The organism is Streptomyces sp. SAS_270 (assembly GCF_052543295.1).
The window spans coordinates 73,314-115,593 of sequence record NZ_JBMNDS010000023.1; the positions used below are offsets into that span (position 1 = coordinate 73,314).

38 protein-coding genes and 1 riboswitch are annotated in these 42,280 nt (G+C 72.1%); of the genes, 25 read left to right on the forward strand and 13 right to left on the reverse strand.

Annotation, left to right across the window (positions count from 1 at the left end; translation table 11 throughout):
* The first annotated feature begins 88 nt into the window (after positions 1–88).
* Positions 89–228, forward strand: a riboswitch (cobalamin riboswitch).
* A gap of 122 nt (positions 229–350) precedes the next feature.
* From ACN6LB_RS18015 to cobI, 7 genes are read left to right on the forward strand one after another with little or no spacing between them, the layout of a single operon-like run.
* Positions 351–1,295 carry a cobalamin biosynthesis protein gene (locus ACN6LB_RS18015; RefSeq protein WP_445026791.1) on the forward strand — a complete coding sequence of 315 codons (945 nt, stop codon included), beginning with the start codon at positions 351–353 and terminating at the stop codon, positions 1,293–1,295.
* The gene (locus ACN6LB_RS18020) at positions 1,292–2,800 is read left to right on the forward strand and encodes a cobyric acid synthase (RefSeq protein WP_445026792.1); all 1,509 of its coding nucleotides are present in this window, start codon (positions 1,292–1,294) and stop codon (positions 2,798–2,800) included. The genes ACN6LB_RS18015 and ACN6LB_RS18020 overlap by 4 nt, the downstream gene beginning before the upstream one ends.
* Positions 2,797–6,465 carry a cobaltochelatase subunit CobN gene (gene cobN / locus ACN6LB_RS18025; RefSeq protein ID WP_445026793.1) on the forward strand — a complete coding sequence of 1,223 codons (3,669 nt, stop codon included), beginning with the start codon at positions 2,797–2,799 and terminating at the stop codon, positions 6,463–6,465. Before ACN6LB_RS18020 ends, cobN begins: the two co-directional genes overlap by 4 nt.
* Complete coding sequence (locus ACN6LB_RS18030; protein ID WP_445026794.1) at positions 6,462–8,471, forward strand: putative cobaltochelatase; 2,010 nt, start codon at positions 6,462–6,464, stop codon at positions 8,469–8,471. Before cobN ends, ACN6LB_RS18030 begins: the two co-directional genes overlap by 4 nt.
* The gene (cobO, locus tag ACN6LB_RS18035; RefSeq protein WP_445026795.1) at positions 8,471–9,070 is read left to right on the forward strand and encodes a cob(I)yrinic acid a,c-diamide adenosyltransferase; all 600 of its coding nucleotides are present in this window, start codon (positions 8,471–8,473) and stop codon (positions 9,068–9,070) included. The genes ACN6LB_RS18030 and cobO overlap by 1 nt, the downstream gene beginning before the upstream one ends.
* Positions 9,064–10,527 (forward strand): cobyrinate a,c-diamide synthase, encoded by a 1,464-nt coding sequence (locus tag ACN6LB_RS18040; protein ID WP_445026796.1) that lies wholly within the window; start codon positions 9,064–9,066, stop codon positions 10,525–10,527. The genes cobO and ACN6LB_RS18040 overlap by 7 nt, the downstream gene beginning before the upstream one ends.
* A complete protein-coding gene (cobI, locus tag ACN6LB_RS18045) occupies positions 10,524–11,255 on the forward strand; it encodes a precorrin-2 C(20)-methyltransferase (protein ID WP_445026797.1) in 732 nt (243 codons plus the stop codon). The genes ACN6LB_RS18040 and cobI overlap by 4 nt, the downstream gene beginning before the upstream one ends.
* A gap of 41 nt (positions 11,256–11,296) precedes the next feature.
* Here cobI and ACN6LB_RS18050 read toward each other — a convergent pair whose 3' ends face one another.
* Positions 11,297–12,025, reverse strand: coding sequence for a ZIP family metal transporter (locus tag ACN6LB_RS18050; RefSeq protein WP_356141296.1), 729 nt, complete (start codon positions 12,023–12,025; stop codon positions 11,297–11,299).
* 122 nt (positions 12,026–12,147) lie between these two features.
* On the opposite strand from ACN6LB_RS18050, the gene cobM reads away from it, so the two are divergent.
* Genes cobM through cobC form a run of 6 tightly spaced genes read left to right on the forward strand, consistent with a single transcriptional unit; the run spans position 12,148 to position 18,720 of the window.
* Positions 12,148–12,972 carry a precorrin-4 C(11)-methyltransferase gene (cobM, locus tag ACN6LB_RS18055; protein WP_445026798.1) on the forward strand — a complete coding sequence of 275 codons (825 nt, stop codon included), beginning with the start codon at positions 12,148–12,150 and terminating at the stop codon, positions 12,970–12,972.
* Positions 12,969–14,381, forward strand: coding sequence for a precorrin-6y C5,15-methyltransferase (decarboxylating) subunit CbiE (gene cbiE / locus ACN6LB_RS18060; protein ID WP_445026799.1), 1,413 nt, complete (start codon positions 12,969–12,971; stop codon positions 14,379–14,381). Before cobM ends, cbiE begins: the two co-directional genes overlap by 4 nt.
* A complete protein-coding gene (cobJ, locus tag ACN6LB_RS18065; RefSeq protein WP_445026800.1) occupies positions 14,378–16,069 on the forward strand; it encodes a precorrin-3B C(17)-methyltransferase in 1,692 nt (563 codons plus the stop codon). Before cbiE ends, cobJ begins: the two co-directional genes overlap by 4 nt.
* A 5-nt stretch (positions 16,070–16,074) precedes the next feature.
* Positions 16,075–16,704 (forward strand): precorrin-8X methylmutase, encoded by a 630-nt coding sequence (locus tag ACN6LB_RS18070; RefSeq protein ID WP_445026820.1) that lies wholly within the window; start codon positions 16,075–16,077, stop codon positions 16,702–16,704.
* The gene (locus ACN6LB_RS18075; RefSeq protein ID WP_356141287.1) at positions 16,701–17,636 is read left to right on the forward strand and encodes a sirohydrochlorin chelatase; all 936 of its coding nucleotides are present in this window, start codon (positions 16,701–16,703) and stop codon (positions 17,634–17,636) included. The genes ACN6LB_RS18070 and ACN6LB_RS18075 overlap by 4 nt, the downstream gene beginning before the upstream one ends.
* Positions 17,626–18,720: an Rv2231c family pyridoxal phosphate-dependent protein CobC gene (cobC, locus tag ACN6LB_RS18080; RefSeq protein WP_445026801.1), complete on the forward strand. Its 1,095-nt coding sequence runs from the start codon at positions 17,626–17,628 to the stop codon at positions 18,718–18,720. The genes ACN6LB_RS18075 and cobC overlap by 11 nt, the downstream gene beginning before the upstream one ends.
* A gap of 171 nt (positions 18,721–18,891) precedes the next feature.
* On the opposite strand, the gene ACN6LB_RS18085 is transcribed toward cobC, so the two are convergent.
* The 5 genes from ACN6LB_RS18085 to ACN6LB_RS18105 form a co-directional block, all read right to left on the reverse strand.
* The gene (locus ACN6LB_RS18085; protein ID WP_445026802.1) at positions 18,892–19,788 is read right to left on the reverse strand and encodes an SCO1860 family LAETG-anchored protein; all 897 of its coding nucleotides are present in this window, start codon (positions 19,786–19,788) and stop codon (positions 18,892–18,894) included.
* Positions 19,789–20,085: 297 nt separating this feature from the next.
* On the reverse strand, positions 20,086–21,177 hold the full coding sequence (locus tag ACN6LB_RS18090; protein ID WP_356135271.1) for an amidohydrolase family protein: 1,092 nt from the start codon (positions 21,175–21,177) through the stop codon (positions 20,086–20,088).
* A gap of 25 nt (positions 21,178–21,202) precedes the next feature.
* On the reverse strand, positions 21,203–21,994 hold the full coding sequence (locus ACN6LB_RS18095) for an amino acid ABC transporter ATP-binding protein (protein WP_445026803.1): 792 nt from the start codon (positions 21,992–21,994) through the stop codon (positions 21,203–21,205).
* The gene (locus ACN6LB_RS18100) at positions 21,991–22,824 is read right to left on the reverse strand and encodes an amino acid ABC transporter permease (protein WP_356135275.1); all 834 of its coding nucleotides are present in this window, start codon (positions 22,822–22,824) and stop codon (positions 21,991–21,993) included. Before ACN6LB_RS18100 ends, ACN6LB_RS18095 begins: the two co-directional genes overlap by 4 nt.
* Complete coding sequence (locus ACN6LB_RS18105) at positions 22,821–23,672, reverse strand: transporter substrate-binding domain-containing protein (RefSeq protein WP_445026804.1); 852 nt, start codon at positions 23,670–23,672, stop codon at positions 22,821–22,823. Before ACN6LB_RS18105 ends, ACN6LB_RS18100 begins: the two co-directional genes overlap by 4 nt.
* 264 nt (positions 23,673–23,936) lie before the next feature.
* Here ACN6LB_RS18105 and ACN6LB_RS18110 point away from each other — a divergent pair, with 264 nt between their 5' ends.
* The 5 genes from ACN6LB_RS18110 (at position 23,937) to thpD (ending at position 28,589) form a co-directional block, all read left to right on the forward strand.
* Complete coding sequence (locus ACN6LB_RS18110; protein WP_445026821.1) at positions 23,937–25,037, forward strand: pyridoxal-phosphate-dependent aminotransferase family protein; 1,101 nt, start codon at positions 23,937–23,939, stop codon at positions 25,035–25,037.
* A 362-nt stretch (positions 25,038–25,399) separates the two neighbouring features.
* Entirely contained in the window at positions 25,400–25,960 is a 561-nt protein-coding gene (ectA, locus tag ACN6LB_RS18115; protein WP_445026805.1) for a diaminobutyrate acetyltransferase, read from the forward strand.
* A 13-nt stretch (positions 25,961–25,973) separates the two neighbouring features.
* Positions 25,974–27,248, forward strand: a complete 1,275-nt coding sequence (gene ectB, locus ACN6LB_RS18120; protein ID WP_356135283.1) for a diaminobutyrate--2-oxoglutarate transaminase — start codon at positions 25,974–25,976, stop codon at positions 27,246–27,248.
* Positions 27,249–27,284: 36 nt separating this feature from the next.
* On the forward strand, positions 27,285–27,689 hold the full coding sequence (locus ACN6LB_RS18125) for an ectoine synthase (RefSeq protein ID WP_356135285.1): 405 nt from the start codon (positions 27,285–27,287) through the stop codon (positions 27,687–27,689).
* Positions 27,690–27,695: 6 nt separating this feature from the next.
* Positions 27,696–28,589, forward strand: a complete 894-nt coding sequence (thpD, locus tag ACN6LB_RS18130) for an ectoine hydroxylase (RefSeq protein ID WP_445026806.1) — start codon at positions 27,696–27,698, stop codon at positions 28,587–28,589.
* A 44-nt stretch (positions 28,590–28,633) separates the two neighbouring features.
* On the opposite strand, the gene ACN6LB_RS18135 is transcribed toward thpD, so the two are convergent.
* The 5 genes from ACN6LB_RS18135 to ACN6LB_RS18155 form a co-directional block, all read right to left on the reverse strand.
* Positions 28,634–29,704 carry a maleylpyruvate isomerase family mycothiol-dependent enzyme gene (locus ACN6LB_RS18135; protein WP_445026807.1) on the reverse strand — a complete coding sequence of 357 codons (1,071 nt, stop codon included), beginning with the start codon at positions 29,702–29,704 and terminating at the stop codon, positions 28,634–28,636.
* 58 nt (positions 29,705–29,762) lie between these two features.
* Positions 29,763–30,377 carry an RNA polymerase sigma factor gene (locus tag ACN6LB_RS18140; RefSeq protein WP_445026808.1) on the reverse strand — a complete coding sequence of 205 codons (615 nt, stop codon included), beginning with the start codon at positions 30,375–30,377 and terminating at the stop codon, positions 29,763–29,765.
* Positions 30,378–30,422: 45 nt separating this feature from the next.
* The gene (locus ACN6LB_RS18145; protein WP_445026809.1) at positions 30,423–31,526 is read right to left on the reverse strand and encodes an aminotransferase class V-fold PLP-dependent enzyme; all 1,104 of its coding nucleotides are present in this window, start codon (positions 31,524–31,526) and stop codon (positions 30,423–30,425) included.
* A gap of 83 nt (positions 31,527–31,609) precedes the next feature.
* Positions 31,610–32,329: a DsbA family oxidoreductase gene (locus ACN6LB_RS18150; RefSeq protein ID WP_445026810.1), complete on the reverse strand. Its 720-nt coding sequence runs from the start codon at positions 32,327–32,329 to the stop codon at positions 31,610–31,612.
* A gap of 61 nt (positions 32,330–32,390) precedes the next feature.
* The gene (locus ACN6LB_RS18155; RefSeq protein WP_445026811.1) at positions 32,391–33,398 is read right to left on the reverse strand and encodes a GlxA family transcriptional regulator; all 1,008 of its coding nucleotides are present in this window, start codon (positions 33,396–33,398) and stop codon (positions 32,391–32,393) included.
* A 70-nt stretch (positions 33,399–33,468) separates the two neighbouring features.
* Between ACN6LB_RS18155 and ACN6LB_RS18160 the strand changes: the two genes are divergently transcribed.
* The gene (locus tag ACN6LB_RS18160; RefSeq protein WP_445026812.1) at positions 33,469–34,866 is read left to right on the forward strand and encodes an MFS transporter; all 1,398 of its coding nucleotides are present in this window, start codon (positions 33,469–33,471) and stop codon (positions 34,864–34,866) included.
* A 15-nt stretch (positions 34,867–34,881) separates the two neighbouring features.
* Here the strand turns inward: ACN6LB_RS18160 and ACN6LB_RS18165 are convergent, their stop codons facing one another.
* Together ACN6LB_RS18165 and ACN6LB_RS18170 are read right to left on the reverse strand one after the other, a co-directional pair.
* Complete coding sequence (locus tag ACN6LB_RS18165) at positions 34,882–35,490, reverse strand: DUF1349 domain-containing protein (protein WP_445026813.1); 609 nt, start codon at positions 35,488–35,490, stop codon at positions 34,882–34,884.
* A gap of 105 nt (positions 35,491–35,595) precedes the next feature.
* Positions 35,596–37,125 (reverse strand): aldehyde dehydrogenase (NADP(+)), encoded by a 1,530-nt coding sequence (locus tag ACN6LB_RS18170; RefSeq protein WP_356135303.1) that lies wholly within the window; start codon positions 37,123–37,125, stop codon positions 35,596–35,598.
* Between the two features lie 162 nt (positions 37,126–37,287).
* Between ACN6LB_RS18170 and ACN6LB_RS18175 the strand changes: the two genes are divergently transcribed.
* From ACN6LB_RS18175 to ACN6LB_RS18200, 6 genes are read left to right on the forward strand one after another with little or no spacing between them, the layout of a single operon-like run.
* Complete coding sequence (locus ACN6LB_RS18175) at positions 37,288–38,061, forward strand: IclR family transcriptional regulator (protein WP_356135309.1); 774 nt, start codon at positions 37,288–37,290, stop codon at positions 38,059–38,061.
* Entirely contained in the window at positions 38,061–38,534 is a 474-nt protein-coding gene (locus ACN6LB_RS18180; protein ID WP_445026814.1) for a GNAT family N-acetyltransferase, read from the forward strand. Before ACN6LB_RS18175 ends, ACN6LB_RS18180 begins: the two co-directional genes overlap by 1 nt.
* A gap of 30 nt (positions 38,535–38,564) precedes the next feature.
* Positions 38,565–38,696, forward strand: coding sequence for a hypothetical protein (locus ACN6LB_RS18185; protein WP_445026815.1), 132 nt, complete (start codon positions 38,565–38,567; stop codon positions 38,694–38,696).
* Positions 38,693–39,946, forward strand: a complete 1,254-nt coding sequence (locus ACN6LB_RS18190; protein ID WP_445026816.1) for a histidine kinase — start codon at positions 38,693–38,695, stop codon at positions 39,944–39,946. The genes ACN6LB_RS18185 and ACN6LB_RS18190 overlap by 4 nt, the downstream gene beginning before the upstream one ends.
* Positions 39,947–39,970: 24 nt before the next feature.
* Positions 39,971–40,627: a response regulator transcription factor gene (locus ACN6LB_RS18195; RefSeq protein ID WP_356135315.1), complete on the forward strand. Its 657-nt coding sequence runs from the start codon at positions 39,971–39,973 to the stop codon at positions 40,625–40,627.
* 55 nt (positions 40,628–40,682) lie between these two features.
* Positions 40,683–42,134: a peptidoglycan D,D-transpeptidase FtsI family protein gene (locus tag ACN6LB_RS18200; RefSeq protein ID WP_445026817.1), complete on the forward strand. Its 1,452-nt coding sequence runs from the start codon at positions 40,683–40,685 to the stop codon at positions 42,132–42,134.
* The last annotated feature ends 146 nt before the right edge of the window (positions 42,135–42,280 follow it).

The following is a 42,280-nucleotide window of genomic DNA, read 5'->3' on the forward strand; positions in this document are numbered from 1 at the left end:
CCCCCCCCCCCCCCCCCCCCCCCCCCCCCCCCACCCGTATGTGGGCCTTCGCACACTCTCCCCTCGCAGGTCAACAGCGAGTTGACGGCTGTTCTCGGCCCGTGGTGGACTGCCGGAGCCATGTACGGCGGCAGAAGAGGAAGCCGGTGTGAATCCGGCGCGGTCCCGCCACTGTCACCGGGGTAGTAACCCCCGGGAGCCAGGAACTCTCACCGCCGGTCTCGTCGAACCAGGGCGTGGACACCCTGAGTGAGGACATATCGCCATGTGCGGCTGCCCGTTGCGGGTCCTGGACAGTACGGTGCCGGACGGTACGACGGTTCCGCCCTCCCTTACGGCGGGCTGACCCCATGCGTGCCGATCGCGTCTTCGCGTACGGCGCCGCCGCCGGCCTCCTCGGTGACCTGTTCCTCGGCGATCCCCGCCGCGGGCACCCGGTCGCCGCGTTCGGGCGGGCCGCGGGCGCTGTGGAACGGGTGCTGTGGCGCGACCACCGCGGATGGGGCGCACTGCACACCCTGGTGTGCGCCGGCGGAGCCGTGTCCCTCGCGGCGGCCGCAAGCCGCTGCGTACGCAACTCCCCTGCCGCCTCCTTCGCGCTGACCGCCGCCGCCACCTGGGCCGTGGTCGGCGGCACGTCGCTCGGGCGCGAGGCCCGGGCCATCGGCGCGGCGCTCGAAGCCGGGGACGTCGACACCGCCCGGGAGCTGCTGCCCCGTCTGTGCGGCCGGGATCCGCAGGCACTGGACGCGGACGGGATCGCGCGGGCCGTCGTGGAGTCCGTCGCCGAGAACACCTCCGACGCCGTCGTGGGCGCGCTGGTGTGGGGCGCCGTCGCCGGTGTGCCGGGGCTCGTCGGGTTCCGGGCGGTCAACACGCTCGACGCCATGGTCGGGCACAAGTCACCCAGGTACCGACGCTACGGCTGGGCCTCCGCGCGCCTCGACGACGTCGCCGGATGGCCGGGGGCGCGGCTGACCGCCGTGCTCGCCACCGTCGCCGGCGGCGACCCGCGGGGGGCCGCCCGGGCCTGGCGCGCGGACGCCGCGAAGCATCCGAGCCCCAACGCCGGTCCGGTGGAGGCCTCGTTCGCGGGCGCGCTCGGGGTGCGCCTGGGCGGCACTCTCTCGTACGGCGGGCGGGTCGAGCACCGGCCCGTGCTGGGCGGCCGGGGACGGCCGGTGCGGACCACGGACATCGAGCGGGCCGTACGGCTGTCGCGCCGGGTGGGCCTGCTCGCCCTCGGCGTGAGCGTCGCCGCACGCGCCCTGACACGACGGGGAGGCACGTCATGAGCGGCGGACTGCTGATCGCGGGAACCACCTCCGACGCGGGCAAGAGCGTGGTGACCGCCGGGATCTGCAGGTGGCTGGTGCGGCAGGGCGTGAAGGTGGCGCCCTTCAAGGCGCAGAACATGTCCCTCAATTCCTTCGTCACGCGCGAGGGCGCCGAGATCGGGCGGGCGCAGGCCATGCAGGCGCAGGCCGCACGCGTCGAGCCGACCGCGCTGATGAACCCCGTACTGCTCAAGCCGGGCAGCGACCGGAGCAGTCAGGTCGTCCTCATGGGCAAGCCGGTGGGCGAGATGACGGCGCGGGGCTATCACGGCGGGCGGCAGCAGGCGCTTCTCGGGACCGTTCTGGACTGTCTCGCCGAGTTGCGGGGCACGTATGACGCGGTGATCTGTGAGGGGGCCGGCAGTCCTGCCGAGATCAATCTGCGGCGGACGGACATCGTGAACATGGGGATCGCGCGCAATGCGCGGCTGCCCGTGCTCGTCGTCGGCGACATCGACCGCGGTGGCGTCTTCGCGTCCTTCTTCGGGACCGTCGCGCTGCTCTCGCCCGAGGACCAGCAGTTCGTCGCCGGGTTCCTCGTCAACAAGTTCCGCGGCGACGTCTCGCTGCTGGAGCCGGGCCTCGACATGCTCCGCGGCCTCACCGGGCGCCCCTCGTACGGTGTGCTGCCCTTCCAGCACGGGCTGGGCATCGACGAGGAGGACGGGCTCCGTGTCTCGCTGCGGGGGGCCGTGCGGGAGTCCGTGGTGGCCGCGCCCGTCGGCGAGGACGTGCTGCGCGTCGCCGTCTGCGCCGTCCCGCTGATGTCCAACTTCACGGACGTGGACGCGCTGGCCGCCGAACCGGGCGTCGTCGTGCGGTTCGTGGACCGCGCCGAGGAACTGGCCGACGCCGACCTCGTCGTCGTACCGGGCACCCGCGGGACGGTGAAGGCGCTGCAGTGGCTGCGCGAGCGCGGCCTCGCGGACGCGATCGCGCGACGGGCCGCCGAAGGGCGGCCGGTGCTCGGGATCTGCGGCGGCTTCCAGGTGCTCGGCGAGCACATCGAGGACGAGGTCGAGAGCCGTCAGGGCGCTGTCGACGGGCTCGGTCTGCTGCCCGTACGCGTGCGGTTCGCACGCGAGAAGACCCTCACCCGGCCCGTCGGCGAGGCGCTCGGCGAGCCCGTCGAGGGATACGAGATCCATCACGGCGTCGCCCGGGTGGCGGGCGGGGAACCGTTCCTGGACGGTTGCCGGGTCGGCTCCGTCTGGGGGACGCACTGGCACGGCTCGCTGGAGTCGGACGGCTTCCGGCGCGCCTTCCTGCGCGAGGTGGCGGCCGCCGCAGGCCGTCGCTTCGTGCCGGCCGCCGACACGTCGTTCGGGGCGCTGCGCGAGGAGCAGCTCGACCGGCTCGGCGATCTGATCGAGGAACACGCGGACACGGACGCGCTGTGGCGGCTCATCGAGTCGGGCGCGCCTTCAGGACTGCCTTTCATTCCACCGGGAGCACCCGCATGAGCACAGTGTTGTTGTTGTCGACCGCCGACACCGATCTGCTGGCGGCTCGTGCCTCCGGCGCCGCGTACCGGATCGGCAACCCGACCCGCGTGGACGTCGCGGAGGAACTCCCCGCGCTCGTCGCGGGCGCGGACGTCGCCGTCGTACGGCTGCTGGGCGGCAAGCGCGCCTGGGAGGACGGGCTCGCCTTCCTGAAGGCGTCGGGCATCCCGACGGTGCTGCTCGGCGGGGAGACCGTGCCCGACGCGGAGCTGATGGCCGAGTCGTCCGTGCCCGCCGGTGTGGTCGCGGAGGCGCTGCGCTACCTCGTCGAGGGCGGCCCGGAGAACCTGTCCGAGCTGGCCCGCTTCCTCTCCGACACCGTGCTGCTCACGGGCGAGGGCTTCGAGGCGCCGCGGGAGATGCCGGACTACGGCGTCCGTGGCGAGCCCGAGCTCGACACGAGCCGGCCCACCGTGGCCGTGCTCTTCTACCGCGCCCACGAACTGAGCGGCAACACCGCCTTCGTGGACACCCTGTGCGCCGCCGTCGAGGCGCGGGGCGCCAACGCCCTTGCCATCTACTGCGGTTCGCTGCGCGGCGCCGAGTCGGGCGTGTACGAGCTGATCAGCGGGGCGGACGTGCTGGTCACCACCGTGCTCGCCGCCGGCGGCACCCACGCCTCGGAGGCGTCCGCGGGCGGTGACGAGGAGGCGTGGGACATCAGCGCGCTCCGGACTCTCGACATCCCTGTCCTGCAGGGGCTCTGCCTCACCTCCTCCAAGGCCGCGTGGGACGCGTCGGACGCCGCCCTCTCCCCCATGGACGCGGCGATGCAGGTCGCGATCCCGGAGTTCGACGGGCGGCTGATCACGGTGCCGTTCTCCTTCAAGGAGCAGGGCCCCGACGACGTGCCGGTGTACGTCGCCGACTCCGAGCGGGCCGCCCGCCTCGCCGGAATCGCCGTACGCCACGCGCAGTTGAGGCACACGCCGAACGCGGAGAAGAAGCTCGCGCTGGTCTTCACCGCCTACCCGACGAAGCACTCGCGCGTCGGCAACGCGGTCGGCCTCGACACCCCGGCTTCTGCCGTACGGGTCCTCGACGCGCTCCGGGACGCCGGGTACGGGGTGTCCGGATACCCGGACAACGGCGACGAGTTGATCCACCGGCTCATCGCGGCCGGCGGCCACGACGTCGAGTGGCTGACGGAGGACCAGCTGGCAGCCGCGCCCGCCCGCGTGCCGCTCGCCGACTACCAGGCGTGGTTCGACAGGCTCGACCCCGCGCTGCGTGACGGGATGCTGGAGGCGTGGGGCGAGCCGCCGGGCTCCCTGTACGTCGACGGGGACGACATCGTGCTGGCCTGTCTGCAGTTCGGGAACGTCGTCGTGATGATCCAGCCGCCGCGCGGCTTCGGCGAGAACCCGATCGCGATCTACCACGACCCGGACATGCCGCCGTCGCACCACTACATGGCCGCGTACCGCTGGCTGGACGCTGCGACATCGGAAGGCGGCTTCGGCGCGGACGCCGTGGTGCACATGGGCAAGCACGGCACGATGGAGTGGCTGCCGGGCAAGGGACTCGGGCTGAGCAGCGGCTGCGCCCCGGACGCGGTGCTGGGTGAGCTCCCGCTGATCTACCCGTTCATCGTCAACGACCCCGGCGAGGGCACGCAGGCCAAGCGCCGCGGGCACGCCACGATCGTCGACCACCTCGTGCCGCCGATGGCGCGCGCCGACACGTACGGGGACCTGGCGAAGCTGGAGCAGCTCCTCGACGAGTACGCACTCGTCTCCGACCTGGACCCGACGAAGGCCCCGGCCGTGCGCGCCCAGATCTGGACGCTGGTCAAGGCCGCCGAGCTGCATCACGACCTGCATGTCGACGACCAGCCGGACGACGGCGAGTTCGACGCGTTCGTGATGCACATCGACGGCTATCTCTGCGAGATCAAGGATGTGCAGATCCGCGACGGACTGCACATCCTGGGCGGCGGTCCCGAGGCCGAGGCGCGCGTCAACCTGGTGCTGGCCGTGCTGCGCGCCTCCCAGGTGTGGGGCGGCACCGCGAACGCCCTGCCCGGTCTGCGGGCCTGCCTGGCCGAGCACTTCGGCCTGGTGGAGAAGGAGTTGCTGGGCGAGCCGGGTGCTCCGGTGAAGGTGCCGGACGGGCTGACTTCACTCGTCGAGGGACCCGCGCGGTCGGCGGCCGACGCGATCGACCTCCTTGAGCAGCTGTGCCGCCGGTTCGCGGAGGGCATGGAGGAGCGCGGCTGGCAGGCTTCGGCCGTTCCCGCCCTGGTACGCGAGGTGGTGGGCGTCGAACTCCCGGACGCCGTCGCGGTGTTGGAGTTCGCGTGCGACGAGGTCGTACCGCGGCTGGCGAGGACGACGGACGAGATCGACCACATCCTCCATGCCCTGAACGGCGGTTACGTCCCGGCCGGCCCGTCCGGATCGCCGACCCGCGGACTGGTCAACGTCCTGCCGACCGGCCGCAACTTCTACTCGGTCGACCCCAAGGCGATCCCGTCCAGGCTGAGTTGGGAGGTCGGGCAGTCGCTCGCCGACTCGCTAGCGCAGCGCTACCTGCAGGACACCGGGGACTACCCGAAGTCCGTCGGCCTGACGGTGTGGGGCACGTCCGCGATGCGCACCCAGGGCGACGACATCGCGGAGATTCTCGCGCTGCTCGGCTGCCGCCCGGTGTGGGACGACGCGTCGCGCCGTGTGACCGGGTTCGAGGTGGTCCCGCTCGCGGAGCTGGGGCGGCCGCGCATCGACGTCACCGTCCGCATCTCGGGCTTCTTCCGGGACGCGTTCCCGCACGTGGTCGGCCTGATCGACGACGCGGTGCGCGCGGTCGCCGAGCTGGACGAGCCCGCCGACTCCAACTACGTGCGGGCGCACGCCGACGAGGACACCGCCGAGCACGGTGACCGACGGCGCGCGACGGCCCGTATCTTCGGCTCGAAGCCGGGCGCGTACGGCGCCGGGTTGCTGCCGTTGATCGACGCCCGCAACTGGCGCTCCGACGCCGACCTCGCCGAGGTGTACGCGGTGTGGGGCGGTTACGCCTACGGGCGCGGGCTCGAAGGGCGGGCGGCGCGCGGCGACATGGAGACCGCGTTCAAGCGGATCGCCGTCGCCGCGAAGAACGTCGACACCCGCGAGCACGACCTCGTCGACGCGGACGACTACTTCCAGTACCACGGCGGCATGGTCGCCATGGTCCGCCACCTGACGGGCGCGAGCCCGGAGGCGTACGTCGGCGACTCCGCCGTACCGGACCAGGTCAAGACGCGCACGCTCGGCGAGGAGACCCACCGGGTGTTCCGCGCCCGGGTCGTCAACCCGCGCTGGATGGCGGCCATGCGGCGCCACGGCTACAAGGGTGCCTTCGAGATGGCGGCGACCGTCGACTACCTCTTCGGCTACGACGCCACGGCCGGGGTCGTGGACGACTGGATGTACGAGAAGCTCAGCGCGGAGTACGTCTTCGACGCGGAGAACCGGGACTTCATGAAGAAGTCCAACCCGTGGGCCCTGCGCGGGATCACGGAGCGACTGCTCGAAGCCGCCGACCGGGGCCTGTGGGCCGAGCCGGACGCGGACACCATCGAGCGGTTGCGCGCCACCTATCTGGAGCTCGAAGGCGACTTGGAGGGCGACGAGAAGTGAGTACCCCGTTTCCGTTCACGGCCGTTGTCGGCCAGGACGACCTGCGGCTCGCGCTGCTGCTGAACGCCGTGTCGCCCGCCGTCGGCGGTGTGCTGGTGCGCGGCGAGAAGGGCACCGCCAAGTCCACCGCCGTACGCGCCCTTTCGGCTCTGCTGCCGGAGGTGGACGTCGTCGCCGGGTGCCGTTTCTCGTGCGCTCCGGCGGCGCCCGATCCGGCCTGTCCGGACGGGCCGCACGAGGTCGGGACCGGTACGCGGCGTCCCGCGCGGATGGTCGAGCTGCCGGTCGGCGCCTCGGAGGACCGGCTCGTGGGCTCGCTCGACATCGAGCGGGCGCTCGCCGACGGTGTGAAGGCCTTCGAGCCCGGACTGCTGGCGGACGCCCACCGCGGGATCCTCTACGTCGACGAAGTGAACCTGCTGCACGACCACTTGGTGGACCTGCTGCTGGACGCGGCCGCGATGGGCGCCTCGTACGTGGAGCGCGAGGGCGTCTCCGTCCGGCATGCCGCGCGGTTCCTGCTGGTGGGGACCATGAACCCCGAAGAGGGCGAGCTGCGGCCGCAGTTGCTCGACCGGTTCGGGCTCACGGTGGAGGTCGCGGCCTCGCGTGAGCCGGACCAGCGGGTGGAGGTCGTGCGCAGGCGGCTCGCGTACGACGACGATCCCGAGGGGTTCGCGGCGCGCTGGGCCGACGAGGAGTCGGCGGTGCGGGCGCGGATCGTGGCGGCCCGCGCACTGCTGCCCTCCGTCCGGCTGGGCGACGGGGCGCTGCGGCAGATCGCGGCGACCTGTGCGGCCTTCGAGGTCGACGGGATGCGCGCCGACATCGTGATGGCGCGGACGGCGACGGCGCTGGCCGCGTGGGCCGGGCGGACGGACGTGCTCGCGGAGGACGTACGGCAGGCGGCGCTGCTCGCGCTGCCGCACCGGCGGCGGCGTAATCCCTTCGACGCGCCGGGGCTCGACGAGAACAAGCTCGACGAGACCCTGGAGGAGTTCGGGGGCGGGGACGACAACGACGAGGACCCGGATCCGGAGGGGCCCGGGCCCAGCGGTGGCGGCGGGCAGCCCCCGCAGGAGGGGCCCGAGAGCCCCGAGGGCGGTGACACGGGCGCGCAGCCCGAGGCCGGCGAGGCGGGGCAGCCGCAGTCCTCCGGCGCCGGGGAGCAGCAGCCCGCACGGGCCGGGGAGCCGTTCAGGACCAAGGTGCTGAGCGTGCCGGGTCTTGGCGAGGGTGCGGCCGGGCGGCGCTCGCGTGCGCGCACCGAGCACGGCAGGACCACGGGGGCCCGGCGGCCCCGAGGGGCCCTCACCAAGCTGCACCTGGCGGCCACCGTGCTGGCGGCGGCGCCGCATCAGCGGGCGCGCGGCCGGTCGGGGCCCGGTCTCGTCGTACGGCGGGACGATCTGCGCCAGGCGACCCGGGAGGGGCGCGAGGGGAACCTCGTGCTGTTCGTCGTGGACGCCTCCGGGTCGATGGCGGCGCGGCAGCGGATGAGCGCCGTGAAGGGGGCTGTGCTGTCATTGCTCCTCGACGCCTACCAGCGGCGCGACAAGGTGGGGCTCGTGACGTTCCGGGGGTCGGCCGGGGAGGTCGCGCTGCCGCCGACCTCGTCGGTGGACGCGGCCGCGGTCCGGCTGGAGTCGCTGCCCACGGGCGGCCGCACTCCGCTCGCGGCCGGGCTGCTGAAGGCACATGACGTGCTGCGGGTCGAACGGCTGCGGGATCCCGCGCGGCGGCCCCTGGTGGTCGTCGTGACGGACGGGCGGGCCACCGGCGGGCCGGAGCCGGTCGCGCTCGCGGGGCGGGCGGCGCGGCTGTTCGCGGCCGAGCAGGTCGCGTCCGTGGTCGTCGACTGCGAGTCGGGGCCGGTGCGGCTGGGGCTCGCGGGGCAGCTCGCGGGTGAACTGGGCGGTACGGCGGTGACGTTGGACGAGCTGCGGGCGGACTCGATCGCCGGGCTCGTGAGGGATGTTCAGGGCGACAGCAGGAGGGCCGCGTAATGCCGCAGGGGCAGCCGAGTGTGGTACCGGACGACGGCCTGACGACCCGTCAGAGGCGTAACCGGCCGTTGGTGATCGTGCACACGGGCATCGGGAAGGGCAAGTCGACGGCCGCGTTCGGGCTTGCCCTGCGGGCCTGGAACCAGGGGTGGCCCATCGGGGTGTTCCAGTTCGTCAAGTCGGCGAAGTGGAAGGTCGGCGAGGAGAACGCGCTGCGGGTGCTCGGCGCCAGCGGCGAGGGCGGCACCGTCGACTGGCACAAGATGGGCGAGGGCTGGTCCTGGGTGCAGCGTGATGCCCAGATGGACAACGAGGAGAAGGCCCGCGAGGGCTGGGAGCAGGTCAAGCGGGACCTGGCCGCCGAGACGTACCAGCTGTACGTGCTGGACGAGTTCGCCTACCCCATGCACTGGGGATGGATCGACACCGACGAGGTCGTCGAGGTGCTGCGCGACCGGCCCGGGACCCAGCATGTCGTGATCACCGGGCGCAACGCCCCCGAGAAGCTGGTCGGGTTCGCCGATCTCGTCACCGACATGTCCAAGGTCAAGCACCCGATGGACGCGGGGCAGAAGGGGCAGAGGGGCATCGAGTGGTGAATGGCTCGTCCGTGCCCCGGCTGGTCATCGCCGCGCCCTCGTCCGGGAGCGGCAAGACCACCGTTGCCACGGGGTTGATGGCCGCGTTCGCCGCGCGGGGGCTTGCCGTGTCCCCGCACAAGGTCGGACCGGACTACATCGACCCCGGGTACCACGCGCTCGCCACCGGGCGGGTGGGGCGCAACCTCGACGCGTATCTGTGCGGGCCGGAGCTGATCGCCCCGCTGTTCGCGCACGGCGCGCAGGGGTGCGACCTCGCCGTCGTCGAGGGTGTCATGGGGCTGTACGACGGGGCCGCGGGAGAGGGCGAACTGGCGTCCACCGCCCATGTGGCGAAACTGCTGCGGGCGCCGGTGGTGCTGGTGGTCGACGCGTCGGCGCAGTCGCGCTCCGTGGCCGCGCTGGTGCACGGGTTCGCGTCGTGGGATCCCGAGGTGCGGGTGGCCGGGGTGATCCTCAACAAGGTGGGGTCCGAGCGGCACGAGGAGCTGTTGCGGGAGGCGTTGGACTCGGCCGGGGTGCCGGTGCTGGGTGTGCTGCGGCGGGCGCCGCAGGTCGAGACTCCGTCTCGGCATCTCGGGCTGGTGCCGGTCGCCGAGCGGCGGGCTGCTGCCGTCGAGGCGGTTTCTGCGATGGCCTCCCAGGTGCGGGAGGGGTGCGATCTCGATGCGCTCTTCGCGTTGGCCCGGGGTGCGGGTGCGTTGTCGGGTGCGGCTTGGGATGCGGCTGAGGCTTTGGTTCTTTCGCCCCCTCCGCCCCTTCCCGTCCCGACCCGGGGCTCCGCCCCGGACCCCGCTCCTCGAACTCCCCCACTGCCTGAAGGGCGTGGGGGGACCCCCAAGGGGCTGAAACCCACCGCGATCATCGCCATCGCCGGCGGGCCCGCGTTCACCTTCTCCTATGCCGAACATGCCGAGTTGCTGGCCGCCGCCGGTGCGGAGGTCGTCACGTTCGACCCCCTCCGGGACGAGCGACTGCCGGACGGGACGGCCGGGTTGGTCATCGGTGGGGGCTTTCCGGAGGTGTACGCCCCCGAGTTGTCCGCCAACGAGCCGCTGCGGAAGGCCGTGGCCGCGCTCGCGGCGAGCGGGGCGCCGATCGCCGCCGAGTGCGCCGGGCTGCTCTATCTGTCGCGGGAGCTCGACGGGCTGCCGATGTGCGGGGTCGTGGACGCCAAGGCGCGGATGGACGAGCGGCTGACGTTGGGGTACCGGGATGCCGTGGCCGTCAGCGACAGTGTGCTCGCGGTCGCCGGGACCCGGATGCGCGGGCACGAGTTCCACCGCACGGTGGTCGAGCCCGGCGCGGGGGCGGCTCCCGCCTGGGGTGTGCGCGCCCCTCTACGGCGGGTCGAAGGTTTCGTACAACAAGGTGTGCACGCGAGTTATCTGCACACGCACTGGGCGTCCGAGCCCGGTGTCGCCCGTCGGTTCGTGGAGAGGTGCCTGACGTCATGAGCAGCAAGCTGATCGGAGTCGGGGTCGGGCCCGGTGACCCGGAGCTGGTGACCGTGAAGGGCGTCAACGCCCTGCGCGCGGCCGACGTCGTCGTCGTACCCGTGATGGACACCCTGGAGCGGGGGCGGGCGGAAGCCACCGTGCTGCACTACGTGCCCGAGGAGAAGGTCGTCCGGGTCGTGTTCGCGCTGAACGAGCGGACCGACCGGGGGCGTCGCGAGGCGGCCTGGGACGCGGCGGGCGAGCGGGTGGCGCAGCTGCTCGGTGAGCACGCCACCGTCGCCTTCGCCACCATCGGCGACCCCAACGTGTACTCGACCTTCACCTATCTCGCGCAGACCATCGGCGAGGCGGTGCCGGGGACCGTCGTGGAGACCGTGCCCGGGATCACCGCCATGCAGGACCTCGCCGCGCGGTCGGGCGCCGTGCTGACCGAGGGGACCGAGCCGCTCACGCTCGTGCCGGTGACGGCCGGGTCCGCCGTGCTCAAGGACGCACTGAACGGCCCGGGCACCGTGGTCGCGTACAAGTTCGGGCGGCAGGCGCAGGAGGTGGCCGAGGTGTTGCGCGAGACCGGGCGCATCGACGACGCCGTGTGGGGCTCCGCGCTCGGGCTCCCCGAGGAGTCGATCCGGTCGGCGGCCGCGCTGGACGGCGGCCCGCTGCCGTACCTCTCCACGCTCATCGCACCCGCACGGCGCGACGGCACCCGGGGCGGCAAGCTGTGAGCGGCCCAAAGACCGGTCCGAGGAGCGGTCGAAGAAGCGGGTCATCCCGCGAGGCCCACCACCAGCCAGATGAAGGCCACTCCGGCGACCGTGCACAGCAGGGTGGAGCGGGCCGGGTGCTCGTGGTGGGCCTCGGGGAGGATCTCGGCGGCGGCGAGGTACAGGAGTACGCCGCCGAAGAGGCCGAGATAGCCGCCGAGCAGTTGCTCCGGAATGGTGACGAAGAGCGTCGAGGCGGCGCCCACGACGGGGGCCGCCGCGTCGGCGAACAGCATGGTGATCGCCTTGCGGCGGGCGTTCCCGTACAGGCTCGTGATCGTGTACGTGTTGAAGCCGTCCGCGAAGTCGTGGGCGATGACCGCGAGGGCGACGGCCAGGGCCATGCCGCCGCCCACCTGGAAGGCGGCGCCGATCGCGACGCCGTCCATGGCGCTGTGGCCGACCATCGCCGCGGCCGCAGTGAGGCCCACCTCGGGCGCCCGGCCGCCGTGCTCCTCCCCGCCGTGCGCGGCCTGGCGGGCGGCCAGCAGGCGTTCCACCAGGTGCGCCAGCAGGAAGCCCGCCACGAACAGCAGCAGCGCGGCCGGTACGCCGAAGACCTCGTCGCCCGCCGCCGCCAGCGCCTCCGGCAGCAGGTCCAGGCCGACCACGCCCAGCATCAGCCCGCCGGCCAGGCCCAGCACCAGGTGGCGGCGGTCGGTCACACGCTGTGCCGTCCAGCCGCCGGCCAGCGTCATCAGGAACGCGCCGAGCGCGACGAGGACCGCCATGTGCTCTTGCTATCCGATCAACCCCCGTTCACGCATGTCCAACGCCTGATCACGCACTGACTTATTGCATTTGTTGCTTTTGTTGCATTTGTTGTGAGAGCTGTAAGAGAGGACCGAATCCCATGGCCGATGCCCCCACCGGCAAGGTGACCTTCGTCGGTGCCGGCCCCGGCGCCGCCGACCTGCTGACGTTCCGTGCCGCCCGCGCCATCGCCGAGGCCGACGTCGTGATCTGGGCGGCCAGCCTGGTGCAGGCGGAGGTCCTCGACCACGCGCGCGAGGGCGCGGAGATCCTGGACTCGGCGACCATGTCCCTGGAGGACGTGGTGGCCGTGTACGAGCGGGCCGCGGCCGAGGGGCTGAAGGTCGCCCGCATCCACTCCGGCGACCCGGCCCTGTGGGGCGGTACGCAGGAGCAGCTCGACCGGTGCACGGGCATCGGCGTCGCGACCGAGATCATCCCCGGCGTCTCCTCCTTCTCCGCCGTCGCCGCGCTCGCACAGCGCGAGCTGACGATCCCCGAGGTCGCCCAGTCCGTGATCCTCACCCGGCTGGGCGGCGGCAAGACGCCGATGCCGCCCGGCGAGGAGGTACGGGAGTTCGCACGGCACGGCACCACGATGGCGCTGTTCCTGTCGGCGGCGCGCAGCGGGCAGCTCGTGCGGGAGCTGCTGGAGGGCGGTTATCCGACCTCGACGCCCGTCGTGGTCGCCTATCAGGCGACCTGGCCGGAGGAGCTGATCGTCACGTGCACGATCGGCACCCTGGAGGAGACGGTCAAGGAGCACAAGCTGTGGAAGCACACGCTGTTCCTGGTCGGTCCGGCGCTCGGTGCGAGCGGCACCCGCTCGCACCTCTACCACCCCGGTCACTTCCACGGCTTCCGCAAGGCCGACCCCCAGGCGCGCGCGGAACTGCGGGCGGCGCGGAAGGGCAGTCCGTCGTGATCACGGTCGTCGGTACGGGGACGGGGGCGTCGCTCTCCCGGGACGCCCGGGCCGCCCTGGCCGAGGCGGGGCTCGTCGTGGGCGCACGGCGGCACCTGGAGGCCGCGCGGCTGCCGGACGCGGCGCAGCGAGTCGTTCTGGGTCCGCTCGCGCCCGCGCTGGACGCGATCGAGCAGCACCTGGAGAAGCAGCGGTCCGGGCCGGCACGGCGGGACGCGGAAGAGCCGCACACCGAACGGCCGGACGCGGAGCAGATCAAGGAACAGCCGGACGCGGAGCGGACCGAGGAACAGCCGGACCGGCAGCGGGTCGTCGTGCTCGCCTCCGGTGATCCCGGGTTCTTCGGGATCGTGCGGGCGCTGGCCGAGCGCTTCGGCTCCGACCGGCTGGACGTGCACCCGGGTGTGTCGTCCGTCGCCACCGCCTTCGCACGGCTCGGGCTGCCCTGGGACGACGCCGTCGTGGTGAGCGCCCACGGGCGTGATCTGCGCAGCGCCCTGCACGCCTGCCGCTCGTACCCGAAGGTCGCCGTGCTGACCGGCCCCGGTGCCGGGCCCGCCGAACTGGGCACCGGTCTCGCCTACCGTTCCGGCGAGCGTGTCCTCGTCGTCGCGAGCTCCCTGGGCGACCCCGAGCACGAACGCGTGGAGCGGGTCACGCCCGCCGAGGCCGCGGCCCGCGACTGGGGGTCCGCGGTGAGCGTCGTCCTGTGCCTCGACGAGTCGCGCGCCCTGGCGCCGGTGCGCACGGTCGCCGGGCCGCCGCCGGCGCCCGACCGGTGGGCCCTGGCCGAGGACGAGTTCACGCACCGCGACTCGATGATCACCAAGTTCGAGGTACGGGCGCTGGCGCTGGCCCGGATGGGACCGCGGCTCGGCGATCTGATCTGGGACGTGGGTGCGGGTTCCGGGTCCGTCGCCGTCGAGTGCGCGCGCTTCGGTGCCGCCGTCACCGCGATCGAGAAGACCCGGGACGGGGTGGACCGGATCCGCGCCAACGCCGCGGCGCACGGCGTCGACGTCCACGTCGTGCACGGCGCGGCGCCCACCGTGCTGACCGATCTGACCGACCCGGATGCCGTGTTCATCGGCGGTGGGGGGCGCGAACTGCCCGCCATCGTCATGGCCTGCGCGCGGCGCGCCCGCCGCTCGGTCGTCGTGGCGATGGCCGCGCTCGACCGGGTTCCGGCGGCCCGCGACGCGCTGACCGGTGCCGGGTTCGACTGCGGTGGTGTCCTGCTGCAGTCGTCCCGGCTCGCACCGCTGCCGGGCGACGTCAGCCGGCTCGCGGCCACCAACCCGGTGTTCCTGTTGTGGGGCGTACGGCCCCCGGCATCCGGCGCCGGGGGTCCCAACAACCCCGATGCTGCCGGCAGTTCCAGCAGTTCCAGTGAAGGAGTCTCCCTGTGATCGGCCTCATCTCCGCGACTGCGGCGGGCGCCGCGGCCCGTGACCGGTTGGTCGCGGCCTGGCCCGCCCGTACCCGGGTCTACGACGGCCCGCTGCGGGACGCCGTCGAGCGCGCCTTCGCGGAGTGCGAGCAGCTCGTGTGCTTCCTCGCCACGGGGGCCGTGGTGCGGCTGGTCGCGCCGCTGCTCGGCGACAAGACGTCCGACCCCGGTGTCGTGTGCGTCGACGAGGCGGGGCGGTTCGCCGTGTCCCTCGTCGGCGGTCACGGGGGCGGCGCGAACGAACTCGCCCGCGAGGTGGGCGAGTTGCTGGGAGCCGAGCCCGTGGTGACCACGGCGACCGACGCGGTGGGTGTGCCGGGGCTGGACACCCTGGGCCTCCCCGTCGAGGGCGATGTCGCCGGGGTGTCCCGGGCTCTGCTGGACGGTGAACCCGTCGCCCTGGACGCCGAGTTGGCGTGGCCGCTGCCTGCGCTGCCGGTCGCGGAGCGGGGGGCGTACGCGATTCGTGTCACCGACCGCCTGGTCGAGCCCGCCGAGCGGCAGGTCGTGCTGCGGCCGCCGTCCCTGGTCGTGGGTGTCGGCGCGTCCAAGGGGGCTGCGGTGGACGAGGTGCTGGGGCTCGTCGAGTCGGCGCTGCGGGATGCGGGGCTGTCCGTGCGGTCCGTCGCCGAGCTGGCGACCGTCGACGCCAAGGCCGAGGAGCCCGGCATCCTCGGGGCTGCCGCGCGGCTCGGGGTGCCCGTGGTGACGTACGGCGCCGAGGAGTTGGCGGCGGTCGACGTACCGAACCCCTCAAACGCGCCACTGACCGCCGTCGGTACGCCGTCCGTGGCGGAGGCCGCCGCTCTCGTGGGCGGGGGTGAACTCCTCGTGCCCAAGCGGAAGTCGGAGCGCGCTGACGGCCTGCCCGCGATGGCGACCTGCGCGGTCGTGCGCCGGACGGCGCGCGGCCGTCTCGCGGTCGTCGGACTCGGCCCGGGCGCACGCGATCTGCTCACTCCGCGGGCCAAGGAGGAGCTGCGGCGGGCTTCCGTGCTCGTCGGGCTCGACCAGTACGTCGACCAGATCCGCGATCTGCTGCGGCCCGGCACCCGCGTCCTGGAATCCGGGCTGGGCGCCGAGGAGGAGCGGGCCCGCACGGCGGTGGCCGAGGCGCGGCGCGGGCAGGCCGTGGCGCTGATCGGCAGCGGTGACGCGGGTGTGTACGCGATGGCGTCCCCGGCGCTGGCCGAGGCGTCCGACGACATCGACGTGGTCGGGGTGCCGGGCGTCACGGCGGCGCTCGCGGCCGGGGCGATCCTGGGCGCGCCGCTCGGCCACGATCATGTGTCGATCAGCCTCTCCGACCTGCACACTCCCTGGGAGGTCATCGAGCGGCGGGTGCGGGCGGCCGCGGAGGCCGACATCGTCGTGACCTTCTACAACCCGCGCAGCCGGGGCCGCGACTGGCAGCTCCCCAAGGCCCTCGCGATCCTCGCCGGGCACCGGGAGCCCGCGACGCCGGTGGGCGTCGTACGGAACGCGTCACGTGCGGACGAATCCAGCCGCATCACCACGCTGGCAGGACTCGATCCGGCGACGGTGGACATGATGACGGTCGTGACCGTGGGCAACACGGCGACCCGTGAGATCGCCGGGCGCATGGTGACACCGCGCGGCTACCGCTGGCAGGAGGAGCCCAAGTGACTCAGGTGAGCCAAGTCGGCCCGGTGGGCGCGGAGTTCACGCCCGAGCACCGGGTCGTGCACCCCATCGAGCAGGAGTCCTTCCGGCGGCTGCGTGCCCGCCTGGACACCGCGCACTTCCCGCCGCTGACCCGGGCGGTCGTGGAGCGGGTCATCCACTCCGCGGCCGACCTGGAGTACGCGGCCGACCTCGTCACCGATGAGAGCGCGCTGGAGAAGGCGCACGCGGCTCTGCACGCCGGGGCGCCTGTCGTCGTGGACGTCGAGATGGTGGCCGCCGGGATCACCCGGCGCGACACCGTCTGCCGTCTCAAGGACGCCAGGTCCGGGCCGGGGCTGACCCGTTCCGCGCACGCGATCCGGCTCGCCTACGAGGAGGTCGGGCCCGGCGCTCTCTGGGTGATCGGCTGCGCGCCGACCGCCCTGGAAGAACTCCTCACCCTGGGCGCCGACCCGGCGCTCGTCATCGGTCTGCCCGTCGGTTTCGTCGGCGCCGCCGAGTCCAAGGCCGCGCTGCGCGAGAGCGGGCTGCCCGCTGTCAGCAACGTGTCCGAGAAGGGCGGTTCGGCGGTCGCCGCGGCCGCGCTCAACGCCCTCCTGTACCACCCCGTATCCGCATCCAAGGAGCTTTCGTGACTACCCCTCCCCCCGCCCTGCTCGTCGCCGGCCACGGCACCCGGGACGAGGCCGGAGCCGAGGCCTTCCGTGACTTCGTGGGGGAGCTGGGGCGCCGTCACCCCGAACTGCCCGTCGCGGGCGGCTTCATCGAGCTGTCCCCGCCGCCGCTGGGCGACGCGGTCGCCGAGCTCGTGGAACGGGGCGTACGCCGTTTCGCGGCCGTTCCGCTGATGCTGGTGTCCGCCGGGCACGCCAAGGGGGACATTCCGGCGGCGCTGTCGCGGGAGAAGGAGCGGCACCCGGGGATCTCGTACACCTACGGCCGTCCGCTGGGCCCGCACCCGTCGCTGCTGAACGTGCTGGAGCGGCGGCTCGACGAGGCGCTGGGCGCAAGCGCGGCCCGCACGCCCGAGGACCGGGCCGATGTGACCGTGCTGCTGGTCGGGCGCGGTTCCACCGACCCGGACGCGAACGCCGAGGTGCACAAGGCCGCGCGGCTGCTGTGGGAGGGCCGGGGGTACGCGGGCGTGGAGACGGCGTTCGTGTCGCTGGCCGCGCCGGACGTGCCGTCGGGCCTGGACCGCTGTGTGCGGCTGGGGGCGAAGCGGATCGTCGTCCTGCCGTACTTCCTCTTCACCGGGATCCTCCCGGACCGCGTACGGCAGCAGACCGAGGGCTGGGCTGCCGCCCACCCGGAGGTCGAGGTGAACTCCGCCGATGTCATCGGCCCGGAGCCGGAGCTGCTCGACCTGGTGATGGAGCGCTACCGCGAGGCGGTCAAGGGGGATCTGCGGATGAACTGCGACTCGTGCGTGTACCGCATCGCGCTGCCCGGTTTCGAGGACAAGGTCGGGCTGCCGCAGCAGCCGCACTTCCACCCGGACGACGACGGCCATCACCACGGGCATGGACACGGGCACCATGGGCATGCGCACTCCCATGCGCACTGAGGGAGCCGAGGACCCGGAGGACCGGGCCGGCGGCGCGCACGATCTTCGTCATCACGGGGACGCGGAGGTGCGCGACGACGGGTCCGCGCTCGTCGACCTCGCCGTGAACGTCCGCGCGGACACGCCCCCGGCGTGGCTGCGCGAGCGGATCGCCGAGTCGCTGGGCGGCCTCGCCGCCTACCCCGACGGGCGGATCGCGCGGGCCGCGGTGGCGGCGCGGCACGGGCTGCCGGTGGAACGGGTGCTGCTCACCGCGGGCTCCGCGGAGGCCTTCGTGCTGCTCGCCCGCGCCCTGAAGGTCCGCCGGCCCGTCGTGGTGCACCCGCAGTTCACCGAGCCGGAGGCGGCGCTGCGGGATGCCGGGCACACCGTCGACCGAGTACTGCTCCGCGCGGAGGACGGCTTCCGGCTCGACCCCGCGGACGTCCCCGAGGACGCCGACCTGGTCGTGATCGGCAACCCCACCAATCCGACGTCGGTCCTGCATCCGGCCGCCTCGATCGCCGCTCTCGCCCGGCCCGGGCGGACGTTGGTCGTCGACGAGGCGTTCATGGACGCGGTGCCGGACGAGCGGGAGGCCCTTGCCGGGCGGGTGGACGTGCCCGGGCTGGTGGTGCTGCGCAGCCTCACGAAGACGTGGGGGCTGGCCGGGTTGCGGATCGGGTACGTCCTCGCCGCGCCCGAGACGATCGCCGAGCTGGAGCGCGCGCAGCCGCTGTGGCCGGTGTCCACGCCCGCGCTGGCCGCGGCGGAGGCGTGCATGTCCGCGCGGGCTCTCGCGGAGGCCGGGCACGCGGCGCACCGCGTCTCGGCGGACCGTGCCCATCTCGTGGCGGGGCTGCGGGAGTTCGACATCGACGGGCTTGAGGTCGTCGAGCCCGCCGAGGGGCCGTTCGTGCTCGTACGGCTCCCCCGTGCGGCGACCGTCCGCACCCACCTCCGCACCCTCGGCTTCGCCGTGCGGCGCGGGGACACGTTTCCCGGGCTCGGGGAGCAGTGGTTGCGGCTCGCGGTGCGGGACCGGGTGACCGTCAACCGGTTCCTGCAGGCGCTGGACCGGGCGGTGACGCTGGCGGGGCGGTGACGCGTGGGGCGGGTGGGGGTTTTCGCCCCCTCCGCCCCTACCCTGCCCGTTGTCCTGGGGGCTGCGCCCCCTTTCCCCCTGCATCGCGCTTCGCGCTCGTCCTCAAACGCCGGACGGGCTGAATACTCTCCGGTCGGCGTAGAAATTCAGCCCCTCCGGCGTTTGAGACCGTTACCCCCTCCCGCGGCGCGCCAGCACCACCACTCCCCCGCCCGCCGCGAGCAACGCGATCGCGCCGCCGGCGATGTACGGCGTCATCGACGAGCCCCCGGTCTCGGCGAGGTTCGCCTCGGCGGGAGCCCCCTGGGGCTCGACGCCGGACCCGGGATCGGCGCTGGGCGCGGCCGCGTCCGGCGCCTCGCACGTCGCCCCCGCGAGGGTGACCGTCCCCTCCACCTCCGCCACGTTCAGCTTCAACGGGTTGATGGAGACGTTGAGTTCGAGGGCGGAGGCGGCCGCCGTGCGTGAGGTGGTCTCCGTCTTGGAGAGGTCGAGACGGACCTCGCCGACCCCGGGGACCTTCACCTCGGTGGGCCCCCCGGCGGTCAGGGTCACCTTCTTGCCGAGCACGGTGACCGAGCCCAGCAGGTTCGCGGAGGCGACGGGCTTCCTGCCGGCCTCGCAGGTCGCCTTCGAGGTCACCTGCTCGACCTCGATGAGCGAGAGAAGCGGCAGCCCGGGGACATGGAGCGCCGCGTGGGCGAGGTTGGTGGAGCCCTCGGCTCCGGCCGGGGTGACCGTCGCGTGCGCGGTGGCGACGTCGGCGCGCAGCACACTGAACGGCTTTCCGCCGTCGACCCCGTCCAACTGCGCGGTGAGCGCGGTCTTCCCGGCGCTGCGCGGTGCCTGCACTTCGTTGAGGGAGAGCGTGAGCGGAACGTTCACGGACTTGTTGAGCAGGGACACGTCGAGCCCGGTGCGCAGCACGACGGCGCTCGCGCGACCGTGGTCGGTGGTCGCGTGGGCGGAGCCCGCGCCGGCCAGCACCGCAGGACCCGCGGTGAGGACGCCGGCCGCCGCGGTGACGGCGAAACGGCGTGCGGGCATGCGGAAGTTGTTGCTGTTCAAGGGTGGGACCCCCATAAGAGAAAAGCTCGGGACCCGGCAAGAATTACGCACCGAGAGTGAACAGTCAGCAACCTGACGCCACTTCACTCCAACGTGGTGTATCCGTGAATGTCTTCGATTACGAAGGCACGCACGTTCCCCACAGTCACTCACTCAACGTCCCTTGCAGAACACGCCGGTTGACGATCCGGGGCAGTGGCGGGAGCGCGGCGAAAAGTGCTCAACGAGCCGGCTCCCCGGCCCGTCACGCTCCGTCAACCCATGGAGCAACCGCACTGCATCGCCGTGAGCCCGGGGTCAGCTCACGACCCGCCCGTTCAGCACCACGCGGCGCGGTGCCGCGAGGACCCGTACGTCCGCGCGCGGGTCCCCGTCGTACACGACGAGGTCCGCGGGTGCCCCCTCGTCGAGGCCCGGGCGCCCGAGCCATCGGCGGGCGCCCCATGTGGTGGCGGAGAGCGCCTCGACGGGCGGGATCCCGGCGGTGACCAGTTCGGCGACCTCACCGGCGACGAGCCCGTGCGCGAGGGAGCCGCCCGCGTCGGTGCCGACGTACACGGGGATCCCGGCGTCGTAGGCGGCGCGCACGGTGTCGTAGCGCCGCGCGTGCAGCCGTCGCATGTGCTGCGACCAGCGCGGGAACTTGCTCTCACCGCCGGCCGCGAGCTGCGGGAAGGTCGCGATGTTCACGAGGGTGGGGACGATGGCGACCCCGTGCTCCGCGAACAGCGGAATGGTGTCCTCGGTGAGGCCGGTCGCGTGCTCGACGCAGTCGATGCCCGCCTCGACGAGGTCCCGCAGGGAGTCCTCGGCGAAGCAGTGCGCGGTGACGCGGGCGCCGAGGCGGTGGGCCTCCGCGATCGCCGCCTCGACCGACGCGCGGGGCCAGCAGGCGCTCAGGTCGCCGGTGCCGCGGTCGATCCAGTCGCCCACCAGCTTCACCCAGCCGTCACCGCGCCGGGCCTCCCGGGCGACGTACGCGACGAGGTCCTCGGGCTCGATCTCCCAGGCGTAGTTGCGGATGTAGCGGCGGGTACGGGCGATGTGGCGACCGGCACGGATGATCTTCGGGAGGTCTTCGCGGGCGTCGATCCAGCGCGTGTCGGAGGGCGAGCCCGCGTCCCGGACGAGAAGGGTGCCGGCCTCGCGGTCGGTCAGCGCCTGCTTCTCGGAGACGTCGTCCGGGACCGGGCCGTGCGAGTCGAGGCCGACGTGGCAGTGTGCGTCGACGAGGCCGGGCAGCGTCCAGCCCTCGACGGTGCGGACGTCGCGGGCGCCGGCGGGGCGCTCGTAGGAGATCCTTCCGCCGACGACCCAGAGTTCGTCCCGGATGTCGTCGGGTCCGACGAGCACCCGTCCCTTCACGTGCAGAATCGTGCGATCGCTCATGAAGGGCACCTTAGTGAGCGGCGTACTACTCTTCCTTGCCGACCTGGTCCGACGTCTCCTCCTCCACGTCCGCCATGGCGGGATCCAGGAGCCGGGAGAGGAAGTGCCGGGTGCGCTCGTGGGCCGGGTTGCCGATGACCTGCTCGGGCGTGCCGTCCTCGACGACCACACCGGCGTCCATGAAGACGACGCGGTCGGCGACCTCGCGCGCGAATGTCATCTCGTGCGTGACGACCATCATCGTCATGCCCTCGTTCGCGAGCATTCGCATCACGGCGAGTACGTCGCCGACGAGTTCCGGGTCGAGCGCCGACGTGGGCTCGTCGAAGAGCATCACCTCGGGGCCCATGGCCAGCGCGCGGGCGATCGCCACCCGTTGCTGCTGCCCGCCGGAGAGGGACGCCGGGTACGCGTCCGCCTTCTCGGAGAGCCCCACGCGCCGCAGGTTCCGGTCGGCCACCTCGGCCGCCTGCGCCTTGTCGCGGCCGAGGACGCGGCGCTGCGGCAGCGTGAGGTTCTCGGTCACCGACAGGTGCGGGAAGAGGTTGAACTGCTGGAAGACCATGCCGATACGGCGGCGTACGGCGTCGATGTCGACGTCGGGGTCGGTGAGTTCGGTGCCGCCCACGAAAACCTGGCCCTTGGTGGGCTCTTCGAGCAGGTTCACGCAGCGCAGCAGGGTCGACTTCCCGGAGCCGGACGGGCCGATGACGCAGACGACCTCGCCCTGGCCGACCTCCAGGTCGATGCCGCGCAGGACCTCGTTGTCGCCGAAGGACTTGTGCAGGTCCTTCACTCGGATCTCGGCGTTGCTCACTTGGTGGCCTCCCCGGCCTTCGCCTCAAGGCGGCGTACGACAAAACCGAGCGGGATCGTGACCAGCAGGTAGCACAGGCCCGCGACCAGGATCGGCGTGGAGTTGGCGGTCGTGCTCGCCAGGTCGCGGCCGAACTTGGTCAGTTCGCGCTCCTCCAGCGTGACACCGAGGAACAGCACCAGCGACGAGTCCTTGAAGAGCAGGACGAGTTCGTTGGTGAGCGGCGGGATCACCACACGGAAGGCCTGCGGGATGATGATCGAGACCATCGCCCGGGCATGCGAGAAGCCCAGCGAACGGGCCGCCTCCATCTGCCCCTTGGGCACCGCCTGGATGCCGGCGCGGATCGTCTCCGCCATGTACGCGGCCGCCACCAGGCCGAGCGCGAGGGCGACCTTGCCGTACGTCCCGCCGGGGATCTGGGTGCCCGGGAACGCCAGCGGCACGGCGACACCCACGAAGACGAAGATCAGCAGGGCGGGCAGACCGCGGAAGATCTCGATGTAGATGCCGGCGAGCCAGCGGTAGGGGCCCACCGGGGACAACCGCATCAGTGCGATGACCATGCCCAGCACCATGCCGACGGCGAAGCCGGACAGCGTGTAGAGCACGGTGTTCTTCAGGGCCAGTGTGATGATGTCGGGGAACATCTGCTTGGCCAGGTCGGTCTGGGCGAACTGGTTCTTCAGCTGGCCCCAGTCGGCCGTGACCGCGAAGGCGATCACGGCGGCGACGAAGACGGCGTACTGGATTCCGTGCGAGACGGCGCGCTTCTGACGTCGGGTCAGGCCGCGTTTGCGGGGCTGGACTTGTGCGTCGGCTCCACTCATGAGGCGGACGGAGAGGCGGAGGCGGCGCTCGCGTCGTACGGGCCGATCCACTTCTCGTACAGCTTCTTGTACGTGCCGTCGGCCTTCGCGTTCTTGAGCGCCTTGTTGATCGCGGCGACGAGCTTGGTGTTGCCCTTCTTCACCGTGAAGCCGTACTGCTCACCGGTGTTGAGGTTGTCCACCACCTTGAAGGCGTCGGCGGTGGCCTTGTCCTTCAGCCAGCCCTGCACGACGGGGTAGTCGATGATGACGGCCTTGACCTGGCCGGTGCGCAGGCCGTTGAGGACCGCGTCCGAGGACTCGAAGGAGACCGGGTCGAAGCCCTTGCTCTTGGCGTAGTCCTCGCCGGTGGTCTGCGCCTGGGTGCCGAGCTTCACGCCCTTGGACTTCACGTCGGCAAGGGAGTTGACGCCGCTCTTCTTGTCGACAAGGACGGCCTGGGTGGCGTCGAAGTACGGGTCGGAGAAGTCGACGTTCTTCTTGCGCTCCTCGGTGATCGTCATGCCGGCGGCGGCGAGGTCGCACTGGCCGGAGTTGAGGAACGCGCCGGTCTTGAAGTTCTCGAAGGGCGTGTCGACGATCTCCTGCTTCACGCCCAGGTCCTTGGCGACCAGGTCGATGACCGACACGTCGAAGCCCTGGACCTTGCCGTCGATCTCCGACTGGAAGGGCGGGTACGGGAGGTGCGTGCAGGTGGTGAGCTGACCGCCCTTGACGAGCGTGACGCCGCCCGCGGTGGTCTTCTTGCCGCCCCCGTCGTCCGAGGAGCAGCCGGCCACGAGCAGCAGCCCGGCCGTCGCGGTGGTGGCGGCCAGAATGCGTGTCCGGCGTCCGAGGACCGAGTTCACGGGGACCTCCTGTGAGGGAACTGAGGGTTCCGATTATAAGGATTTGTTTGAGTCCCTCAAATCAATCCGATGGCTGCTGAGCCGGATGGCCTCAGAACCCGTCGGTCCGGGCGCCGCGGAGCGGCCCGGGCCGGGCCGGGTCGCCGTGCGCGGACGTAGGCTCCGGGGGCCTGCGGAACCGCCGGTTAGGCTCGAACTCGCGTACCTGCGCGTCCGCGCACGGCGCACCGCGTATCGGAACCCGTGAACGAAGAGAGCACCGCCGTGACCCACCCCTTCCTGGACCTGGCGCCGCTGAGCGCCGCGCACTTCGCCGCCATCGAGGACCGGGTGGCGCGGCTGCTCTCCACCGAGCAGGACGTCGTGATCATGCAGGGCGAGGCGCTGCTGCCCCTGGAGGGTGCCATCCGCGCCACCGCCGGGCCCGGCACGACGGCGCTCAACGTCATCACCGGCCCGTACGGGCAGACCTTCGGGAACTGGCTGCGGGACTGCGGGGCGAGGGTGATCGATCTGGCGGTGCCCTTCCACACGGCGGTCACGGCCGCGCAGATCCGGGAGGCGTTCGCCGCGCACCCGGAGATCGACTTCGTGTCGCTGGTGCACGCCGAGGCGGCGACCGGGAACACCAATCCCGTCGCGGAGATCGGTGAGGCCGTACGGGAGCACGGTGCGCTCTTCTACCTCGACGCCGTCGCCTCGATCGGGGCCGAGCCCGTGCTGCCGGACGCGTGGGGCGTCGACCTGTGCGTGATCGGGGCGCAGAAGGCGATGGGCGGGCCCGCGGGTGTGTCGGCGGTTTCCGTGAGCGAGCGGGCCTGGGCGCGGATGGCCGCCAACCCCGACGCTCCGCGACGGTCCTACCTGTCGCTGCTCGACTGGAAGGAGCGCTGGGTCGACGGCGGGCGCAAGGCGCTGCTGCACGCTCCGGCCCAACTGGAGATGCTGGCGCTGGAGGCGTGCGTCGAGCGCATCGAGAGCGAGGGCCTGGACGCGGTGATGGCCCGCCACGCCTCGGCCGCGGCGGCCACCCGGGCGGGGGCGCTCGCGCTGGGCGGCGGGCTTGAGCCGTATGTGTACGAGGCGGGGGACGCAGCCCCCGTCGCCACGACGCTGCGGGCGCCGGTCGGGATCGACGCGTCCGAGCTGGTCGCCCGGGCGCTCGCCGCGGATCCGGTGCTGCCGTTGGCGGCCGGGGGTGGGGCGCTCGCGAAGGAGATGATCCGGGTGAACCACTACGGCCCCGATGCGACGCGGGGTGTCGTGCACTCCTGCCTGGCCGCGCTGGGCGCCGCGCTGGCAGAGGCCGGGGTGGCCGTCGACCCGGAGGGGGCCCGGCGGGCCGTGGCGGAGGTCCGGGTGTGACAGACCCGATGCGGGTGGATTCCTCTCCGTGAAATCAAAGGAATTCACCCGTCTTCTTCACCCGCTTATCCATGAATTCGAATGAGTACAGCTTCCCGCATTCTTCTGCCCGCTTTCGGCAAGGCTAAACGCAAAGATTTCGCGAACGCCAACCGACGTAATTCGGGCAGGTCTCGTGGCGATTACATGGCTGTGACGCACTCCACAATGCGTCCATTTTATCCTGGATTTCCCGGACAAACACCGGCAAACCGGCGAGCGACCGCGCGGATGTGCGCGCCCGCGCGATAACAGACGAGGGCGCCGGACGTAACCCCATCCGGCGATGCAATTTGAACTTTCCCTAGGTAAATTCACTCCGCATGACCGCCGCACAAGCAGACCTGCAAGCGGAATTCCTGGAAATGCCGGAGGGCCTGCGGATCGACCGTCCGGAGGTGGCGGACGGGGCCGCACTCTGGCGCATCGCCAAGGACTCCAGAACTCTCGACCTGAACTCCTCCTACAGCTATCTGCTGTGGTGCCGTGACTTCGCCGGCACCTCGGTGGTGGCGCGTGACGAGGAGGGAACGCCGGTGGCCTTCGTCACCGGGTACGTCCGGCCCGAGCGTCCGGGCACCCTGCTCGTGTGGCAGGTGGCCGTCGACGCCGCCCACCGGGGCCGCGGGCTCGCCGCGGCGATGCTCGACGGGCTGACCGCACGCGTCGCCGCGGAGCAGACGCTGACCTCCGTCGAGACCACCATCACGCCGGGCAACACGGCCTCCGAGCGTCTCTTCACCTCGTTCGCCGCACGCCACGGGGCCGGCGTCGAGCGTGAAGTCCTCTTCGACGCCGGGCAGTTCCCCGCCGGCCCGCACGAAGCGCACGACCCCGAAGTCCTGTACCGCATCGGCCCCCTGCCGCACCCCACCTCTCGCTGAGGAGCGATTCGCTGTGACCATCACCCAGCCGGACCTGAGTGTCTTCCAGACCCTGGAGTCGGAGGTGCGCAGCTACTGCCGCGGCTGGCCTGTCATCTTCGACCGCGCGCAGGGCAGCCGGATGTTCGACGAGGACGGCCATGCCTACCTCGACTTCTTCGCGGGCGCCGGCTCGCTCAACTACGGCCACAACAACCCGGTGCTGAAACGCGCGCTCATCGACTACCTGGAGCGGGACGGCGTCACGCACGGGCTCGACATGTCGACCACCGCCAAGCGCGCGTTCCTGGAGTCGTTCCAGAACCTGGTGCTGCGGCCGCGCGATCTTCCCTACAAGGTCATGTTCCCGGGACCCACGGGCACCAACGCCGTCGAGTCCGCGCTGAAGCTGGCACGGAAGGTGAAGGGGCGCGAGGCCATCGTGTCCTTCACCAACGCCTTCCACGGGATGTCCCTCGGCTCGCTCGCCGTGACGGGCAACGCCTTCAAGCGGGCGGGTGCGGGCATCCCGCTCGTGCACGGCACCCCGATGCCCTTCGACAACTACTTCGACGGCCAGGTCCCGGACTTCCTGTGGTTCGAGCGGCTCCTGGACGACCAGGGCTCCGGGCTCAACAAGCCTGCCGCCGTGATCGTCGAGACCGTGCAGGGCGAGGGCGGCATCAACGTCGCCCGCCCGGAGTGGCTGCGCGCCCTCGCCGAGCTGTGCGAGCGCCAGGACATGCTGCTCATCGTCGACGACATCCAGATGGGCTGCGGACGTACGGGCGCGTTCTTCTCCTTCGAGGAGGCGGGGATCACGCCGGACATCGTCACCGTGTCCAAGTCCATCAGCGGCTACGGGCTGCCCATGTCCCTGTGCCTGTTCAAGCCCGAGCTGGACATCTGGGAGCCGGGCGAGCACAACGGCACCTTCCGCGGCAACAACCCCGCGTTCGTGACGGCCGCCGCCACCCTGGAGGCGTACTGGGCGGACGGCTCCGCCATGGAGAAGCAGACCCGCGCGCGCGGCGAGCAGGTCGAGCAGGCGCTGATCTCCATCACCGAGGAGAACCTCGCCGACGTGAAGGAGTACCGGGGCCGGGGACTTGTCTGGGGCATCGAGTTCAAGGAGAAGAAGCGCGCGGAGCGCATCGCACGGCGCGCCTTCGAACTCGGGCTGCTCATCGAGACTTCGGGCCCGGAGAGCGAGGTGGTCAAGCTGCTCCCGGCCCTCACCATCACGCCCGAGGAACTGGACGAGGGACTGCGCACCCTCGCCCGCGCCGTCCGCGAGACGGTCGCCTGACCAGCGTAGGCACCACAAGAAAGGCAGCAACTCACCGTGATCGTCCGATCGTTCCAGGACATCGAGGGAACCGACCGCCATGTGAAGGCGAAATCCGGCACCTGGGAGAGCAAGCGCATCGTGCTCGCCAAGGAGCGCGTCGGCTTCTCCCTCCACGAGACGACTCTGTACGCGGGTACGGAGACGTCGATGTGGTACGCGAACCACATCGAGGCCGTGCTCTGTGTGGAGGGCGAGGCCGAGCTGACCAATGACGAGACCGGCGACACGCACTGGATCACGCCGGGGACGATGTATCTCCTCGACGGGCACGAGCGCCACACCATGCGCCCCAAGACCGACTTCCGGTGCGTCTGCGTCTTCAACCCTCCCGTCACCGGACGGGAGGACCACGACGAGAACGGCGTCTACCCGCTGCTCACCGAACCCGAGGGGGTCTGAAGTTCCATGACCGTGACCACGATCACCGACCTGTATCCCAGCCGCGGCGCCACCGAGGTGTCCCTGCCGCGCCAGGACCCGGTCGTCTGGGGTGCCCCGGGCACGCCCGGCCCGATCGCGGCGACCGAGCTGCGGACGTACGAGCGTGACGGCTTCCTCGCCGAGCCGGAGCTCCTCGCCGACGACGAAGTCACCGTCTACCGCAAGGAGTTGGAGCGGATCGTCACCGATCCGGCGATCCGCGCCGACGAGCGGTCGATCATCGAGCCGACGTCGCAGGAGATCCGCTCCGTCTTCGAGGTGCACCGGATCAGCGAGGTGTTCGCCCGGCTGGTGCGCGACGAGCGCGTGGTGGGGCGGGCCCGGCAGATCCTCGGCTCGGACGTGTACGTCCACCAGTCTCGGATCAACGTCAAGCCCGGTTTCGGCGCGAGTGGCTTCTACTGGCACTCGGACTTCGAGACCTGGCACGCCGAGGACGGTCTGCCGAACATGCGGACGGTGTCCGTGTCGATCGCGCTGACCGAGAACCACGACACCAACGGCGGCCTCATGATCATGCCGGGGTCGCACAAGACGTTCCTCGGGTGCGCGGGGGCCACTCCGACGGACAACTACAAGAAGTCCCTCCAGATGCAGGACGCGGGCACACCGTCCGACGAGGCGCTCACCCGGTTCGCCACCCGGCACGGCATCAAGCTCTTCACGGGCAGGGCCGGTTCGGCGACCTGGTTCGACTGCAACTGCATGCACGGCTCGGGCGACAACATCACGCCGTTCCCGCGCAGCAACGTGTTCATCGTGTTCAACAGCGTGGAGAACGCGGCGGTGGACCCGTTCGCGGCACCGGTGCGCCGGCCGGAGTTCATCGGGGCGAGGGACTTCACCCCCGTGAGGTGAGTCCTTCGCGTGCACGGGACCTCACGCCCGTGCGCCGCCGAGTCTCACAGCCACGCCAGCGACGCGGCCCGCTCCAGCACCAGCTGGACCGCGGCCGCGTCGCCCGTGGCACCCCGCGGTACCTCCTCGGGCGCGTACCGTCCGCCCACGAGCAGGCAGAAGTCGACCGGATCCAGGACGAGTTCGGCCCGCACCGGCTCGTCCTCCGAACCCAGCACCCACTGGGCGTCGGCGTCACCCCCGGCCAGCGCGAAGAGCACCGGGGGCGCGTCGGGGCCCAGCGCCAGGCCGAGGATGCGGACGGCGAGCCGGACCAGCTGCGCCAGGTGCGCGGCCGGCGGCGGGGGCACGGCAACGCCGAGGGCGCGGCCGATGTCGTCGGTGTGGATCCAGGTCTCGAAGGCCCGCACGACGAAGTGATCGGCGACCGGCAGCCGTACGCCCATCAACATCGTGGCGTGCGCGGCCAGTTCGGGATCCCGTGCCTCGGGTGCGGCGAGCAGCGCCTTCGCCTGCTCGGCCCAGGTGGTGAGGGTCTGCTCGGGGTCACGCCCGTGTTCGTACGCGATCACGTCGGCGGTCCGGGCGGTCCAGGCCTCCTCCCAGGACGCCTCCTCGGCACTGCGCACGTCCGGGACCCGGATGCCGAGCCCGAGCCGGCGCGCCAGTGGTTCGTCCGCGGCGATCAGATGGGCGACGGTGCCGTGCACGTCCCAGTCGTGGACGACCGGGGTCCCCCAGGCGCCGCGGTCCGTCAACTCCCGCAGCAGCGCCCGGAGTCCGCTGACCGCTCCGGCGTAGGGCGCCGCGTACGGGGCGACGCGCGCAGCGGCGGGACGGGAGCGCAGGGCGAGGGCGAGGACGCTCGCGGGGCCGTCGGTGCGGGAGGCGCCGCCGGGCTGCGTCGGGTGCCCAGCGGCGGCGCCGGCCGCGTCCCCGTCCGCCCGGTGGTGCCCGTCCAGCAGCCGTACCGTCTCGCGCAGCCGCTGCGCCTCCGCGGCGCAGGACTCGCACTCCGCCAGGTGCGACGGGACCCGCCTCTCGTCCGCGGGCAGCAGCGCGCCGACGGCCCAGGCGGCCAGCAGCTCCCGTACGTGCTCGTGCTCGGTGCTCATCGTGCTCCGCCCTTCCAGGCCGTGGCCGGCCTTGTCCCGCATCCTGCCCGCGCCGCCATCACGCGCCCCTCTCCCACGCCGGGTCCGGTGGCTCGGCGAGGGATTCCGCCAGCTTGCGCAGGGCGGACCGCAGCCGGGTCTTGGCCGTGCCTTCGGGGATGCCGAGTTCGTGGGCGGCCTGCCGGTAGGTGCGGCCCGCGAAGTAGGCGAGGTGGACCACCTCGCGCTGGGGCTCGGGGAGTTCGGCGAGGGCGGTGTGCAGCAGCAGGGAGCGTTCGCGGTCGACGATCGTCTCGTCGGGGCCGGGCCCGGCGTCGGGGATGGCGTGCAGCGCCGCGTCGTCGGCGCCGGCCTTGCGGTGCCGGGCCTCGCTGCGCACCCAGTCCACGGCCCGCCGGTGGGCGAGCATGGACAGCCAGGTGCGCAGCGAGCCGCGGCGTGCGTCGAAGGCGTACGGCCTGCTCCACAACTGGGCGAAGACCTCCTGCGCCACGTCCTCCGCGGCGGCCGGGCTGCGCGTGACACGGACGGCGACGCGCCGGACGAGCCCGCCGTACGCGGCGTAGACCTCGCCCAGCGCGGACTCGTCGCCGTACACCAGCCGTCGATGCAACTCCGCGTCGACGGCCGGCCTCGCGGACTGCTCGGCCGTAGGCTCCACCGGCACCACCACCTCGTGGTGCCTTCCTAGCGTTCCCGGGCGGCCCGCGCCAGGGTGTCAGCCGGACAGACCGGACAGGGCGTCCAGCAGCCGGTCCACATCGGCGGGCGTGTTGTACAGGTGGAAGGCAGCCCTCAGGTTGCCCGCGCGGTCGGAGACCTCGATTCCCGCACTGCTCAACTCGGGCTGACGGCGGCCGAGTCCGGGCACCGACACGATCGCCGAGCCCGGCGCGGGGACGGGCTCGTGGCCGAGACCGTGCAGCCCCTCGCGGAAGCGGTCGGCGAGCGCGAGGTCGTGGGCCTGCACGGTGTCCACCCCGAGTCGCTCGATGAGTTCGAGGGAGTGCCGGGCGCCCGCGTAGGAGAACAGGCTGGGGCTCTCGTCGAACCGCCGTGCGGAGTGGGCGAGTTCCTCGACCGGGCCGTAGCAGCTGTCCCAGGGGTGCTCGCCCGCGACCCAGCCGGCGAAGACGGGGGTGAGCCCGCCGAGGTCCTCCGGGACGACCAGGAAAGCCACGCCGCGCGGGCAGACGAGCCACTTGAAGGCGACGGACGAGACGTAGTCGTAGGCGTCCGCGTCGACCGGCAGCCACCCGGCGGCCTGGGACGCGTCGATGTAGGTGCGGGCGCCGTGCGTGCGCGCGGCCTCGCGGATCGCGGGCAGGTCGGCGATCCGGCCGTCCGCGGACTGCGCGGCACTGACCGCGACCAGAGCCGTGCCGGGGCGCACCGAATCGGCGACGGCCTCCAGCGGCACCGTGCGGACCTTGAGGTCCCCGCGCACATGGAAGGGGTTCACGACGGAGGTGAAGTCGGCCTCGGCGGTGAGGACTTCGGCGCCCGCGGGCAGGGAGGCCGCGATCAGGCCGGTGTAGACGGCGACCGAGGCGCCCGCCGCGACCCGGCTGTCCGGGACGCCGACCAGCCGGGCGAAGGCGGACCGTGCCGCCTCCACGTCCGCGAACATGTCCTGCGGCTGCCCGGCCGCGACGGATTCGACGGCTGCCCGCATGGCCTCCACCGCGCGCACCGGCAGGAGACCGGTGCTCGCGGTGTTGAGGTAGGTGTTCTTCGGGGCGAACTCGGCTCGGACGAGGCTCTCGAAACTCTCGACGGTCTCCATGGCACTACTCTGCGGGTCCGCGAACTCCCCGTCCATTGCGGAGTTTTACGTGGATTCCCTAAGCAGCGCTTATACGACGGTCCTGACCTGCACTTTTCACCGCCAGGTTCCGTGCGGGGTCACTGCTGCGGTACAGCGCAGCCGTCGGGACCGCAGGCCTCCGCGTCGGCGGATCCGTCCTGGACCATCTGCAGCGGCGGGCGCTCGCCCCATGCCTGGGTCAGCGCCTGTGCGAAGACCTCGGCGGGCTGGGCGCCGGAGACGCCGAACTTGCGGTCGAGGACGAAGAAGGGGACGCCGTTCGCGCCGAGCTCGGCGGCCTCGCGCTCGTCGGCGCGCACGGCGTCGGCGTAGGCGGCGGGGTCGGCGAGGACCTTGCGGGCCGCGTCGGCGTCGAGACCGGCGGCGACGGCCAGCTCCACGAGCCGCTCCTCGTCGTCGAACACGGTCCGCTCCTCGGCGAAGTTCGCCTTGTACAGCAGGCCGATCAGCTCGTCCTGCCTGCCCTGCTCCTTGGCGAAGTGGAGGAGGCGGTGCATGTCGAAGGTGTTGCCGTGGTCGCGGTCCCGGGTGCGGTAGGCGAGGCCCTCGGCGGCGGCCTGCGTACCGAGGTTCTCCTCGCCGGCCTGCGCCTGCGCCTCGCTCATGCCGTACTTCTTGGTCAGCATCTTGATCACTGGCTGGATGTCGCCCTTGGCGCGTCCCGGGTCGAGCTCGAAGGAACGGTGCACCACCTCGACCTCGTCACGGTGCGGGAAGGCGTCGAGCGCCTTCTCGAAGCGGGCCTTGCCCACGTAGCACCAGGGGCAGGCGATGTCGCTCCAGATCTCGACGCGCATTCTCAGGCTTCTTTCCAGGTCACAGGGGCGCGGAGACACCCTCCGCCGACTGCATGAACGTTCAAGCAGCCGGGTTCATTCCCCTGTGGGCGGATGGCATGGCGGCGGCTTCGGTTTCCAGACGGCTGAACTGGATGCGGTACGCGCTCGGGGTGAGGCCGGTGCGGCGGACCAGGTGGGCGCGCAGCGAGTCGGCGGTGCCCAGGCCGCAGGATCTGGCCACCTGGTCCATGGGGAGGGTGGTCGTCTCCAGGAGTTCCTTGGCGCGCTCGATGCGCTGGTGGAGGAGCCACTGCAGGGGGCTGACCCCGCTCTCGGCGTGGAAGCGGCGGGTGAGGGTGCGCACGCTGACGCCCGCGTGCCGGGCGAGGTCGGTGAGGGTGAGCGGCTTGTCGAGGTTGCGCATCGCCCAGCCGCGGGTGTCCGCACAGACGTTGCCGCGTTCCGCCGGGAGCGGGGTCTGCGTGAACTGGGTCTGGCCACCGGGCCGTACGGGTGCGACGAGGGCGAGGCGGGCCACCCGGTTGGCGACGGCGGCGCCGTAGTCGGTGCGGATGATGTGCAGGCAGAGGTCGATTCCGGCGGCGTACCCGGAGGAGGTCATGATGTCGCCGTCCTGCACGTAGAGGACGTCGCCCTTCAGGTCGAGCGCCGGGTACCGCTTGCGCAGCTCGTCCGCGAGCTCCCAGTACGTCGTGGCGCTGCGCCCGTCGAGCAGGCCCGCCTCGGCGAGCACGAAGGCACCGCTGCAGATCGAGGCGACGCGCTTGCCCGCGGCCGCGGCCTCGCGGACGACGGTCACGGTCCTGGGATCGGGCGCGTAACGCTTTCCGGTGCCGGCGACCAGCACGGTGTCCGCGTCGCCCACGGCGTCCAGACCGCGCGCCACGTACAGGTCGAGCCCGCCGGTGGTGGCCACGGGGCCCGGCTCCGGCGTACAGAAGGTCACCTCGTATCCCGGGGCCCCGTCCACCTCGGCCTTGGCGAAGAGCAGCTCGGGGATGGCCAGGTTGAACATCGACACCGGGGAGGGCGCGACGACGGCAACGCGATGCGGTGTCCTCTGCATGGCCAGAACCTCCGGACGTATGGCATTCGGGCCACTACTGTACGACGCCGAGCATCCCCAGCATGAGGGCATGGCTACTGACCCGGCACTCGAAAGCCCCACGGCGGGCACTCAACTCGACTCCAGAGATACGGAGTTGCAGCCCGCGCCTTCTCCCGCCCCCTCCCCCGCCCTCACCCTCGTCGCGGCCCTGCTCGGCTTCGCGTTGATCACGCTCGACGCCTCGGTGGTGAACGTGGCGCTCCCGGCGATCGGCGAGGCGTTCGACGGCGGGATGTCCGGGCTCCAGTGGGTCGTGGACGCCTACACGCTGGCGTTCGCGGCATTGATGCTGTCGACCGGGGCGTTCTCGGACCGGGCCGGGGCGAGCCGGGCCTACGGGATCGGGGTGGCGGTGTTCACCGTGGCGTCCGCGGCCTGCGGGCTGGCCCCGAATCTGCCGGTGCTGATCGCCTCGCGCGTGGCACAGGGGGCGGCCGCGGCCGTGGTGCTGCCGGCGTCGCTCGCCCTGGTGCGGCAGGCTTACGCGGACGCCGCGAAGCGGGCGCGGGCCGTCGCGCTGTGGGCGGCCGGCGGATCACTCGCGGTGGCGCTCGGGCCCGTCGCGGGCGGTGCGCTGACCACCGTCTGGGACTGGCGGGGCATCTTCTTCATCAACCTGCCGCTGGGCGCGGTGGCGCTCGCGCTGCTGCTGCGGGCGCCGCGCTCCGAACGGCGTCCCGCACCGCTGGACCTGCCGGGCCAGCTCACCGCCGTCGTCGCACTGACCGCACTGACCTTCGCGGTCATCGAGGGCGGGGTGACAGGGGCCGTCGCGCTCGTCGTGGCGGGGGTGGCCGCGGCCGTCTTCCCGCGGGTCGAGGCGCGACAGCCGCATCCGGTCGTCCCGCTGGAGCTGTTCCGCAGCCGGAACGTCAGCGTGCTGGTCGCGGCGGGCGCGGCGTGCAGCGTGGCGTTCTACGGGGTGGTGTTCCTGTTCTCGCTCTTCTTCCAGCAGGTGCAGGGGAAGTCGGCGCTGTACGCGGGGCTGCTGTTCCTGCCGATGTCGGGGCTGATCGCGGTGACGAACATCGCGGCGGGGAAGCTGGCGGGGCGGTACGGGGCGCGGATGCCGATGCTGCTCGGGCAGCCGCTGGCCGCCGCGGGGCTGCTCGTTCTGCTGTACGTCGACTCGTCGACTCCGGCGGTCGTGGTGGCGCTGCTTCTGGTGCCGGTGGCGCTGGGGTGCGCTCTGACGGTTCCGCCGCTCACGGCCGCGATGATGGAGGCGGTGCCCTCGGGGCGGGCGGGGCTTGCGGCGGGTGTGCTCAACTCCGCCCGGCAGGTGGCCGGGGGGCTCGCCATCGCGGTGTTCGGCGCGCTGGTCGCAGGCGGCTTCGAGGCGGGGCTGCGGTGGAGTCTCGGCTTGAGTGCGGGGCTGCTCGCGGTGACGGCAGTGGGGACGGTGGGGTTGCGGGTGCGGCGGTAGCGGGACGGGCCGAGATCAGCTGCCGTCTCTCAGGTCCTTCGGCCACGTCGGGCGGAACTCCACGTTGTCGTACGTCACCACACAGCCCTCGCCCATCGGGGACTGGGTCATGAAGCCGACCAGAGCCGCGGCGGACTCCTTCTCGTCGGCCAGGGTGAAGAGGCGGACGAAGGTCCAGTGGCTGCCGTCGCGGGAGGCGTGGAAGGCGAAGGCGCGGCCGGTGCGGCTTATCCGGAGCCAGACGGAACTGCCGTCCACGCTGAAGGAGTTGGCGTCGTCGGAGTGGCCCCGGGTGACGACCGTGCAGACGGTGGGCACGTCCGGGGAGTACTCCAGGCAGAGCTTGGCCCAGGCCCGCTCGCCCGTGTGCACGTACAGGACCCCCGCGTCGAAGGAGGCCGCGAAGCCGACCGTGACGCGGGCGATCAGCTGGAAGTCCCCCTCCGGCGCTCCCAGCAGACGGGGGGCGTCGGAGGCGGGGTCGAGGGCCTCACCGGTGGGCGGCACGAAGCGGTCCTGCCGCGCGCCCGCCCAGCCGGTGAGTACTCCGCCCTCGTAGGACCAGTGCCCGTCGGGGCCGTAGGTCCGCAGCGGGAAAGGGAGTTCGGGAAGTTCCACGTCCATTGAGCGAGTGTCCCAGGTCGGAGCGGTTCTGGCGGAGTACTCGTGGATTTTCGTGGGGTTACGTGGAGTTTCCGTGAAGCCCCTGTCCCTCCGGGGTCGCCCGGCTCAGCGCTCCAGCACGCCGTCGTAACGGCGCGGCAGGCCCAGCGGGTTGTCGTCGCGCAGCTCCGGCGGGAGGAGCGCCTCGGGTGCGCCCTGGTACGCCACCGGGCGCAGCCAGCGCTCGATCGCCGTACCGCCGACGGAGGTCGAGGTGGAGGTCGTCGCCGGGTACGGGCCGCCGTGGTGCTGGGCGGGGGCGACGGCGACACCGGTCGGCCAGCCGTTCACCAGGACGCGTCCGGCGAGGGGGGTCAGCTCGGCGAGGATCTCGGCGCCCCGGCCCTCGCCCGCGGCCTCTTCCGCGGAGAGGTGCACGGTCGCGGTGAGGTTGCCCGGGAGACGGGACAGGACCGCGCCCGCCTCCGCGTCGTCCTCGTAGCGCACGACGACCGTGAGCGGGCCGAAGCACTCCTCCAGGAGCAGGTCGTGCACGCCCTCGGCCGTCAGCTTGTGCGCCGGGACGGTCAGGAAGCCGGGGCTCACCGTGTGCTCGCCGCCCGCGCCCGGGGTCACCGGGGCCTCCACGTCGGGGAGCTCGGCGCGCTCGGCGACACCCGCGATGAAGTTGTCGCGCATGCGGTGGTCGAGGAGGACCCCGGCGTTGGTGTCGCTGACGGCGTCCGTGAGCGACTTGAGGAAGCGGTCGCCCGCCGCGCCGGCCGGCGCCAGGACCAGGCCCGGCTTCACACAGAACTGGCCGACGCCCAGCGTCATCGAGCCCGCGAGTCCGGCGCCGATCGCCTCGGCGCGCTCGGCGGCGGCCGCCTCGGTGATGACGACGGGGTTCAGGGAGCCCAGCTCGCCGTGGAAGGGGATCGGGACCGGACGGGCGGCCGCCGCGTCGAAGAGGGCGCGGCCGCCGCGGATGGAGCCGGTGAACCCGGCGGCGGTGATCAGCGGGTGCTTGACCAGCTCGACGCCCGCCTCGAAGCCGTGCACGAGGCCGACGACCCCGGCGGGGATGTCGTACTGGGCGGCGGCCCGGCGCAGCGTGGCCGCGACCAGCTCGGAGAGCCCCGGGTGGTCCGGGTGGGCCTTGACGACGACCGGGCACCCGGCCGCCAGCGCGCTCGCGGTGTCGCCGCCGGCGACGGAGAAGGCGAAGGGGAAGTTCGAGGCCGAGTAGACGGCGACGACGCCCAGCGGCACCTTGTAGCGGCGCAGGTCCGGGATCGGCGGGGTCGCGGTGTCGTCGGGGTGGTTGATCACCACGCCGAGGAACTCACCCTCGTCCACGATGTCCGCAAATGACCGCAATTGATAGCACGTGCGAGCGAGTTCGCCGGTCAGCCGGACCGGACCGAGCGCGGTCTCCGCGTCGGCGGCCTCGACGAGCAGCTCCTTGGCGCCCTCCAGGAACTCCGCCGCGGTGCGCAGGAAGGCCGAGCGCACGGCGCGGTCGGCGAGTGCGGGACGCGCGGCGTGCGCGGCGCGGACGGCCTCGTCCACCTCCTGGGCTGTGGCCTCCACCGCAACCTGCTCGCGCTGCTTCCCGGTTCGGGGGTCGACACTCCAGACTGGTGCTGCTGCCACCGCGGGTCCCTCCAGATGTGATGCCGCAGTACTTTCACCGCAGTATTTACTGTCACTCAGTTCTTATGTCACCGACCAGGGCTGTTCGATATACTGAACGCTGTCTCTGATGGTGAATATGATGCGGAGACTATTTCCCGTACAACGAGGGGGTCAAGCGCGATGTCGGCAGGCGAGACAGGCGGCGGGGCGCAGGTCAAGTCCGCGGTACGGACCGTGGAATTGCTGGAGTACTTCGCCGGTCGGCCCGGAATGCATTCCCTGGCGGCGGTCCAGGAGGCCGTCGGATATCCCAAGTCCAGTCTGTACATGCTGCTTCGGACGCTCGTGGAGCTCGGCTGGGTCGAGACGGACGCGACGGGCACGCGGTACGGCATCGGCGTACGGGCGCTGCTCGTCGGCACGTCCTACATCGACGGCGACGAGGTGGTGGCCGCGGCCCGGCCCACCCTGGACCGGCTGTCGGACGACACCACGGAGACGATCCACCTGGCGCGCCTGGACGGCACCAACGTGGTCTACCTCGCCACGCGCCAGTCGCAGCACTACCTGCGCCCGTTCACCCGGGTCGGCCGCCGGCTGCCCGCGCACTCCACCTCCCTGGGCAAGGCGCTGCTCGCCACCCACACCGACGAGCAGGTCCGCAAGCTGCTCCCGGAGACGCTGCCGGCCCTCACCGAGCACACGATCACCGACCGGGAGAAGCTCGTCGAGGAGCTGCACCAGGTGCGGGAGCAGGGCTTCGCGGTGGACCGCGAGGAGAACACGCTGGGCCTGCGCTGCTTCGGCGTGGCGATCCCCTACCGCACACCGGCCCGCGACGCGATCAGCTGCTCGGTGCCGGTGGCACGGCTGACGCCGGCGCACGAGCAGATGGTCAAGGACGCGCTGTTCGACGCCCGCGACCGGCTCACGCTGGCGACCCGGAGGCTCTGATGGATGTCGTGCTGCGCGCGGTCCACGACAGCGACCTGCCGGTCTTCTACCGCCACACGAACGACCCGGAGTCGCTCCGTATGGCCGCCTTCACCGCCAGGGACCCCGCCGACCGGGGAGCCTTCGACGCCCACTGGGAGCGCATCCGCACGTCGTCCGACGTGCTGGCGCGCACCGTCCTGGCGGACGGCGACGTGGTGGGCAGCGCGGCGGTGTACGGCGAGCCGGGCGAGCGCGAGGTCACCTACTGGGTCGACCGGGCGTACTGGGGCCGCGGCATCGCGACGGCGGCGCTGCGCGCCCTGCTGGTCGAGGTCCCCGAACGCCCGCTGTACGCCCGCGCGGCGGCGGACAACGCCGGGTCGCGGCGCGTGCTGGAGAAGTGTGGGTTCCGGCAGGCCGCCGAGGGTCGCGGGTACGCCGAAGCCCGCGGCGAGGAGACAGCCGAGGTCGTCCTCACGCTGGAGGGCTGAGCGCGGAGGGTGCGGCGGCGCCGGCCCGCCTTGGCGGTGCGAGTGGCGTCGGCCCCGCTCACCGGCGTCGACGACATCTCCGACCGCCCGACGGCGCCGGTGAACCTCACCTACGCTGGCCCGATGACCGTCGACCCCACGCCCCTCCGCTCCACCACGTGAGCGGGTTCGCCCGGTTCCTTCTCGGACGGTGGGCGCGGCGGCGGTGGGTGCACCTGATCCTCGGGGGCGCGCTCGCGATGCCGTACGTCCTCGTCGGGGAGGTCGTCGTGGGGCCGCTGCTCGGCGCGCGGTACGGGTTCAACTCGCTGCCGCTGCAACTCCTCTCCTTCGCCGCCGGGTTGCCGCTCGCGGCGATCACCGCGCTGTTCCCGCTGACGCGGCCGATGTCGGCGGCGGCGGTACGGGCGCTGTACGGAATCGACGGGGACCGGCTCGCCGACGGGCCCGCACGGACCTGGCCCGCCCGGCGGCGCACCGCCGCCTGGTTCACACTTCACCTCGGCTTCGGCGGGGTCATCAGCGGGATGTCACTGGCGGTACCGCCGTTCGCGACCGTGCTGATCGCCCTTCCGGTCGTCTCATGGCTGCGTGACTCACGGCTGGACCTGCCCGAAGTCCTCGACCACACCTGGGCGTTGGCGCTCTCGCCGGTCGTCGGGGTCGCCTCGCTGATCGCGCTGGCGGCCTGCGCCGCCGTGTCCGGCCGGCTGCTGGCCCGCTGGGCGCCGCGGCTGCTCGGGCCCACACCGGAGGACCGGCTCGCGGCGGCCGAGCGACGCGCCGCCGACCTGGCCGTACGCAACCGGCTCGCCCGCGAACTGCACGACTCCGTCGGCCACGCCCTCAGCGCGGTCACCCTCCAGGCGAGCGCCGCCCGCCGTGTCCTGGACACCGACCTGGACTTCGTCCGCGAGGCACTCGCCGCCATCGAGGACACCACGCGCCGAACCGTGGGCGAACTGGACGCCGTGCTGGGCGTGTTGAGAGAGGGCGACGACCGGGCGACGGCTCCCGCGCCCACCCTCGCCGACCTCGACGCCCTGCTGCGCCGCACCCGCGCAGGCGGCCTGACCGTCACCCTCGCCGGCGAACCGGACTGTGCGCGACTGCCTCCGCTGCTCTCCCGCGAGGCCTACCGCATCATCCAGGAGGCGCTGAGCAACGCCCTCAAGCACGGCTGCGCCGAGGGCCCCGTCACCCTGAGCCTCGCCCGGGACGACGCGGAGCTGAGCATCACCGTCGACAACCCGGCGTCGTCCAGGCCGCTCTCCCGGCCGGGCGGCGGCCACGGCCTGCGCGGCATGACCGACCGGGCCCGCCTCCTCGGCGGCACGGTCGAGGCGGGAGCCACCGGCGGCGTCTGGCGCCTGCGCGCACGCCTTCCGCTGAGCGGAGAAACATGCCCATGAAAGAAGAACGCCCGTGAAAGAAGGATGCCCGTGACCGTCCGTATCGTCCTCGCCGACGACGAACGCATGGTGCGCACCGCACTGCGCGCGATCCTCGCGGCCGAGCCGGACCTGGAGGTCGTCGGCGAGGCGGCCACGGGCACCGAGGCCGTGTCCGTCGTCCGGGAGCTGACGCCGGACGTCGTCCTCATGGACGTCCGGATGCCCGGGATCGACGGCATCCGGGCCACCGAGCAGATCCTCGCCACCCTCCCCGACCCGCCGCGCGTCATCGTCGTGACGACCTTCGAGAACGACTCGTACGTGTACGAGGCGCTGCGCGCCGGAGCCTGCGGGTTCCTGCTGAAGCGGGCCGAGGCGGACGCGCTCGTGCAGGCGGTGCGGCTGGTCGCGCACAGCGACAGCCTGCTGTTCCCGGCGGCGGTGCGCGCCCTCGCCGCCGAGCACGCGCGCTCCCGGCCGGCCCCGCCGCCGTGGGTGGCGAAGCTCACCGGACGGGAGAGCGAGGTGCTGCGGCACATGGCGACCGGGCTCACCAACGCCGAGATCGCCGGGCGGCTGGAGGTCGGGCCCGCGACGGTGAAAACGCATGTGGCGGCGGTGCTCGCGAAGACGGGGACCCGGGACCGTACGCAGGCGGTGATCGCGGCGTACGAGGCGGGCTTCATGAACGGGACATGAGAAAACAGGGCGGAAGGGAACGATTCACTCCCCCTCGGTCGTCCTTCTAAGCGCGATGAACAAGACGATCAGGCGGACCGCCGTCTTCTCGCTGCTGCTCGTGCTCGCCCTTCTGGTCCGGGCGACATGGGTGCAGTTCTACGACGGCAAGGCACTCGCGGACGACAAGAAGAACCGGCGCAACGCGATCGAGCAGTACGCGAACCCGCTCGGGAACATCATCGTGGCCGGGGACGCGATCACCGGTTCCGCAGCCACGAAGAGCGGCGACCTCAAGTACAAGCGGACGTACACGAACGGCAGTCTCTACGCCGCCGTCACGGGCTACAGCTCGCAGGTGTACGGGGCGACGCAGTTGGAGGGCATCTACCAGGACCTGCTCGACGGGACGGACACCCAGCTGAAGAACCCGCTGGACGCGCTCACCAACAAGCGCGCCGACCCCGGTGACGTGATCACGACGATCGACCCGGACGTGCAGAAGGCGGCGTACAACGCGCTCGGCGGCAACAAGGGCGCGGCCGTCGCGATCGACCCGAAGACGGGCAAGATCCTCGCGGTCGTCTCCACTCCGTCGTACGACCCGAGCGAGATCAGCACCAGCAACGACACCCTCTGGCAGAAGCTGCGCAAGAACTCCGACAAGCCCCTGGTGAACCGGGCGCTGCGCCAGCCGCTGCCGCCCGGCTCGACGTTCAAGCTGGTCGTCGCGGCGGCCGCGCTGGAGGACGGGCTGTACTCGGACGTGGACGAGAAGACGACCAGCCCGATCCCGTACACGCCGCCGGGCACGACCCGGGTGCTGCCGAACGAGAGCAAGTCGGCGCCCTGCGAGAACGCCACGATCCGCGTCGCGCTGCAGTACTCGTGCAACAACGTCTTCGGGAAGATGGCGGTCGACCTGGGCCAGGACAAGGTCAGGGCGATGGCCGAGAAGTTCGGCTTCAACGACAAGACGCAGGACGTGCCGGTGCGGGCGTACCCGAGCGTGTACCCGACGGGCATGGACAAGGCGTTCACGGCGCTGACCGGCATCGGCCAGTACGACGTGACGGCGACCCCGCTTCAGATGGCCATGGTGTCAGCTGCCATAGCCAACGGTGGCGAGTTGGTCTCGCCGCACATGGTGTCGCAGACCAGTGACGCCGACGGCAATGTGGTGAAGGACTACGACGACAGCACGTCGACGAAGCGGATCGTCGACTCCAGGACCGCCGAGCAGCTCCAGTCCGCGATGCAGACGGTCGTCGAGGACGGTACGGGAACGAACGCGCGGATCTCCGGCGCGACCGTGGGCGGCAAGACCGGCACGGCCCAGCACGGCGAGAACAACAGCAAGACGCCGTACGCATGGTTCACGTCGTACGCGAAGTCGGACTCGAACGACAAGGAGGTCGCCGTCGCGGTCATGGTCGAGCAGTCCGACGCGGCCCGCTCGGAGGTCAGCGGCAACGGGCTGGCGGCGCCGGTCGCGAAGGCCATGATGCAGGCGGCGCTCAAGGACTGACGCCGAGTACGCGCAGGGGCCGCCCGCTTAAGACTCTGTTGGTAAAAGACCGGTCCCTTTGTGAGACCCGTCGCCGTTAGGCGGCGGGCCTCAGTGTCTCGAAGCGAGAGAGGCGTGTGCCGATCCGCGGTGCGCCGCCGGTCCAG

What these genes read in the sequence shown, in the direction of transcription:
- ACN6LB_RS18015 (WP_445026791.1), top strand. Translation starts at nt 351, where the DNA reads ATGCGTGCCGATCGCGTCTTCGCGTACGGCGCCGCCGCCGGCCTCCTC.
- ACN6LB_RS18020 (WP_445026792.1), top strand. Translation starts at nt 1,292, where the DNA reads ATGAGCGGCGGACTGCTGATCGCGGGAACCACCTCCGACGCGGGCAAG.
- cobN (WP_445026793.1), top strand. Translation starts at nt 2,797, where the DNA reads ATGAGCACAGTGTTGTTGTTGTCGACCGCCGACACCGATCTGCTGGCG.
- cobO (WP_445026795.1), top strand. Translation starts at nt 8,471, where the DNA reads ATGCCGCAGGGGCAGCCGAGTGTGGTACCGGACGACGGCCTGACGACC.
- cobI (WP_445026797.1), top strand. Translation starts at nt 10,524, where the DNA reads ATGAGCAGCAAGCTGATCGGAGTCGGGGTCGGGCCCGGTGACCCGGAG.
- ACN6LB_RS18050 (WP_356141296.1), bottom strand. Translation starts at nt 12,025, where the DNA reads ATGGCGGTCCTCGTCGCGCTCGGCGCGTTCCTGATGACGCTGGCCGGC.
- cobM (WP_445026798.1), top strand. Translation starts at nt 12,148, where the DNA reads ATGGCCGATGCCCCCACCGGCAAGGTGACCTTCGTCGGTGCCGGCCCC.
- cobC (WP_445026801.1), top strand. Translation starts at nt 17,626, where the DNA reads ATGCGCACTGAGGGAGCCGAGGACCCGGAGGACCGGGCCGGCGGCGCG.
- ACN6LB_RS18090 (WP_356135271.1), bottom strand. Translation starts at nt 21,177, where the DNA reads ATGAGCGATCGCACGATTCTGCACGTGAAGGGACGGGTGCTCGTCGGA.
- ACN6LB_RS18100 (WP_356135275.1), bottom strand. Translation starts at nt 22,824, where the DNA reads ATGAGTGGAGCCGACGCACAAGTCCAGCCCCGCAAACGCGGCCTGACC.
- ectA (WP_445026805.1), top strand. Translation starts at nt 25,400, where the DNA reads ATGACCGCCGCACAAGCAGACCTGCAAGCGGAATTCCTGGAAATGCCG.
- thpD (WP_445026806.1), top strand. Translation starts at nt 27,696, where the DNA reads ATGACCGTGACCACGATCACCGACCTGTATCCCAGCCGCGGCGCCACC.
- ACN6LB_RS18135 (WP_445026807.1), bottom strand. Translation starts at nt 29,704, where the DNA reads ATGAGCACCGAGCACGAGCACGTACGGGAGCTGCTGGCCGCCTGGGCC.
- ACN6LB_RS18145 (WP_445026809.1), bottom strand. Translation starts at nt 31,526, where the DNA reads ATGGACGGGGAGTTCGCGGACCCGCAGAGTAGTGCCATGGAGACCGTC.
- ACN6LB_RS18150 (WP_445026810.1), bottom strand. Translation starts at nt 32,329, where the DNA reads ATGCGCGTCGAGATCTGGAGCGACATCGCCTGCCCCTGGTGCTACGTG.
- ACN6LB_RS18155 (WP_445026811.1), bottom strand. Translation starts at nt 33,398, where the DNA reads ATGCAGAGGACACCGCATCGCGTTGCCGTCGTCGCGCCCTCCCCGGTG.
- ACN6LB_RS18160 (WP_445026812.1), top strand. Translation starts at nt 33,469, where the DNA reads ATGGCTACTGACCCGGCACTCGAAAGCCCCACGGCGGGCACTCAACTC.
- ACN6LB_RS18165 (WP_445026813.1), bottom strand. Translation starts at nt 35,490, where the DNA reads ATGGACGTGGAACTTCCCGAACTCCCTTTCCCGCTGCGGACCTACGGC.
- ACN6LB_RS18175 (WP_356135309.1), top strand. Translation starts at nt 37,288, where the DNA reads ATGTCGGCAGGCGAGACAGGCGGCGGGGCGCAGGTCAAGTCCGCGGTA.
- ACN6LB_RS18180 (WP_445026814.1), top strand. Translation starts at nt 38,061, where the DNA reads ATGGATGTCGTGCTGCGCGCGGTCCACGACAGCGACCTGCCGGTCTTC.
- ACN6LB_RS18195 (WP_356135315.1), top strand. Translation starts at nt 39,971, where the DNA reads ATGCCCGTGACCGTCCGTATCGTCCTCGCCGACGACGAACGCATGGTG.
- ACN6LB_RS18200 (WP_445026817.1), top strand. Translation starts at nt 40,683, where the DNA reads ATGAACAAGACGATCAGGCGGACCGCCGTCTTCTCGCTGCTGCTCGTG.